The 55,670-nt window shown below is 72.1% G+C and carries 55 protein-coding genes and 1 other RNA gene (2 of these 56 running past the window's edge); 32 read left to right on the top strand and 24 right to left on the bottom strand.

Annotated elements, in window-relative coordinates; translation table 11 throughout:
- The 7 genes from miv_RS04155 to miv_RS04125 form a co-directional block, all read right to left on the bottom strand.
- Positions 1-423, bottom strand: partial view of a PhoH family protein gene (locus miv_RS04155; protein WP_207181567.1) — the beginning only. It extends 702 nt beyond the left edge of the window; 423 of the gene's 1,125 nt are visible here — the first part of the coding sequence; the start codon lies at positions 421-423; the stop codon falls past the left edge of the window.
- Between the two features lie 11 nt (positions 424-434).
- Positions 435-1,805 (bottom strand): tRNA (N6-isopentenyl adenosine(37)-C2)-methylthiotransferase MiaB, encoded by a 1,371-nt coding sequence (miaB, locus tag miv_RS04150; RefSeq protein ID WP_048426236.1) that lies wholly within the window; start codon positions 1,803-1,805, stop codon positions 435-437.
- A 77-nt stretch (positions 1,806-1,882) separates the two neighbouring features.
- A complete protein-coding gene (locus tag miv_RS04145; RefSeq protein ID WP_207181565.1) occupies positions 1,883-2,803 on the bottom strand; it encodes a lysophospholipid acyltransferase family protein in 921 nt (306 codons plus the stop codon).
- A 224-nt stretch (positions 2,804-3,027) separates the two neighbouring features.
- Positions 3,028-3,510 (bottom strand): GNAT family N-acetyltransferase, encoded by a 483-nt coding sequence (locus miv_RS04140; RefSeq protein WP_048426237.1) that lies wholly within the window; start codon positions 3,508-3,510, stop codon positions 3,028-3,030.
- Between the two features lie 14 nt (positions 3,511-3,524).
- Positions 3,525-4,223, bottom strand: a complete 699-nt coding sequence (gene tsaB / locus miv_RS04135; protein WP_207181563.1) for a tRNA (adenosine(37)-N6)-threonylcarbamoyltransferase complex dimerization subunit type 1 TsaB — start codon at positions 4,221-4,223, stop codon at positions 3,525-3,527.
- 232 nt (positions 4,224-4,455) lie between these two features.
- A complete protein-coding gene (locus tag miv_RS04130; RefSeq protein ID WP_048426239.1) occupies positions 4,456-5,022 on the bottom strand; it encodes a NifU family protein in 567 nt (188 codons plus the stop codon).
- A 125-nt stretch (positions 5,023-5,147) separates the two neighbouring features.
- Positions 5,148-5,651 carry a universal stress protein gene (locus miv_RS04125; RefSeq protein ID WP_058617678.1) on the bottom strand — a complete coding sequence of 168 codons (504 nt, stop codon included), beginning with the start codon at positions 5,649-5,651 and terminating at the stop codon, positions 5,148-5,150.
- 487 nt (positions 5,652-6,138) lie between these two features.
- Between miv_RS04125 and miv_RS04120 the strand changes: the two genes are divergently transcribed.
- From miv_RS04120 to miv_RS04105, 4 genes are read left to right on the top strand one after another with little or no spacing between them, the layout of a single operon-like run.
- A complete protein-coding gene (locus miv_RS04120) occupies positions 6,139-6,693 on the top strand; it encodes a SiaB family protein kinase (protein WP_053220788.1) in 555 nt (184 codons plus the stop codon).
- Positions 6,694-6,704: 11 nt separating this feature from the next.
- Positions 6,705-7,091: a DUF1987 domain-containing protein gene (locus miv_RS04115; RefSeq protein WP_048426242.1), complete on the top strand. Its 387-nt coding sequence runs from the start codon at positions 6,705-6,707 to the stop codon at positions 7,089-7,091.
- Entirely contained in the window at positions 7,088-7,993 is a 906-nt protein-coding gene (locus miv_RS04110; RefSeq protein ID WP_244748859.1) for a GGDEF domain-containing protein, read from the top strand. Before miv_RS04115 ends, miv_RS04110 begins: the two co-directional genes overlap by 4 nt.
- On the top strand, positions 7,990-9,657 hold the full coding sequence (locus miv_RS04105) for a SpoIIE family protein phosphatase (protein WP_244748858.1): 1,668 nt from the start codon (positions 7,990-7,992) through the stop codon (positions 9,655-9,657). The genes miv_RS04110 and miv_RS04105 overlap by 4 nt, the downstream gene beginning before the upstream one ends.
- 89 nt (positions 9,658-9,746) lie before the next feature.
- Here miv_RS04105 and miv_RS04100 read toward each other — a convergent pair whose 3' ends face one another.
- Positions 9,747-10,034, bottom strand: a complete 288-nt coding sequence (locus miv_RS04100) for a GCG_CRPN prefix-to-repeats domain-containing protein (RefSeq protein ID WP_048426243.1) — start codon at positions 10,032-10,034, stop codon at positions 9,747-9,749.
- Between the two features lie 276 nt (positions 10,035-10,310).
- Here miv_RS04100 and rplS point away from each other — a divergent pair, with 276 nt between their 5' ends.
- On the top strand, positions 10,311-10,709 hold the full coding sequence (gene rplS / locus miv_RS04095; RefSeq protein ID WP_048426244.1) for a 50S ribosomal protein L19: 399 nt from the start codon (positions 10,311-10,313) through the stop codon (positions 10,707-10,709).
- Between the two features lie 83 nt (positions 10,710-10,792).
- Here the strand turns inward: rplS and miv_RS04090 are convergent, their stop codons facing one another.
- On the bottom strand, positions 10,793-11,173 hold the full coding sequence (locus miv_RS04090; RefSeq protein WP_058617696.1) for a hypothetical protein: 381 nt from the start codon (positions 11,171-11,173) through the stop codon (positions 10,793-10,795).
- A gap of 119 nt (positions 11,174-11,292) precedes the next feature.
- Between miv_RS04090 and miv_RS04085 the strand changes: the two genes are divergently transcribed.
- The 5 genes from miv_RS04085 to miv_RS04065 all read left to right on the top strand — a co-directional run bounded on the left by miv_RS04085 (position 11,293) and on the right by miv_RS04065 (position 16,346).
- Positions 11,293-12,525 carry a GNAT family N-acetyltransferase gene (locus tag miv_RS04085; RefSeq protein WP_207181562.1) on the top strand — a complete coding sequence of 411 codons (1,233 nt, stop codon included), beginning with the start codon at positions 11,293-11,295 and terminating at the stop codon, positions 12,523-12,525.
- Positions 12,526-12,609: 84 nt separating this feature from the next.
- Complete coding sequence (locus miv_RS04080) at positions 12,610-13,983, top strand: serine hydrolase domain-containing protein (protein ID WP_207181561.1); 1,374 nt, start codon at positions 12,610-12,612, stop codon at positions 13,981-13,983.
- 164 nt (positions 13,984-14,147) lie between these two features.
- Positions 14,148-15,308: a M20 aminoacylase family protein gene (locus tag miv_RS04075; protein WP_048426247.1), complete on the top strand. Its 1,161-nt coding sequence runs from the start codon at positions 14,148-14,150 to the stop codon at positions 15,306-15,308.
- Between the two features lie 247 nt (positions 15,309-15,555).
- Positions 15,556-15,987, top strand: a complete 432-nt coding sequence (locus tag miv_RS04070) for an HIT family protein (RefSeq protein WP_048426248.1) — start codon at positions 15,556-15,558, stop codon at positions 15,985-15,987.
- A gap of 59 nt (positions 15,988-16,046) precedes the next feature.
- Complete coding sequence (locus miv_RS04065) at positions 16,047-16,346, top strand: GNAT family N-acetyltransferase (protein WP_244748857.1); 300 nt, start codon at positions 16,047-16,049, stop codon at positions 16,344-16,346.
- Between the two features lie 108 nt (positions 16,347-16,454).
- Here miv_RS04065 and miv_RS04060 read toward each other — a convergent pair whose 3' ends face one another.
- Together miv_RS04060 and miv_RS04055 are read right to left on the bottom strand one after the other, a co-directional pair.
- On the bottom strand, positions 16,455-17,870 hold the full coding sequence (locus miv_RS04060) for a M20 family metallopeptidase (protein WP_207181560.1): 1,416 nt from the start codon (positions 17,868-17,870) through the stop codon (positions 16,455-16,457).
- A gap of 102 nt (positions 17,871-17,972) precedes the next feature.
- Positions 17,973-18,602: a 2-hydroxychromene-2-carboxylate isomerase gene (locus miv_RS04055; protein ID WP_207181559.1), complete on the bottom strand. Its 630-nt coding sequence runs from the start codon at positions 18,600-18,602 to the stop codon at positions 17,973-17,975.
- Positions 18,603-18,627: 25 nt separating this feature from the next.
- Between miv_RS04055 and miv_RS04050 the strand changes: the two genes are divergently transcribed.
- Complete coding sequence (locus miv_RS04050; RefSeq protein WP_207181558.1) at positions 18,628-20,079, top strand: NAD(P)-binding domain-containing protein; 1,452 nt, start codon at positions 18,628-18,630, stop codon at positions 20,077-20,079.
- A gap of 106 nt (positions 20,080-20,185) precedes the next feature.
- Here miv_RS04050 and miv_RS04045 read toward each other — a convergent pair whose 3' ends face one another.
- The 8 genes from miv_RS04045 to miv_RS04010 form a co-directional block, all read right to left on the bottom strand.
- On the bottom strand, positions 20,186-20,707 hold the full coding sequence (locus miv_RS04045) for a prolyl-tRNA synthetase associated domain-containing protein (protein WP_048426251.1): 522 nt from the start codon (positions 20,705-20,707) through the stop codon (positions 20,186-20,188).
- Between the two features lie 8 nt (positions 20,708-20,715).
- Positions 20,716-21,516 (bottom strand): adenine nucleotide alpha hydrolase family protein, encoded by an 801-nt coding sequence (locus tag miv_RS04040; protein WP_048426252.1) that lies wholly within the window; start codon positions 21,514-21,516, stop codon positions 20,716-20,718.
- Positions 21,513-22,781, bottom strand: a complete 1,269-nt coding sequence (locus miv_RS04035; RefSeq protein WP_207181557.1) for an electron transfer flavoprotein subunit alpha/FixB family protein — start codon at positions 22,779-22,781, stop codon at positions 21,513-21,515. The genes miv_RS04040 and miv_RS04035 overlap by 4 nt, the downstream gene beginning before the upstream one ends.
- A complete protein-coding gene (locus miv_RS04030) occupies positions 22,778-24,679 on the bottom strand; it encodes a DUF3483 domain-containing protein (protein ID WP_048461391.1) in 1,902 nt (633 codons plus the stop codon). Before miv_RS04030 ends, miv_RS04035 begins: the two co-directional genes overlap by 4 nt.
- A 52-nt stretch (positions 24,680-24,731) precedes the next feature.
- Complete coding sequence (locus miv_RS04025; RefSeq protein ID WP_207181556.1) at positions 24,732-26,774, bottom strand: NADH:flavin oxidoreductase; 2,043 nt, start codon at positions 26,772-26,774, stop codon at positions 24,732-24,734.
- 83 nt (positions 26,775-26,857) lie between these two features.
- Complete coding sequence (locus miv_RS04020) at positions 26,858-28,006, bottom strand: FAD-binding oxidoreductase (RefSeq protein ID WP_207181554.1); 1,149 nt, start codon at positions 28,004-28,006, stop codon at positions 26,858-26,860.
- A 2-nt stretch (positions 28,007-28,008) separates the two neighbouring features.
- A complete protein-coding gene (locus tag miv_RS04015) occupies positions 28,009-29,268 on the bottom strand; it encodes an aromatic ring-hydroxylating oxygenase subunit alpha (RefSeq protein WP_048426896.1) in 1,260 nt (419 codons plus the stop codon).
- Positions 29,269-29,594: 326 nt separating this feature from the next.
- Positions 29,595-30,584 carry an alpha/beta fold hydrolase gene (locus miv_RS04010; protein WP_207181553.1) on the bottom strand — a complete coding sequence of 330 codons (990 nt, stop codon included), beginning with the start codon at positions 30,582-30,584 and terminating at the stop codon, positions 29,595-29,597.
- Positions 30,585-30,697: 113 nt separating this feature from the next.
- Between miv_RS04010 and ffs the strand changes: the two genes are divergently transcribed.
- The 11 genes from ffs (at position 30,698) to miv_RS03955 (ending at position 39,980) form a co-directional block, all read left to right on the top strand.
- Positions 30,698-30,794: signal recognition particle sRNA small type (gene ffs / locus miv_RS04005), an RNA gene on the top strand.
- A 62-nt stretch (positions 30,795-30,856) separates the two neighbouring features.
- On the top strand, positions 30,857-32,821 hold the full coding sequence (locus miv_RS04000; protein ID WP_207181552.1) for a DNA polymerase III subunit gamma/tau: 1,965 nt from the start codon (positions 30,857-30,859) through the stop codon (positions 32,819-32,821).
- A 67-nt stretch (positions 32,822-32,888) separates the two neighbouring features.
- Positions 32,889-33,209, top strand: coding sequence for a YbaB/EbfC family nucleoid-associated protein (locus miv_RS03995; RefSeq protein ID WP_048431602.1), 321 nt, complete (start codon positions 32,889-32,891; stop codon positions 33,207-33,209).
- Positions 33,210-33,506: 297 nt separating this feature from the next.
- Positions 33,507-34,112, top strand: coding sequence for a recombination mediator RecR (gene recR / locus miv_RS03990; protein ID WP_058620712.1), 606 nt, complete (start codon positions 33,507-33,509; stop codon positions 34,110-34,112).
- Positions 34,113-34,218: 106 nt separating this feature from the next.
- A complete protein-coding gene (gene def, locus miv_RS03985; RefSeq protein ID WP_048461565.1) occupies positions 34,219-34,734 on the top strand; it encodes a peptide deformylase in 516 nt (171 codons plus the stop codon).
- Position 34,735: 1 nt separating this feature from the next.
- Positions 34,736-35,668 (top strand): methionyl-tRNA formyltransferase, encoded by a 933-nt coding sequence (gene fmt, locus miv_RS03980; protein ID WP_207181551.1) that lies wholly within the window; start codon positions 34,736-34,738, stop codon positions 35,666-35,668.
- On the top strand, positions 35,668-36,420 hold the full coding sequence (truA, locus tag miv_RS03975) for a tRNA pseudouridine(38-40) synthase TruA (RefSeq protein WP_207181550.1): 753 nt from the start codon (positions 35,668-35,670) through the stop codon (positions 36,418-36,420). The genes fmt and truA overlap by 1 nt, the downstream gene beginning before the upstream one ends.
- Positions 36,421-36,810: 390 nt before the next feature.
- Positions 36,811-37,380, top strand: a complete 570-nt coding sequence (gene ssb, locus miv_RS03970; protein ID WP_207181549.1) for a single-stranded DNA-binding protein — start codon at positions 36,811-36,813, stop codon at positions 37,378-37,380.
- Between the two features lie 348 nt (positions 37,381-37,728).
- Positions 37,729-38,931: a TadE/TadG family type IV pilus assembly protein gene (locus tag miv_RS03965; RefSeq protein WP_207181548.1), complete on the top strand. Its 1,203-nt coding sequence runs from the start codon at positions 37,729-37,731 to the stop codon at positions 38,929-38,931.
- 57 nt (positions 38,932-38,988) lie between these two features.
- Complete coding sequence (locus miv_RS03960; protein WP_207181547.1) at positions 38,989-39,438, top strand: TadE/TadG family type IV pilus assembly protein; 450 nt, start codon at positions 38,989-38,991, stop codon at positions 39,436-39,438.
- A 17-nt stretch (positions 39,439-39,455) separates the two neighbouring features.
- Entirely contained in the window at positions 39,456-39,980 is a 525-nt protein-coding gene (locus miv_RS03955) for a TadE/TadG family type IV pilus assembly protein (protein WP_207181545.1), read from the top strand.
- Positions 39,981-40,061: 81 nt separating this feature from the next.
- On the opposite strand, the gene miv_RS03950 is transcribed toward miv_RS03955, so the two are convergent.
- Positions 40,062-42,233 carry a malate synthase G gene (locus miv_RS03950; protein ID WP_207181544.1) on the bottom strand — a complete coding sequence of 724 codons (2,172 nt, stop codon included), beginning with the start codon at positions 42,231-42,233 and terminating at the stop codon, positions 40,062-40,064.
- A gap of 285 nt (positions 42,234-42,518) precedes the next feature.
- Here miv_RS03950 and miv_RS03945 point away from each other — a divergent pair, with 285 nt between their 5' ends.
- Complete coding sequence (locus tag miv_RS03945) at positions 42,519-43,283, top strand: DUF2076 domain-containing protein (protein ID WP_207181543.1); 765 nt, start codon at positions 42,519-42,521, stop codon at positions 43,281-43,283.
- An 81-nt stretch (positions 43,284-43,364) separates the two neighbouring features.
- Here miv_RS03945 and miv_RS03940 read toward each other — a convergent pair whose 3' ends face one another.
- Positions 43,365-44,042, bottom strand: coding sequence for a L,D-transpeptidase (locus miv_RS03940; RefSeq protein WP_207183386.1), 678 nt, complete (start codon positions 44,040-44,042; stop codon positions 43,365-43,367).
- A 646-nt stretch (positions 44,043-44,688) separates the two neighbouring features.
- Here miv_RS03940 and miv_RS03930 point away from each other — a divergent pair.
- Positions 44,689-45,405, top strand: a complete 717-nt coding sequence (locus tag miv_RS03930; RefSeq protein ID WP_048426494.1) for a chemotaxis protein — start codon at positions 44,689-44,691, stop codon at positions 45,403-45,405.
- 549 nt (positions 45,406-45,954) lie between these two features.
- On the opposite strand, the gene miv_RS03925 is transcribed toward miv_RS03930, so the two are convergent.
- Positions 45,955-47,058 carry a glycosyltransferase family 61 protein gene (locus miv_RS03925; RefSeq protein ID WP_207181542.1) on the bottom strand — a complete coding sequence of 368 codons (1,104 nt, stop codon included), beginning with the start codon at positions 47,056-47,058 and terminating at the stop codon, positions 45,955-45,957.
- A 152-nt stretch (positions 47,059-47,210) separates the two neighbouring features.
- On the opposite strand from miv_RS03925, the gene uvrC reads away from it, so the two are divergent.
- The 4 genes from uvrC (at position 47,211) to miv_RS03905 (ending at position 51,481) form a co-directional block, all read left to right on the top strand.
- The gene (uvrC, locus tag miv_RS03920) at positions 47,211-49,262 is read left to right on the top strand and encodes an excinuclease ABC subunit UvrC (protein WP_207181541.1); all 2,052 of its coding nucleotides are present in this window, start codon (positions 47,211-47,213) and stop codon (positions 49,260-49,262) included.
- Between the two features lie 78 nt (positions 49,263-49,340).
- Positions 49,341-49,940, top strand: a complete 600-nt coding sequence (pgsA, locus tag miv_RS03915; protein WP_048426492.1) for a CDP-diacylglycerol--glycerol-3-phosphate 3-phosphatidyltransferase — start codon at positions 49,341-49,343, stop codon at positions 49,938-49,940.
- A gap of 10 nt (positions 49,941-49,950) precedes the next feature.
- Complete coding sequence (gene moaD, locus miv_RS03910; RefSeq protein WP_091752790.1) at positions 49,951-50,202, top strand: molybdopterin converting factor subunit 1; 252 nt, start codon at positions 49,951-49,953, stop codon at positions 50,200-50,202.
- A 232-nt stretch (positions 50,203-50,434) separates the two neighbouring features.
- The gene (locus tag miv_RS03905; RefSeq protein WP_207181540.1) at positions 50,435-51,481 is read left to right on the top strand and encodes a DUF3616 domain-containing protein; all 1,047 of its coding nucleotides are present in this window, start codon (positions 50,435-50,437) and stop codon (positions 51,479-51,481) included.
- Between the two features lie 70 nt (positions 51,482-51,551).
- Here miv_RS03905 and miv_RS03900 read toward each other — a convergent pair whose 3' ends face one another.
- Positions 51,552-51,920, bottom strand: a complete 369-nt coding sequence (locus miv_RS03900) for a hypothetical protein (protein WP_048426489.1) — start codon at positions 51,918-51,920, stop codon at positions 51,552-51,554.
- Between the two features lie 157 nt (positions 51,921-52,077).
- Between miv_RS03900 and yciA the strand changes: the two genes are divergently transcribed.
- The 3 genes from yciA to hemW all read left to right on the top strand — a co-directional run bounded on the left by yciA (position 52,078) and on the right by hemW (position 54,066).
- On the top strand, positions 52,078-52,515 hold the full coding sequence (yciA, locus tag miv_RS03895; RefSeq protein ID WP_207183385.1) for an acyl-CoA thioester hydrolase YciA: 438 nt from the start codon (positions 52,078-52,080) through the stop codon (positions 52,513-52,515).
- Positions 52,512-52,838 (top strand): YkgJ family cysteine cluster protein, encoded by a 327-nt coding sequence (locus miv_RS03890; protein ID WP_207181539.1) that lies wholly within the window; start codon positions 52,512-52,514, stop codon positions 52,836-52,838. The genes yciA and miv_RS03890 overlap by 4 nt, the downstream gene beginning before the upstream one ends.
- A 64-nt stretch (positions 52,839-52,902) precedes the next feature.
- Positions 52,903-54,066 carry a radical SAM family heme chaperone HemW gene (hemW, locus tag miv_RS03885; protein WP_207181537.1) on the top strand — a complete coding sequence of 388 codons (1,164 nt, stop codon included), beginning with the start codon at positions 52,903-52,905 and terminating at the stop codon, positions 54,064-54,066.
- Between the two features lie 28 nt (positions 54,067-54,094).
- Here the strand turns inward: hemW and miv_RS03880 are convergent, their stop codons facing one another.
- Entirely contained in the window at positions 54,095-55,303 is a 1,209-nt protein-coding gene (locus tag miv_RS03880) for a penicillin-binding protein activator (protein ID WP_207181535.1), read from the bottom strand.
- Positions 55,304-55,462: 159 nt separating this feature from the next.
- On the opposite strand from miv_RS03880, the gene rsmI reads away from it, so the two are divergent.
- On the top strand, positions 55,463-55,670 hold the 5' end (the start) of the coding sequence (gene rsmI / locus miv_RS03875; protein WP_207183384.1) for a 16S rRNA (cytidine(1402)-2'-O)-methyltransferase. The gene runs 761 nt beyond the window's last position; only the first 208 of its 969 coding nucleotides appear in the window; its start codon is at positions 55,463-55,465; the stop codon falls past the right edge of the window.

Below are 55,670 nucleotides of genomic sequence, written 5' to 3'. Positions count from 1 at the left end.
GATCTGGTCGAAGGACGGGCGCTCGCCGTTGGCCGGCGCCTCGGCGGGCGAGAAGAGGTTGCCCTGGAGCGAGGATTCCTGGATCACCCCGTCGACGTCGCCCAGCGTCAGCGGTACCCCGCCGCCGTCGCGGACGCGGGCATAGAGCAGTTCGAGCACCCGGCGCGCCCGCTCGGTCGAGTCCGGCGGGCCCTTGACCACGACGTGGTTGCCGAGCGCGGTGGCCACCACGCCGAGGCGCCGCTCCAGATGGGCGACGTTCTGGTCGTACTGGCCGAAGACCAGGCTCGCCAGGCGGTTGTCGTCGAAGGTGAGGGCGATCTCCGCCGCCTCGCTCAGGCCTGCCACCGCCCGCGGGGGAATCTCGCGCTCGCGCGCGGGCTCACGCCCTCTCGGACCGCGCCCGCCCTCTCCCATCGCCATCCTGTCGTTCCTCACGCGGCGGCCGTCGTCGCGGCCGCATTGGCCGTTCCGGCCGGGGTCGCGGTCAACGCCTCGCCGAACAGGCTGTTCGAGCCGGCCCGGGTGATTCGCACCGGAATTTCCGTGCCGATCGCCGCCACGTCGCCCTCGATCTGCACCGCCTGGAGATAGGGCGACTTGCCGGCGACCTGGCCCGGATGCCGACCGGGTTTCTCGAGCAGCACCGGCACGATCTTCCCCACGGTCGCGTGGTTGAAGTCCTGGCGCTGGCGTTCCAGCAGGGCCTGCAGCTCGGCCAGCCGCTCGCTCTTCACCGCCTCCGGCACCGCGTCGTCGCTCTCCGCCGCCGGCGTGCCGGGGCGCGGGCTGTACTTGAACGAGAAGGCGCTGGCGAAGCCGATATCGGCGATGAGCCGCATCGTCTCGGCATGATCGGCATCCGTCTCTCCGGGGAAGCCGACGATGAAGTCGGAGGAGAGCGCGATGTCGGGCCGGGCCGCCCGCACCCGGTCGATCAGCCGGCGATAGGTGTCGGCGTCGTGCTTGCGGTTCATCGCCGCGAGGATCCGGTCGGAACCCGACTGCACCGGCAGGTGCAGGTAGGGCATCACGGCCGGCAGGTCGCGATGGGCCGCGATCAGCGCCTCGTCCATGTCGCGCGGATGGCTGGTCGTGTAGCGCAACCGCAGGATACCGGGGATCGCGGCGACGCGGTGGAGCAGCTCACCGAGGGTCCAGTCGCGCCCGTCGGGTCCGGGCCCGTGGAAGGCGTTGACGTTCTGGCCGATCAGCGTCAGCTCGCGGGCGCCCGAAGCGGCCAGCCGCTCGGCCTCCGCCACGATTTTTTCGACCGCGCGCGAGACCTCGGCCCCGCGGGTATAGGGCACGACGCAGAAGGCGCAGAACTTGTCGCAGCCCTCCTGCACCGTGAGGAAGGCCGAGACGCCCGGGGTGCGCCGCGCCGGCAGGTGGTCGAACTTGTCCTCGACCGGGAATTCGGTGTCGACGACGCGGCCTTGCCTGGAGGCGGCGAGTAGCTGCGGCAGGCGGTGATAGCTCTGGGGGCCCACCACCACGTCGACGCCCGGCGCGCGGTTCAGGATCTCGCGACCCTCGGCCTGCGCGACGCAGCCCGCCACCACCACCGTGGTGTCCTGGCCGGCCTCCGCCCGCTCGCCCTTCAGCACCCGCAGGCGGCCGAGCTCGGAATACACCTTCTCCGCCGCCTTCTCGCGGATGTGGCAGGTATTGAGGACGACGACGTCGGCCTCCTCGACGGCGCCGGTCTCGACGAAGCCCTCGCGGCCGAGCAGGTCGACCATCCGCGAGGCGTCGTAGACGTTCATCTGGCAGCCGTAGGATTTGACGAACGCTTTCTTCAACGAACCGGCCCTGCCAGGAAATGAATGGGGGGATGATCGGACGCGACGGCAGCCCGGCTCGGGCTGGTCCCCGTCATTTAAGCCGTCGCGGCCGGAATGAGAATAGGCGGGGCGGCCGCAGCGGCCGGGGCATCGGCGCGCGGCGTCCCGGGTGCAGACCCGCCAGATGCAGACTCGCCAGATGCAGGTTCTGGCGTCGGCACCGGCGGGCGGCCGGTCACCGCCTCCTGGAGGGCGCGGCGCACCGAGGCCTCGGCGAGCGCCGTCGCCACCTTGCGGTCGGTCCCGGCCGCGAAGGCCACCGGCTCGCCCCAGGTCACCCGGACGTCGATCGGCCCGCGCTCGAAGAACAGCTTGACGCTGGGACCGAGCTCCATGTCGCCGTACCAGGCGATGTCCGGCCGCTCGGCCCGGGTCAGCGGCAGGCCGTGGCGGCGCGTATAGGCGATGCAGAGCGGCTGGAGCCGCACCCGGTCGAGCCCGCCCTCGGTGATCGCCGCCCGCGCCGCGCCGACGAGCGAGGTGCGGAACGGCAGGAGCCGGGTGCCGTCGCCGGTGGTGCCTTCGGCAAAGAGCACGATCAGGTCGCCCGCGCGCAGGCGCCGGCTCATCTCGGTGTTGACTACCGCGGTGTGGCGCTTGCGGGCCCGGTCGATGAACACGGTGCGCTGGAGGCGCGCGAGCGTGCCGATCACCGGCCAGCCGGCGATCTCGGATTTCGCCACGAAGGAGAGCGGCCGCACCGCTCCCAGCACCGGGATGTCGAGCCAGGAGATGTGGTTGGCGATGACGAGCGCCGCCTCGCCCGGCGCCGGCGGCGTGCCGGTCACGATCAGCCGCACCTGAAACAGATGCAGGAAGGCCCGGTGCAGCCAGACCGGCGCCCGGCCCGCATGGGCGCCGCGGCCGAACTTGAGCGCCAGCCAGTGCGGCCCGGCGAGGAGCGCGAAGACGAGTGCGTAGGCGAGGAGCCGCAGGCCGGCGACGAGGTACGTCATGGTTCGGGCGGCGGCACGGGGCTCGGCTCGGGGAGGTTTTTTCGGGGGCCGCGCGGTTCGGCCCGTGCGTCGTCTGCCGCATACCAAGTCCGGCCGGGGGCGTCCACCGCGCCGGATCTCCCTGCTCACTGGACACGGCACAGCAGGTCGCCCGGATGCGGGAGCAACGGCCGAGAGCATGAACCCTCCCCCCTCTGCGGGTGAGGGTTCACGCGCCGCCGCCCCTATCCCAACGCCGCCTGCATCATGATCGCGTTGGCGCGCCCGCCGTCGGGCCGGGCATAGTAGCTCGCCCGGCGGCCGGTCTCGGCGAAGCCGAGGCGGCGGTAGAGGGCGAGCGCCGGAACGTTGCCGTCGTCGACCTCCAGGTGGACCCGGCGGACGCCCAGATCCTCCAGGGCGACGAGGTGGGCGCGCAGGAGCTGGCGGCTGAGGCCTGCGCCGCGGGAAGCCGGGCCGAGGACGACGGTGAGGATCTCGGCCTCGTCGAGGACCTGGCGCGAGAGCACGAAGCCGCCGATCACCGTGCCGAGCATCAGCGCGTGAGCGACGTGGCCGCGCTCGCACAGCATGCGCTCGAACTCGTCCGCCTCCCAGGGCCGCGCGAAGGCGGTGGCGTGGAGCGCCGCCAGCTCCCCGGCCCGGTCGGCCGAAGTCAGGGGCGCGACATGGGCGGTCGGGGGGGAGCGGAACGGCATCCACTTCATCGGGGGGAACTCCGTCAGCGGCGGGGAAGCCGCATGTGGTCCTGCGGCTGGGCGTCCGGCCCCCGCAGGTAGAGGGGCCGGGCGAGGGCGTGGGCGGGATCGGCGACGAGGCCCAGCGACGCCACCCAGGCGATCTGCGGGGCGGTATGGCCCTCGGGCACGACGGCACGCAGGCCCTGCGCGGCGGCGGCCGCCGCCAGCGCCGGGCCGGCGGAGCCGGCGAGGGCCGCGGGACCCGGGCCGAGAAGGCGAAGGGCCTCGGTCAGGGGCAGCAGGCTCGGCGGCACCGCGATGCCGCCATCCTGGCTCAGCGCCTGGAAATAGACGTGGCCGTGGCGCGCATCGACCGCCGCGGCGAGCAGGTAGCCCCGGCCGAGGTAATCCTCGTCGGCCGCGAGCAGCGGCGCCAGCAGGGCCGACAGGGTGGTGACGCCGACGACCGGGATGCCGCAGGCGAGCCCGACCGCGCGCGCCGCCGAGAGGCCGACGCGCAAGCCGGTATAGGAGCCCGGGCCGACCGTGACGGCGACCCGGTCCAGGCTCTCGAACCCGCCCTCGACCCGGGCCGTCACCCGCTCGACGAGGGGCAGCAGCGCCTCGGCGTGGCCGCGCGACAGGTCCATGCTCTCCTGGGCCAGGGGCTCGGGAGCGTCGTCCGCCATGATGCAGGCGGCGCAGCGCTCGAGCGCGGTATCGATCGCCAGGATGCGCACGTCTCTTCAGGCTCCGCCCTCGTTCGCGCCCGCGGGTCCGTCGCCGCGGCCTGCATGCCGCCGGCCGGGCTGGTTCTCGGCCCACCGCTTCAGTCCCAGCCTGGCACGGACAGGTTAACACAAGAAGGACCGCCCCGCTCGACGAGCGGGGCGGTCCGGTCCGATCCAGCCTTTAGAGCATCCGCCGCGCCCGAGGAAACCGCCCGGGCGGCGGAAAGCGTCGCCGGGACGGTCAGGAGACCGCCTGGACCTCGCGCACGTCGGGCAGGAAGTGGCGGAAGAGGTTCTGCACGCCCTGGCGCAGGGTGGCGGTGGAGGACGGGCAGCCCGAGCAGGCGCCCTTCATCTCCAGGTAGACCACGCCATCGCGAAAGCCCCGGAAGGTGATGTCGCCGCCATCGCCCGCCACCGCCGGGCGCACCCGGGTCTCGAGCAGGTCCTTGATAGTGACGACCGTGTCGGCATCGGCCTCGTCGTAGAACTCTTCCGCCGCCTCCTCGGGGGCGTGGCCGGCCTCCATGACCGGGGCCCCGGACATGAAGTGCTCCATGATGGCGCCGAGCACCGCGGGCTTGACCTGCGGCCAGCCCGGCTCGCCCTCGGCCTTGGTCACCGAGATGAAGTCGTGGCCGAGATAGACGCCGGAGACGCCCTCGACGCCGAACAGCGCGCGGGCGAGCGGCGAGCGCGCGGCGGCCCCCTCGTCCCGGGCCTCGAAGGTGCCGTCGGCCAGGACGACCTTGCCGGGGAGGAACTTCAGGGTGGCGGGGTTCGGCGTCGCTTCGGTCTGGATGAACATCGGTGATCCTCGAAAGGTTCTCTGCGCCGGTTCAAGGCCGGCCGGGAACGGCGCGGGGCGATCGAGCGCTCCCCCGCCTGCCGGCAGATGTGGACCCGAACGCGCCAAAGCTCAATGGAGGGGCGTCATCCGGCGAGCGCCGTGATCTCCGCCTCGCTGAGCGCACCCGGCACGATCACCACCGGCACCGGGAAGCTGCCGGCGCTGCGCCCGGCGATCGAGGTGACGAGGGGACCCGGCCCGTCGCTGCCGGCGGCGGCACCGAGCACCAGGAAGGCGATGTCCTCGTCGGCCTCGATCTGGCGCAGGATCGCGTCGGCCCGCTCGCCGGTGCCCACGACCAGTTCGGGATCGACCCCCGCGGCCTGGCGCGCCGCCGCCGCGAGAACCTCCAAGCGGGCCTGGGTCTCGGCCTCGGCCTCGGCCCGCATCGCGTCGCCGACGCCGAGCCATTCCATCGTCTCGGGGGGCTCGGCCACCGCCAGCATCACCACCCGGGCCCCGAGCCGGGCGGCCCGGCGCACCGCGAAATGCACCGCGCGGTCGCATTCCGGCGTCTCGTCGACCAGCACCATGAATTTGAGGCGATGCCCGGCCTCGAAGGACCGGCGCCGCTTGATCTCGACCATGCCCGGATCCGCTCCGCTGCCGGCCGGATGCTGCCCGTGCGGCGCGCAGGCCGCAAGCCGTCCCTCGCATGCGCGCGAGGAACACGGGCGCGGGCGGTCTGGCGAGGGGAGCGTGGAGCAGCAGCGGGGCGAACGACCCCGAATCGCTCCTCTTCGGCGCCGCGCCACCGGAACGGGACAGGGACTCGCCTGAAGATCCCAAGGGCACGATCGAATCGTCCCGGCGTCAACTGGCGGCTGGACAGACCCGGACTGCCCACGAGCTGGGCACCGCGCGGGCAATTTCAGCACGAACCTCACGAAAAACCGCACCTTGGCGCGCGAAAGGCTGATTTTTCCTCACGGCAACAAGAGACTTCGATCGAAGAACGATGTAACACTCTGGTGAGCTTCGGTGTCGTAGCCTATGGCCCGGCCGGCCTATTGCCGAATCTGTATCGGCTCGGGCGATTGGCTTAGGCCGGCGGTACCCGGGCGGGAGAGATCGGTGCTTGCTCAAGACTTCATGGCCTTTCACGAGGCGTCCCGACGCAACGGCATCATCCTGTCGTTCGGCGGCGACCTGTCGGAGAACGTCCTGTTCTCGCTCGGCGAGGTGCTGAAGCTGCGCATGCAGCAGGGGGCGGCCGACGCCACGGTGTCGAAGCGCGTGTTCTCGATTTTCGTCGAACAGGCCCAGAACGTGATCCGCTACTCCGCCGACAAGCTCGTGCCGCCGGGCGCCCCTCAGGGCGGGATGGTGAGCGCCGGGCTGATCGTGGTCGGGGTCGAGAACGGCCGCTTCTTCGTCGCCTGCGGCAACGAGGTGCCGGGGGAGCACGTCCCGGCCCTGCGCGCCCGGCTCGACCATATCGTCGGGCTGTCGGGCGAGGAGCTGAAGCACTACTACCGCGAGCGGCTGCGCCAGCCCGCCGACGAGGGCAGCCTCGGCGGCAGCATCGGGCTGATCGAGATCGCCCGGCGCTCGAGCGCCCCGGTCGAGTACGATTTCCAGGCCCGCGGCGACGATCGCAGCTTCTTCTGCCTCAAGGCCTTCATCTGAAGCACCCGACGATGGACCGGATCCAGATCCCCGCCACCAGCCGCTCGCCGCTGGTCGATTTCGACTTTCCCGCCGGCCGCCTGGTCCTGCGCGGCGAATCCTACCCCGAGGACGCCGCCGCCTTCTACGGCCCGCTGCTTCAGGCCCTGCGCGGCCATCTGGACGAGGGCGACGGCCCGCTGACCGTCGACGTCGCCCTGTCGTACTTCAACTCGTCGAGCGCCAAGGCCTTGATGAACCTGTTCATGCCGCTCGAGGACGCCGCCGGGGAGGGCCGCGACGTGACGGTCCGCTGGCTCTACGCCGAGGGCGACGACACCATCGCGGAGGCCGGCGAGGATTTCGCCGCCGACTTCTCGCACGCGCGATTCGAGATGGTGCAGGAGACGGCGGCATGACGAACCGGGCGGCTCCGGAACCCGCAGCGATGACGGACGGCGACACACCCACGGACCGCGATGACGCCCCGCCGGCGAGCGGGCGCGGCGAACCGGGCGGGCGCAAGCGCGCCGACAACGTGTTCAGCCTGTTCGACAACGAGGAGGCCGTCCTCGACCGGACCGAGGTGATGCTGACCCAGCTCGCCGCAGTGGCGGACGGGGTGAAGGTGCTGGCCGAGGCCTACCGCCGGGGCTACCGCGAGCAGCGCCGCCTGGTCCGCCTGAGCGACCGGATGCAGGCCGACCTGCAGAAGGCCAACAGGCGCCTCGCCGAGCAGCAGCGCGACCTGCAATCCCTCAACGTCGCCCTCTCGGGCGAGATCGAGACGAGCGCCCGCCTGGAGGCGGAGCTGCGCCGCCTCGCGGACACCGATCCGCTGACCGGAGCGCTGGCCCGCCGGCGCTTCCTCGAGGTCTGCACCCGGGACTGGCCGCGCCGCGCCGACCAGTCGGCCTGCCTCCTGATGCTCGACATCGACCGGTTCAAGCTCGTCAACGACAGCCACGGCCACGCCGCGGGCGACGCCGCACTGATCGCCTTCGTGGCCGCCTGCCGCTCGGCCCTGCGCTCCCTCGATACGATCGGCCGGCTCGGCGGCGAGGAATTCGCGGTGCTGCTGGTCGGCACCGCGATCACGGACGGGACGGCGGTGGCCGAGCGGATCCGCACCGCCGTGGCCGACATGCCGGTCGCGACGGAGGGCGGGCCGATCGGCATCACGGTGAGCATCGGGCTCGCCGCCGCCGGGCCGGGCGAGACGCTGCCGGCGGCGATGCGCCGGGCCGACGCGGCGCTCTACGCCGCCAAGCACGGCGGCCGCAACCGGGTGGAGCTGGCCCCGGCAGCCGCCGCGCCGTGAGCGGCGAGATCCTGGACCAGGCGGGCGGCACCCGCCGCGGCGGGTCCCTGCGCGGCGCCGGCCCCCTGCGCCGGGGCGACGCGCCGACCGATCTCGGCCTCACCGAGGTGCCGACGACCCGGGACGGCGGCGCCGACACGATGCGCCCGGGGGCCCTGCGCGGCGCGGCCCGGGGCCGCAACCTCGACGGCCTCGCCCACACCCTCTTCCTGCGCCTGTCGCCGGTGATCGCCGCCCTGGTGCTGCTGACCCAGGTGGCGATCGCCTGGGTGAATTACGGCGACCAGATCCGGATCGAGGGCGAGCGCGCCCAGATGATGGCCGACATGACCGCCCGGGCCCTGTCCCGGCCGGACTGGACGGCGTCCTACGGCCCTTCGCTCCAGGCCCTCGGCCTCGATCCCACCTTCCGCTTCGCGGTCCTGCGCGACGGGACGGGAAGCGTCGTGGCGCGCCTCGGGGAGGAGCCGCGGGGCCGCAACTTCGAGCGCGTCCAGGTCTCGGCGGAAATCGCCGGCGGGGCCGGCGACCGGCCCGCCGGCAGCCTGACGCTGGTGCTCTCGGCCGAGGGCCTTCGCGCCAATGCCGAGAAGCAGTTCGTGATGGTGCTGGGGGCGAGCCTGGTGCTGATCCTCGCCTTCGCCCTCGCCCTGCGCCTCGCGGTGCGCCGCCACGTGCTCGCGCCCCTCGACCGCCTGCTCACCGCCATGGGCCGGGTCGAGCGGAAGGACTGGGCGGTGGTGGATCTCGCCGGCAGCCGGCGGCCGAGCCGCGAGATCGCCGACATCTCCGCCGCCTTCAACCGGATGGTCGAGGGCCTGAAGAGCGGCGACGAGGCGCGCCATCTGCTCGCCGAGCTGGAGCGCACCCACGGGCAGCTCGCCGAGGCCAACGGCCTAGTGATGGAGAGCCTGGGCTACGCCCGCCGCATCCAGCAGGCGGTGCTGCCGGGGCCGGACGCCCTGCGGCATTCCGGGCTCGACCTCGCGGTCCTGTGGGAGCCGCTCCACGTCGTCGGCGGCGACTATTTCTGGGTCGAGGAGATCGACGGTGTCACGATCGTGGTGGTGGCCGATTGCACCGGCCACGGCGTGCCCGGGGCCTTCCTGACCCTGATCGTGGCGACCGCCCTCGACCGGATCCTCCACGACCGCGGCCTGCGCGAACCGGACGCCATCCTGGGCGCCCTCGACGAGGCGGTGCGCGGACGGCTGCGGCAGGCCGCGGACGAGGCGGGCGGCTCCGACGACGGGCTCGATTGCGGCGTCTGCGTCGTCGATCGCAGCGCCGGGACCCTGCATTTTGCGGGGGCCGGCCTCGCGCTCACGGTCCTGTCGGGCGACGCGGTTACCCGGATCAAGGGCCGGCGTCACGGGCTCGGCTACCGCCTCACCGGCCGGGAGGAGGTGATCGCGGAAAAGGTGCTGCCGCTCGACGGGACCGAGACGGTCTTCCTGATGACCGACGGGGTCAGCGACCAGATGGGCGGCGCCTCGCGCCGGCTCCTCGGCCATCGCGGCGTCGCCGAGATCTTGCTGCGGCACCGGAATCTGCCCCTCGCCGGGCAGGTGGCGGCGCTGGAGCGCGACCTTGCCGCCCATCGCGGGTCCGAGCCGCGCCGGGACGACATGGCGCTCGTGGCGTTCCGGCCCGTCCGGACGTGAGAAGGGCGGGATCCCCTCGGGAAGCCCGCCCCGTTCATCGTTCGCCCATCCCTGGGGACCGGTTGCCGGTCACCCGCGACCGGGGCCGATCAGAACCGGCAGATCCGGCGCGGCCCGTAGGGCGTCGGGCGGATGAAGCAGCGGCGGCCATAGGCCCGCGGCGGACCGAAATAGCGGCGGCCATACATCGGCCGGCAGCGGCCCCAGGGGCCGCGGGCGAAGCCCGGGCCGCAGCCTTGGGCGACCTGCGTCACCGGCGCCTCGGGGGCGAGCAGGCCCGAGAGACCGGGGCCGGCCGGGGCGGCGCTCGCAGGGGCGGCCGCGAGACCGCCGAAGGCCAGGGCGGCGAGGCCGGCGATCTTCCAACGCATCAGCATGCGGATGGTCCTCCGTCGAATCCGTGAGGGTGTCCGTGGAACGGGCGGCGCCGAGGGGCCGGCGCCGCGCCGAGCGGACACAACCGGGAACGCGCCGTTCTGTTCCCTCCCCCTGAACCCGCCGCGTCTCGGACGGTCGCGAAAAAGGCTCCGGACCCCGTGTCGACAAGCCGCGACCGTTCCTGTAAGGGAGCCGGCAACTCACAACAGGACGCCGAAATCCTGACGCCGAGATCCCATCCCGGGGCCGCGGCGGCGACGGCAGGAGTTTGACCGATGAACATCATCCAGCAGCTCGAGCAGGAGCAGATCGCTCAGCTCAACAAGACGATCCCCGACTTCGAGCCCGGCGACACGGTCATCGTGAACGTCAAGGTGAAGGAAGGCGAGCGCAGCCGCGTCCAGGCCTACGAGGGCGTCGTGATCGCCCGTTCCGGCGGCGGCATCAACGAGAGCTTCACCGTCCGCAAGATCTCGTACGGCGAGGGCGTCGAGCGCGTCTTCCCGATCTACTCGCCGAACATCGATTCGATCAAGGTCGTGCGTCGCGGCAAGGTGCGTCGCGCCAAGCTGTACTACCTGCGCGATCGCCGCGGCAAGTCGGCCCGTATCGCCGAGCGCGCCGAGCGCGGTGCCGAGAAGGGCAAGACCAAGAAGACCGCCGCCGCGGAGTAAGATCCGTCGCGCCAGCGCGACGTTTCACGAGAAGGCCGCCTCCCCTGCCGGGTCGAGGCGGCCTTTTTCGTCGGGGACGCGACTCAGCGGGAGCCGCGCCACCTTCGGGCGAGCCGGTTCCACTTGTCCTCCAGCCAGCGCGCCGCGCGCTCGAGGGACGGTTTCATGCCGGGGATGTCCTCGCTCAGGAGCGCGAGGCCGAGCGGCAGCATCCACAGCCCGAAGACCGGCAGGACCGCCAGGAAGCCGCCGAGGATCAGCAGCAGGGCGGCCGGGATCCGCACCCAGCGCCGCGACGGCGCCCGCAGCCAGGCGATCGCATCCGCCACCCGCCGCGGCAGGAGGTCGAGAAGCTTGACGATCCGGTCGTCCCAGGCTTTGGCGAGGGCCTCCTTCTCCGACAGGCTCGGCGTGCCGGTCGTCGCGGGCGGGAGGGGGCGCGTGGTGATGTCGTCTCTGGTCATGATCAGAAACAAATGGGCCGGACGGGCCAACGGTTCCGCGGGGCCCGACCGTCGGGCCGGCGGCGCTGCGAGGCCGCGCCGCATTGCCGGCCCCCGGGCCCCGTCCTAGCTTCGGCGGCATGGAGACAACCGGCGAGTCATGCGGTGCGGCGGAAGGCGGGGACGCCCCGGCGACGGGCGCCCTTCAGGTCCGCGTCGTCCAGCGCATCTCCGAGATCGCGGCGGCGGAGTGGGACCGCTGTGCGCACTCACAAGAGTCGATGGCGGGCGCGGGCGAGAGCCACAACCCGTTCGTCAGCCACGCCTTCCTGTCGGCGCTGGAGGAATCCGGCTGCGTCGGCGGACGCACCGGCTGGCTACCGCTGCACGTCGCCGCCGAGCGCGACGGACGGGTGATCGGCTACGCGCCCTGCTACCTGAAATCCCACTCGCAGGGCGAGTACGTGTTCGACCACGGCTGGGCCGACGCGTTCGAGCAAGCCGGCGGCCGCTACTATCCGAAGCTCCAGGTCAGCGTGCCGTTCACGCCGGTGACGGGCCCGCGCTTCCTGATCGCTCCGGGCGAGGATGCCGACGAGGCCACCGCCGCCCTCGTCGCCGGCCTGCGCGCCCTGCGCCGGCAGGTCGAAGCCTCCTCGATCCACGCGACGTTCCTGCCCGAGACCGAGGCCGAGCGGGCCGGGGCGCTGGGCTTCCTGCGCCGGGTCGACCAGCAGTTCCACTGGGACAACGACGGCTATTCCACCTTCGACGATTTCCTCGGCGCGCTCGCCTCGCGCAAGCGCAAGGCGATCAAGCGCGAGCGGCGCGACGCGCTCGCCTCCGGCATCACCATCGAGTGGGTCACCGGCGCCGACCTCCGGGACGAGCATTGGGACGCCTTCTACCGGTTCTACATGGATACCGGTTCGCGCAAATGGGGCCGGCCCTACCTCAACCGCCGCTTCTTCTCGCTCATCGGCAAGCGGATGCCGGAACGGATCCTGCTGGTGATGGCCCGGCGCGAGGGGCAATACGTCGCCGGCGCCATCAACCTGATCGGCGATCGCGCCCTCTACGGCCGTAACTGGGGCTGCATCGAGGACCATCCCTTCCTGCATTTCGAGGTCTGCTACTACCAGGCGATCGACTTCGCGATTCGTCGCGGCCTCGCCCGGGTCGAGGCAGGGGCGCAGGGCGAGCACAAGCTCGCCCGCGGCTACCGGCCGGTGATCACGCACTCGGCCCACGACATCGCCGATTCCGGCCTGCGGGCGGCCATCGCCGACTACCTGAGGCGCGAGGCGCGCCACGTCGCGGCGGCCGCCGAGGAACTCGACGCGGCGACGCCGTTCCGGCGCGGCGAGGACTGACGGCGCCGTAGCGCCCGGACCGGCAGGCCGCTACGCTCCCCGCACGGAGCCCGGCAAGAGGCTCCGGTTCGGGAGCGAAACGTCATGTCGACGAGCGTGGGAGGACGCGGGCGCGCGTCCCGCCGGATACTGTCGGGCTGCCTCGGGCTGGTGCTGGCGCTGGCAACCCCTGCCCTGCACACCCCGGCCCTGGCGGATGCGGCCTTGCGGCCGCGCACCGGCGGGGCCCTGGCACCGGCCAAGCCGGAGGAGGTCGGGCTCTCCTCCGAGCGGCTCGGCCGGATCAGACAGGTCATGGAGGAGGAGGTGGCCGCCGGCCGCCTGCCCGGTGCCGTGGTGATGATCGCCCGGCGCGGCCGCCTCGCCTACGCGGAGAGCATCGGCTTCCGCGACAAGGCCGCCGGGGCGCCGCTGGAGACGAACGCGATCTTCCGCATCTACTCGATGACGAAGCCGCTCGCCTCGGTCGCCGCGATGACGCTGGTCGAGGACGGCCGCCTCCAGCTGACCGACCCGGTCTCGAAATACCTGCCCGAGTTCAAGGATCTCAAGGTCGCCGGCACCCGCCCCAACGCGCTGGGCGAGGCCGCGCCCGACCTCGTCTCGGCCGAGCGCGCGCCGACCGTACAGGATCTCCTGCGCCATACCGCCGGACTCGCCTATGGCGAGATCACCACCAACCCGGCCGTGAAGGCGGCCTACGCCAAGGCCGGCCTGTTCAAGCCCGACTTCGACTACAACACCACCGACCTCACCCCGGAGGAGTTCACCGGCCGGATCGCGAGCGCCCCCCTCGCCTACCAGCCCGGCACGGTCTGGCAGTACAGCCTGGCGGTCGACGTGCTCGGCCGCGTCGTCGAGAAGGCCTCCGGCCGGCGCCTCGGCGACTACCTGGCCGAGCGGGTCCTGCGACCGCTGAAGATGAGGGAGACCGGCTTCTCGGTGCCGGCCGACAAGGCCGGGCGGATCGCCCAGGCGCTGCCGACCGATCCCGCCACCGGCGCGCCGAACCGGCTCATCGACGGCGCCGTCCCGAAGAACGATTCCGGTGGTGCGGGCGGCTACGGCACCGCGGCCGACTACCTGCGCTTCGCCCAGGCTCTCCTCGACGGCGGCAGCCTCGACGGTGCGCGGGTGCTCAGCCGCACCAGCGTCGAGCTGATGACCGCCGACCATCTCGGCGACCGGATCAAGCCGGTGGTCAGCCCGGGCGAGCTGCTGATGGGCGTGCCCGGCTACACGTTCGGCCTCGGCTTCATGGTGCGCAAGGAAGCCGGCATCGCCGGCGTGCCGGGCTCGAAGGGCGAGTTCATGTGGGCGGGCTACGCCGGCACCTTCTTCTGGGTCGATCCCAAGGAGGACCTGGCGGTGGTGATGATGACCCAGGCGCCGGGACCCAGCCGCGCCCATTACCGGCGCGAGATCAAGCAGCTCGTCTACGGCGCCATCGCCGATTGAGCCCGTCCGGGGGCGCGGGCGGCCGGATACGGCCATGCATCCGCGCCCCATGCATCCGCGCCCCATGCATCGGAGCCCCTGGACTCGCGCCTGCGGCCACCGGAGGATGCGCGCCGTTCAGGCCCGGGCGACACGGGCCGTCACGTCCCGGAGCGTTCCGCCGCATGTCCCCGATCGACCGCATCTCCGCCGACCACGACGCCCTCACGGCCATCCGGCGCGACCTGCACGCCCATCCCGAGCTCGGCTTCGAGGAGGTGCGCACCTCCGGCATCGTGGCGGAAAAACTCGCCTCCTGGGGGATCGAGGTCCATCGCGGGATCGGCCGCACCGGCGTCGTCGGCGTCCTGAAGGGCCGCGGCACCAGCCCGCGCCGTATCGGGCTGCGCGCCGACATGGACGCCCTGCCGATCCAGGAGGCGACGAACCTCCCCTACCGCTCGACGGTGCCCGGCAAGATGCATGCCTGCGGCCATGACGGCCACACCACGATGCTGCTCGGCGCCGCCAAGTACCTCGCCGAGACCCGCGACTTCGACGGGACGGCGGTGTTCATCTTCCAGCCCGCCGAGGAGGGACTGGGCGGCGCCCGCGCCATGCTGGCCGACGGGCTGTTCTCACGCTTCCCCTGCGACGAGGTCTACGGCCTGCACAACAACCCGGGCGGGCGCTTCGGCGAGCTGTCGGTGCGGACCGGCGCCGCGATGGCGGCGGCCGATTTCTTCGACATCCGCATCGTCGGCCGCGGCGCCCACGGGGCGCAGCCGCATCGCGGCGTCGATCCGGTGGTGGTCCAGGCCGCCCTGGTTCAGGCGCTCCAGACGATCGTCAGCCGCAACGCCGACCCGCTGCAATCGGCCGTGCTGTCGATCACCCAGGTCCATGCCGGGGCGGCCTACAACGTGATTCCGGAGGAGGCCCACCTCGCCGGCACGATCCGCACCTTCGACGACGACATCCGCGCCCTGGTGGCCAAGCGCATGCGCGAGATCGCGGCCGGCATCGCCGCGACCTTCGGGGCAGAGATCGTCGTCGACATCCGCAACATCTTCTCGGTCCTGCGCAACAGCGAGGCCCAGACGCAGGCCGCCGCCGCGATCGCCACCGAATTGTTCGGCGCGGCCAAGGTCGACACCGCACCCGAGCCCAAGATGGGCAGCGAGGACTTCGCCGACATGCTGCTCGCCGTGCCGGGCACCTATGCCTGGCTCGACGGCAAGGCCGGGGCCGCCGTCCACAACGCGGCCTACGACTTCGACGACGCCATCATCCCGCTCGGCGCGGCCTACCTCGCCCGGCTGGTGGAGCGGCGCTCGGCGGCGTGACGGGGTGCGGGACCCGCTCGCCAGCGGGTCCCTCCGCGTCGTTCATGGGGCGTCCTGCAGGCATCTCGCAGGTCTTTTGCCGAGGTCTTGCCGGAAAAGAGCGGTTGCGCCGGGCCGCACTCCTGCCGCAGGAGCTTGCCCGGATTCCGGGCTCCCGCCGGGACAGCGGGGGCCGGGGTACGGACAGTCCCGGGACGCACTGCACCGCAGACGCTCCCGGGACCTCGCAGCGACACGGGATTTCGAGATGACCGAGACCGCCTACGATCCCCAGAACATCTTCGGCAAGATCCTGCGCGGCGAGGTGCCGTGCCACAAGGTCTACGAGGACGAGCACGTCGTCGCCTTCATGGACGTGATGCCCCAGGCCGACGGCCACACCCTGGTGGTGCCCAAGACCGCGAGCCGCAACCTGCTCGACGCGGACCCGGCGACGCTCGGCGCCCTCTACGCCGCCGTGCAGCGCGTGGCCCGGGCCGCCAAGGCGGCGTTCGCGGCCGACGGCGTCGCGGTCTATCAATACAACGAGGCGGCGGCCGGCCAGACCGTCTTCCACCTCCACGTCCACGTCCTGCCCCGGCACGAGGGCGTCGCGCCGCGCCGCCACGTCGAGGGCATGGCCGATCCGGACTTGCTCGCCGCCCACGCGGAGCGGATCCGCGCGGCGCTCGCCGACTGACGGGAACCAGCCCGGCCTCGGCCGCGTCCCCCTCGATACGCGACAGGCCGGGTGACGCCATGCCCGCGAACGAGATGCACGCGAACGAGACGCGCAAGACCAAGATGCGCGACGATCCGGCGCGGAGCCGGTTCGAGCTCGAGGTGGACGGCGCGGTCGCCTATGCCGATTACCGCCGCCAGCCGGGCACCCTCGTCATCGCCTACGTGTACGCACCGCCGGTCCTGCGCGGTACCGGCGCCGCCGACCGGCTGATGCGGGCGGTCGCCGAGACCGCCCGGGCGGAGGGCCGTCAGATCGTGCCGCTCTGCGGCTACGCGGCGGCGTGGCTGCGCCGCCACCGCGACCTGCCGGGCTGAAACCGATCCGGAGGATCACCGCCGGATCGGGCATCACGAGCCTGCGCGACGCGTGGGCGAAGCCGATTTCCCACATCGCGAAGCGATCGGAGGAAATCGTACGAGACCTCACCCGACCATGTCGAGGGGCGGCGCGAGGCCGTCCGGCAGCGGGCAGCGATAGGGCGTGCGGGCCAGGCGCTCGGCATGGTCGGCCTTGGCGCGGGCGAGCAGGTCGGGATCGCGCAGGACGTCCACCGCCGTGCCGGCCATCGCCTTGGCGACATGGACCATGCCCTTGTGCGCCGCCGCGTTCGTGCCCTGGGCGGTCATCTGCCAGGAATGGCCCGGCGTACCGATGGCGTAGGTCGCGCCCCGTGCCTGCACGGTCGGCACCGCCCAGCTCACGTCGCCGACATCGGTCGAGCCCATCATCCGCTCGCCGACCGCCCGCAGCGGCACGATCGCGTCGCAGAGCGGCGCATCGGTGACCGGCATGCCGAAGCGGCGATGGGCCGAGACGATGTCCTCGGTGGTCAGCGTCGCCCGGATCTTGTCCGCGAAGGCGCGGTCCTCGGCGTCGAAGGGCGGGGGGCCGAGGCGCATCAGGTTGGCGTGCATGGCCTCCTCCAGGGGCGGGTTCGCCAGGAGGTTCGACATGGCGCTCACCACACGGCTCGTCACCGTGGTCTCGGTCATCAGGGCGGCGCCCTGCGCGATCTTCTCCACCCGGGCCGCGAGGTCGAGGAGGCTCGGCAGGTCGGCGGCGCGCACGAGATAGCGCACGGTGGCGCTCGCCTGGACGACGTTGGGGGCGATGCCGCCGGCATCGAGATAGGCGTAGTGCACCCGCGCGTCGCTCGGCATGTGCTCGCGCAGGTAGTTCACGCCGACATTCATCAATTCGACCGCATCGAGGGCCGAGCGGCCGAGATGCGGGGCGGCGGCCGCGTGCGAGGCCTTGCCGACGAAGGCGAAGTCGATGAGCTGGATCGCCAGGGAGACCGGCTCCCAGATCGCCACGAACGGGCCCGGATGCCAGGTGATCGCCACGTCGACGTCGGAAAACACCCCGTCGCGCACCATGAAGGTCTTGGCGGCGCCGCCCTCCTCCGCCGGGCAGCCGTAATAGCGCACGCGACCGGGCAGGCCTTCCCTGGCGAGCCAGTCCTTGACGGCGGTGGCGGCCAGCAGCGCCCCGGCGCCGAGCAGGTTGTGGCCGCAGCCATGGCCGGCGCCCTCCCCGGGCCGTGGCCGGTGCTCGGCGATTCCCGCCTCCTGGCTCAGGCCCGGCAGGGCGTCGTACTCGCCCAGGATCGCGATGACGGGACCGCCCTCCCCGGCCTCGCCCATCATGGCGGTCGGGATGCCGTCGATGCCCTCGGTCACCCGGAAGCCCTGGGCGCGCAGCATCGCGGTGTGCTCGGCCGCGGAGCGCACTTCCTGGAAGTTGAGCTCCGGCATCGCCCAGACCCGGTCGGAGAGAGCCACGAACGCCGCCGCATGCTCCTCGACGTGCCGCCAGATCGCCTCGCTGTTGTGCATGTTTCCTCGTGCCCCGGGGCTGTTGTGCAGGGTTGCCCCACCCCTTGTCGCACGATGGGGGCCGGGCGCCATGCGCCCGGCTCGGCCCTGGAATGCGCGCCGTTAGCTCATGGCCGCCGCGCGCCGCGCCAGCGCCCGGTCGAGGAAGCCGAGCCGATCCTGGCCCCAGAACAATTCGCCGTCGAGCACGAGGGTCGGCGAGCCGAACACGCCGAGTGCCTCGGCCTCCTCGCCGTTGCGGCGATAGATGGCCTGCACGGCCTCGTCGCCCTCCGCCGCCACCAGGACGGCGCCGTCGTAGCCGGCCTCGTCGGCGATGGCCCGGCGCACCGCCGGATCGGCGATGTCGCGCTCCTCGGCCCAGAGCGCCCGCAGGATGGCGTGCGAGAGCGGGAAGGCGTCGAGGCCGGCGGCCTGCGCGGCGATGACGGTCCAGCCGGCATGCTTGTTCCAGTTCGGCGCCGGGTTCTCCATCGGGTAGTGCCGGGGCGTCACGTTCAACGGCAGGCCGAGATAGTCGCGCCAGCGGGCGAGCTCGACGGCATGATAATCGCGTCGCGGCTGCGGCCGGGTCCGGATCGGCACGCCGCCGGTCTTCGGCACCACCTCCTGGAAGTCGAAGGGCTTGAGCATCAGCCGGGCGCGGTGACGGCGCACGATGTCCTGGAGCCGCGGCCCGCCGAGATAGGCCCAGGGCGAGGACAGGCTGTAGAAGCAGGACAGATCGGGCATCGGGACCTCCAGGATTGGCACGGGCATGGATATCGACCGGGACAGCGCGGCCGTGAAGGGATTGACACGCCTTGCCGCGGAGGTGCGGCGCGACCTCGCCCGCCTGAACCACCCGCCCGCGCGCTGGACCCTGCCGGTGGACGGCCCGGACGGGCGCCCCGCCCTCGACGTGCTGGTGGTGGGCGCCGGGATGTGCGGCCAGACCGCCGCCTTCGCCCTCCTGCGCGAGGGCGTGTCGAACCTCCGGGTGATCGACCAGGCGCCCCGGGGCGCGGAGGGGCCGTGGGGCACCTTTGCCCGGATGGAGACCCTGCGCTCCCCCAAGCACCTGACGGGCCCGGATCTCGGCATCCCCTCCCTGACCTTCCGGGCCTGGTGGGAGGCGCAGGCCGGCGAGGAGGGCTGGGCCGCCCTCTACAAGATCCCGCGCCTCGATTGGCTGCGCTACCTCCTGTTCGTGCGCGACACCGTCGGCATCCCGGTGGAGAACGACACCCGCCTGCTGCAGCTCTGGCCGGCGGACGGGCTGATCGGGGCGCGGATCGAGGGACCGGCCGGGCCCGAGACCCTGTATGCCCGCAAGGTCGTGCTCGCCGGCGGCCGCGACGGATCCGGCGGCCGGCGGATGCCGCCCTTCGCCACCGGCGGCGCGGGCCGCCTCTTCCACTCCTCCGACCCGATCGACTTCTCCCGCTTCCGCGGCGGCCGGGTCGCGGTGCTGGGCGCCTCGGCTTCGGCGATCGACAATGCCGCGACGGCGCTGGAAGCCGGGGCCGCCGAGGTGACGCTGTTCGTGCGCCGCTCGCATTTCCCGCAGGTCAACAAGTCGAAATGGGCCGCCTTCCCGGGCTTCCTGCGCGGCTACGCCGCCCTCGACGACGAACGGCGCTGGGCGTTCACCCGGTACATGATGGGCGAGGGCACGCCGCCGCCGCACGAATCGGTCCTGCGCTGCACCCGCCATCCGAACTTCGCGGTCCGGTTCGGCGAGGGCTGGACCGGGATCCACGAGGCGCCGGACGGCCTCGTGGTCGAGACCCGCAAGGGCCGCTACCCGGTCGAGGCCGCCGTGGTGGCGGTGGGCTTCGACATCGACCTGACGCGGCGCCCGGAGCTCGACCGCTTCCGGGACGCGGTGCTGACCTGGGGCGAGCGCGTGTCGGCCGCCGAGGCGGAGGCGCATCCGGAGGCCGCCCGCTTCCCCTATCTCGGCGACGGGATGCAGATGCTGGAGCGGGCGCCCGGCACGCTGCCGGAACTCGGCCTGCTGCACGTCTTCAACTGGGGCGTCAGCCTCAGCCACGGCGCGCTCGCCGGCGACATCCCGGGCCTCGGCATCGGGGCGACGCGCCTCGCCCAGGCCTTGGTGCGCGACCTCTTCGTGTCGCAGGCCGACGACCATTTTCCCCGCATGATGGCGCACGAGGACGCCGAGCTGGAGCCGACGCCGTTCTTCGTGGCGCGGGAGGCGCGGTGAGGCACTCCGCGGGCTCGTCGCGCGGACAGGCCTCCCGCCGGGATCCGTCGACACGTGTCGTGTGCGACCCGGCCAGCCGGATCGCACACGGAATCGTCGCGCGCCGTCAGGCCGCCGCCTCGTCCCCCGTCCCGCCGGGCAGCCCGAACGGCTCCGGCGCGTGACCCTCGGCCCGCAGGGCGGCCAGCAGGTCGGCCGGGGTCAGTGTTACGGTGCGGTCGCTCACGAGCGGGTGGACGTTGATCCGCTCCTCGGCGAGCAACGCGTCCTCGATGAACACCTTCACGGCGCCGGGCGCGGCGTTGAGGGCGGCCAGCGGCGAAACGGCGCCGCTCTCGACGCCGAGCTGCTCGCGCAGGGCGTCCGGGCTGGCGAAGGACAGGCCGCCGCGGGCGCCGAGGACGGAGCGGAAGCCCTTGAGGTCGACCTGCGCGTCGTGGCGCAGCGTGACCAGGAAGTAGGTCTTCTTCCCGTCGCGCAGGAAGAGGTTCTTGGTGTGCGCCCCCGCGATGTCGCCGCAGGCCGCCATCATCGCCTCGACGGTCAGGACCGGAGGATGCTCGTGGAGGGTGTAGGGGGTGCCGCGTTCGCGCAGCCGCGCCAGGAGGTCGTCCGAAGTCAGGGGCATGGTCGGTCTCATCGTGAATCGTCGGTGGCACGGGGTGCGGCGAGCACGCCGACCTGACGCAGATAGGCCAGGATCTCGCGCGCGGCCTCGTCGGGATCGGGCGCGACGAGCAGGCGCCCGCCGGACGACGCACCGCTCTCCCCGGTCGCCGCCTTCAGGCGCTCGGCCGCCGAGCCGCCGGCGGGTGCGCCCTTCACCAGCTTCGGCCGGCGGCGATAGGGCCGCTCCTCGACGGCATCGATCGGAGCCGGATCCGCGACCGCGACGGGCGCGACGGGTTCGAGCGCGCCGCGCCGCGCCCGGCCATACGCGTAGGCGAGGGGGGCCGGCGCGTCGGGATGGACGGTCGCCAGGACCGGACCGGCGATCACCACCCGCCGCCGGGCGCCGCGACCGAGGCTCTGGTCGAGGCTCAACCCTCCCGTCGCCTCGGGGGCGAGGCCGACGACATCGGGGATCAGGGGACGATCGAGGGCCTCGGCGAGGGCGTAGGGGATCAGCCCGGTCTCGGGCCCGCCCTGCCCGCGCCGCCCGGCGAGGATCAGGTCCGGCTGGAGCACCGCCAGGCGGGCGGCCAGGGCCGGCACCGGATCGGCCTCGGCGGGAACGGGCAGGTGCTCGATCCGGGTCAGCCCCTGGCCCAGCCCGTCGGCCACCGCGGCGGCATCCGGGCCGGCATGGAGGCCAAAGACCTCGCCCGCCGCGCCGAGCCCGACGGCGAGGCGGATGGCTTGCGCCTCCAGCCGGGGCAGGACGGGGGCGCCCGAGACCGGATGGCGACCGGCCGAGAGAAGAACCGCGATCCTCATGGGGCCTCTCCCGGCCGGCCGGCCTCCTGCGCGAGGAGCCGCAGCAGGGCCGGCATGACGGCCTGCGCGTCCTGCACGATGGCGAGGCCGGCGCGCTCGATCATCGCCGCGTGCAGGTCGGTGTTGACCGCGACGACGTGCTCGCAGCCCGCCACGCCCTGCAGATGCTGGGGCGCGCCCGAGATGCCCAGTGCAACGTAGCAGGTCGCGGCGAGCACGGTGCCCGAGGCGCCGACCTGGCTCGCCCGGGGCATCAGGCCGGCGTCGCAGAGGACACGGCTGGCGCCCGGCGTCGCGTGCAGGGCGGCGACGACCTGCCGGAAGGTCGCGAGGTCGGTGACGCCGCTGCCGGCTGCGGTGACGAAGCTCGCGAGGCCGAGGGGCACCGTGGCGGGATCGGCGGGAATCGTCGTCGCCGACAGGATCGCCGTGCCCTTCGAAGAGTCCTTCCCGACCGGCGCCTCGGCCGGACCGGCGATCTCCCGCGCCTCGCGGGGCGGTCCGGCATAGTCGGCGACCGCATCGGACGACAGCGTGGCGAGGAGCCCCGGCGCCGCGCGCTGCTCGACGCGGCGCCCCCGCGCCGGACGGGCGAGCGAGGCGGCGGCGACGGCCTCGACGTCGGAGAAGAGCGGCTGGCGCAGCCGCACCGCGACGCGCCGGGCGAGGTCGCCGCCGTCGGGGGATTCGGGAAAGAGGACGTGACGGGGCCGGAGCTCCCCGATCGCCGCCGCGACCCGGGCCGCGCGGCCGGCGGGATCGTAGCTCTCGGGATCGTGGCCGTCCGGGTCGTCGAGCCGGACCAGGCGGTCGGCACCGGCCGGGCCGCTGCCCTCGCAGGGGCCGAGCGCCAGGAGCGCCACGCCGCCCTCGCGGCCGGCGAGCAGGCGGGCGGCCCCGAGGACCTGACGGTCGTGGGTCGAGAGGCGGCCGCCCGCCGCGTCGGGCACGACGAGGACGAGGAAGGCCGGCGCGTCGAGGACGACGACCTTGGGGACCGGGGCCTGCACCGCCCGCGGCAGCGCCTCGTGGACCGGCCCCGCCTCGATGCGTGCGACCCGGCTGAGCGCGACCTGGCTCAGGTCGTAGCGCGGGCGGAGCGTCCCCGGAACCCGCTGGCCGTCGCGCTCGCGCCGGGGATCGCGTCGCGGCCGGCCCCCGCCGTCCCGGCGGCTGGTCCGGTCGAGGCGGGGGCGGGCCCCCTCCCCGGGGGCGACGAGGAAAGCGGCGCGCTCGGCGCGGGGATCGCGGCGGGGGCGGGTCATCGTCCGGCCTCCACGGCCTGGAGCAGCAGCTCGGCGATGTCGCGGATCTCGGCCTTGCGGTCGGGCACGCCCTCCAGCATCGCCGTGCAGGACGGGCAGGCGACCGCGACGATGCCGGCTCCGGTCTCCGCCGCCTGCGCCATGCGCAGGTCCGGAATCCGGCGCTCGCCCGGCACGTCGCTCACCGGCGCGCCGCCGCCGCCGCCGCAGCACATCGCCCGGCGGCCCGAGCGGGCCATCTCGACCCGGGACACGCCGATCGCGTCGAGCAGAGCGCGGGGCGCCTCGGTCTCCCCGTTGTAGCGGGCGAGGTAGCAGGGGTCGTGGTAGGTCACCGAGCAGTCCGTCAGGCGGCCCGGGGTCAGGCGTCCGGCCTGGATCAGCTCGAGCAGGAAGGCGGTGTGGTGCATCACCGCGTAGTGGCCGCCGAAGGCCGGGTACTCGTTGCGCAGGGCGTGCAGGGCGTGGGGATCGGCGGTGACGATCCGGCCGAAATCGCGGGCGGCCAGGGTCGCGATGTTGGCCTTGGCGAGGGCCTGGAAGGTCGCCTCGTCGCCGAGGCGCCGGGCGAGGTCGCCGGTGTCGCGCTCGTCGGGGCCGAGCACCGCGAAATCGACGCCGGCCTGCCGCAGGAGCCGCACAAGGGCGCGCAAGCTGCGGCCGTAGCGCAGGTCGTAGGCGCCCTCGCCGAGCCACAGCAGCACGTCCGCCCGCCCGCGGGGCTCCAGCACCGGCAGGTCGAGGCCGGCGGCGAAATCGGTGCGGGCGGCGAGCGGGCGCCCGCCCGCCTCGCCGGTCTGGCGCAGCTCGGTCACCGGACCGACCGCCTTCTCGGGCAGGGCCCCGAGTTCGAGGGTCTGGTTGCGGCGCAGGGCGACCACGGCGTCGACATGCTCGATCATCATCGGGCATTCCTCGACGCAGGCGCGGCAGGTGGTGCAGGACCACAGCGTGTCGGGATGGATCCGGGCCTCGGGCCCGACGAGTTCGATCAGCGCCCCGCGCCCGCCCATCGCGTCCCGGCCGCCGGGATAGGGAGCGCCGGCATAGGCCGGCTCCGCCGGCGAGAGCCCGGCGACGAGGTCCTGGATCAGCTTCTTCGGGTTCAGGGGCTGGCCGGCCGCGAAGGCCGGGCAGGCGATCTCGCAGCGCCCGCAGCTGACGCAGGCGTCGTAGGACAGGAGGCGGTTCCAGGTGAAGTCCGCCGGCATCTCGGCGCCGAGGCGGGGCGCATCGAGGTCGAGGGGCTGGAGCGCGGTGTCGGGGCGGCCCTCGAAGCGGCCGGGCCGCGGATGGGCGACGAGGTGCAGCGCGCCGGCCGCCGCATGGCGCATCGGCCCGTGCCGCACCTCGAAGGCGAGGCCGAGCCCGCCCGCCGCCGCGAGCGCCGCGGCAACGAGGGCGAGACCGGTATCGCCGACCCCGAAGGCGAGGAGGAGCGCCGTCACCGTGCCGCCGAGGGCGTAGGCGAGGAGCAGGACCGGCAGGACCTGGAACCGCCCGGCGGAGAGGCGGGGCTTCTTCACCGGGTAGCGACGCGCCCCGACCATCAGGGAGCCCGCCGCCATGACCCCGAAAGCCAGCGCGACGACGCCCCAATAGGGCCGGAAGCCGCCGAGCGGCGGCAGGATCGCGAGAGCCGTCAGCAGCGAGGCCGCCAGCATCCCGCCGGCCACCACGGCGTGCATCCGCGAGGCGTAGCCGTCCCGCGCGACGACGTGGTGGACGTCCACGAGGTAGCGCCGCGGCAGGCTGGCGAGGCCCGAGAACCAGGGCACGGAGGCCGCGGCGCCGGCCCGCCAGAGGGCCGCGCGCCGGAAGATCTGGACGAGCGCCAGGATCGCCATGGCCCAGACGAGGCCGGGAAACACCGTGGTCAACGAGACGGGGCCGGTCATGCCATGTCGTCCGGGCTCGGGCAGGGAGAACGGTGAGGGAGGAGCCGGGGACTCACAGGTCCTTGCACAGCCTCAGGGCGTCGTAGATCGCCGCGTGGATGTTGCGGCCGGCCACCGCGTCGCCGATCCGGTACAGGGCATAGCCCTTGGACAGGTCGTAGGGCTGGGGCTCGCCACGCAGCACCGCCTCCTGGTCGATCTGGCCGTGATTGACCGCGCCCGCCTTCAGGCCGCTGTAGAGGCCGTCCACCGGCAGGGTGCCGTGATCGACCACGATGCGGTCGACGAGGCGCTCCTCCTCGGCGTCGGTCATGGTGTTGCGCAAGGCCGCGACGAAGCGGTTGCCCTCGGGGTAGATCTCGATCAGCTCCATGTTCGGCGTCATCACGACGCCGAGCTTGTAGAGCTCGCGCAGGTGGATCGGCTGGTTGGTGGTGCCGACCTCCTCGGCCACCATCCGGTCGTGGGTGGCGACCTCGACGAGGCAGCCTCGCTTGGCCAGGAGCTCGGCGACCGACGAGGCGTTGTGCTGGCCCATCTCGTCGTAGAGCAGCACCGAGCCGGTGGGCTCGACCGCGCCGGAGAGCACCTCGGCGGTGGTGACCGCGTGCTGCTCGGCGCCCTTGGCGTGTCCGCGGGACGGGCTGCCGCCGGTGGCGACGATCACCACGTCGGGTTTCTCGGCCAGGATCGCCGCCTCGGTCGCCTCGGTGTTGAGCCGCAGATCGACCCCGAGCTTCGTCACCTGCGCGACGAGCCAGCGGGGGATGCCCGACATCGCCTCGCGCCAGCCGGCCTTGGCCGCGAGCCCGATCTGGCCGCCGGCCTGGCCGCTCTTCTCGAACAGCACCACGGCATGGCCGCGCTCGGCGCAGACCCGGGCCGCCTCGAGCCCGCCGGGCCCGGCGCCGATCACCACGACGCGCCGGCGGACATCCGCCTTGCGGATCTCGTGCGGCATCGTCGCCTCGCGGCCCGTGGCGGCGTTCTGGATGCAGAGCGCGTCCCCGCCGACATAGATCCGGTCGATGCAGTAGCCCGCACCCACGCATTGGCGGATGTCGTCGGCCCTCCCCTCGGAGAGCTTCTTCACGAGGTGCGGGTCGGCGATGTGGGCGCGGGTCATCGCCACCATGTCGACATGGCCGTCGGCGACGGCGCGGGCCGCGGTGGCCAGATCGGTGACGCGCTGGGCGTGGAAGACCGGCACGTCGACCTCGCGCTTGATCGCGCTCGGCAGGAACAGGAACGGCGCCACCGGGAACGACATGTTGGGCAGCGAGATCGCGTGGGCGATGTGGTCGCGGGCCTGGCCGCCGAGCACGTTGAGGAAGTCGACGAGGCCGCGCTTGGCGTACTCGGTCGCGATCGCCAGGCAATCCTCCTGGGAGAGACCGTCGGCGATCATCTCGTCGCCGGACATGCGGATGCCGATGACGTAGTCGTCGCCGGCCTCGGCCCGCATCGCCTCCAGCACCTCGATGCCGAAGCGCATCCGGTTCTCCAGGCTGCCGCCGTACTTGTCGGTGCGCTGGTTGACGCTGGGCGACCAGAACTGGTCGATCAGGTGGCCGTGCGCCGCCGAGACCTCGCAGCCGTCGAGCCCGCCCTCGCGGCAGCGGCGCGCGGCCTGCGCGAAGCTCTTCACCACCCGGGCGATGTCCTCCTCCTCCATCTCCTTGGGGATGGTGCGGGAGGCCGGCTCGCGCCGGGGCGAGGGCGAGACCGTGGGAAACCAGTGCTCGGTATCCCACTTGGTGCGCCGGCCCATATGGGTGAGCTGGATCATCAGCTTGCCGCCGTGCTCGTGCACCCGGTCGGCGAACTGGCGGAAATACGGGATCACCGAATCGTCGGCGACCGAGATCTGGTTCCAGGGCGCGGCCGGGCTGTCGGGCGCGACCGAGGACGAGCCGCCGAACATGGTGAGCCCGATGCCGCCCTTCGCCTTCTCGGCGTGGTAGAGCTGGTAGCGCTCCTGCGGCTTGCCGTCCCGGCCGTAGCCCGGCGCGTGGCTGGTGGACATCACCCGGTTTCGGATGGTGAGGCCCTTGATGGTGAGGGGCTTCAGAAGCGCGTCGGCATTGGCGATCACGGGACGACCCCCGAAGGATTGGGCGAGGAATCAGGCAGGCGGTGGAGGCGGGAGCGGGCGCGGCGCGGGGCCGGCGCCCGTCCTCAGCGCTCGACGACGAGGTCGCTCGTGGGCTTCGAGCAGCAGAGCAGGGCCATGCCGGCATCGATCTCGCGCTGGCGGATGCCGCCCGCATGGGTCATCGCGACCGTGCCGGAGGTGACCTTGGACTTGCAGGTGCCGCACAGGCCCTTGGCGCAGGACGAGGGCAGCCGGATCCCGGCCTTGCGGGCGGCGTCGAGCACCGTCGAATCCTCCGGGCAGTCGAGCACCCGGCGGGTCTTGGCGAACTCGACCCGGAAGGTCCGGACGGCCGGCGCGAGCGGTGCTTGCGGATCCTGGGCCTCGGCATCGAGAGCCTGCTCGGCCTCCGCCGCCGCCGCGCGGTCAGCTTCCGGCAGGGCGCCGAAGTCGAAGCTCTCCTCGTGGTGGCGGGCCATGTCGAAGCCGGCCTCGGAGAGCATCGTCCGGACCGCCGCCATGTAGGGGGCGGGACCGCAGACGAAGACCTCGCGCTCGAGGAAATCCGGCACCGCCTCGCGCAGGATCGCCAGCGACAGGCGTCCCCTCGGACCGGTCCAGGCCTCGTCCGGCGCGTCGCCCTCGCAGACCGCGTGGAGGCGGAAGGCGGGGTCGAGGCGGGCCATCGTCTCCAGTTCGCCGCGAAACACGATGTCGGCGGGCGTGCGGGCCGAGTGGACGAAGGCGACGTCGCGACCCTGGCCGAGATCGTGGAAGGTGCGCGCCATCGCCATCATCGGGGTGACGCCGCTGCCGCCCGAGAGCAGCAGGTATTTTTGCGCCGGATGGGCAAAGCAGGTGAACTCGCCCATCGGCCCGAGCGCCCGCACGGTATCGCCGGCCTTCAGCGTGTCGTGCAGCCAGTTCGAGACCGGTCCGCCCGGCACGCGCTTGACGGTGATCGACACGGCGTGCGGCCGGGTCGGCGCCGAGGAGATGGTGTAGCAGCGATGCACCGTCTCGCCGCCGATCTCGAAGGCGAAGGTCAGGAACTGGCCCGGCGCGTAGGCGTAACGCCGGGGCTCCGGCGCCGCGAGCACGAAGGTCTTCACGTCGTGCGTTTCCTGGCGCACGGCGAGGCAGACCAGGGTGTCGTCGGCCTCCGCATCCCAGGCGGTGGCGGCCGCCAGGAGCGCGGCGGCCGGATCGAGCGAGGCGGGGGCGGCCGCCATGGTCAGCGCTCGAGATGCGCGGCCATGCGGCCGACATACCAGTTGCAGAACTTCTCGACGAGCATCTCGGTGTTGGGCGAGTAGGGACCGGGCTCGTAGGCCGGGCTCCTCACGCCCTGCTGGCAGATGCCGACGAGCTCGCTGTCCTGGTCGTTGGTGGCCTCCCAGACGCCGGTCAGGTTGGCGAGGTCGTAATCGACGCCCTCGACCGCGTCCTTGTGGACCAGCCACTTGGTGCGCAGGAGCGAGCGCTCGGCATCGAGCGGCAGCACCGAGAAGGTGACGATGTGGTCGCCGAGGAAGTGGTGCCAGGAATTCGGCTGGGTCCAGACCGACAGGCCGCCGAGCTTGGCGTTGGTCAGGGTACCGAGCAGCTTCTTGCAGGCGGCCTTGGTGTCGATCGTGTGCGATTCGCCCTCGCCGTCGAGCGGCAGACGCTCGGTGCGGAAGCCCGAGATCATCGTGTCGAGCTCGTCGATCTCGCGCGAGGGCAGGCCGTCGGCCTCCCATTCCGCGTGCCGGGTCTTGAGCAGGCAGCCGTAGCGCTCGGCCTCGGCGCGGTCGTGCTCGCTCATCTCCTCGGGGGCGAAACCGAAGCCGTAGGCGAAGAGCGGCACGGTCAGCTCGGGATGGTTGCCGCCGCAGTGATAGCACTCGCGGTTGTTCTCCATCGTGAGCTTCCAGTTGCCCGGCTCGATGATGTCCTTCTGGAACGCGACCTTGGTGTTCTTGATCTCGTGGGGCGCGATGTAGGGGGCGAGGCGGGCCGCCATCTCGTCGAAATCCGCCGGCGGCTCGTCGGCGAGGCAGATGAACAGCAGGCCGGCGAGGGAGCGGATGTGGACCGGCTTGAGGCCGTGGCACCCCTTCTTGAAGTCCGGGCCCATGTGGTCGGCGTGGACGAGGTCGCCGGTCAGGTCGTAGGTCCAGGAATGGTAGCGGCAGACGAGGTTGCCGACCGTCGACTTCTCCTCGTGAACGAGGCGCGCGCCGCGGTGGCGGCAGACGTTGTGGAAGGCGCGGATCTGGTCGTCGTCGTCGCGCACGATCGCCACCGAGGTGGTGCCGATATCGACCACCATCACGTCGCCGGCCTCCGGCACGTCCGGCTCGACGCCGACATAGATCCAGTGCCGGCCGAAGATGACATCCATGTCGGCCTGGAACACCTCCGGGCTGAGATAGAACGCGGCCGGCAGGCTGTAGCCGCGACGGCGCTCCCGCAGGAGGCGCTGCAAGGGGGTCGGCGTCACGTCGAGCATCGGTGGCCTCCGAAGCCATTCAGGTGCTCCGACTATCGCCCCCGCCACCCCGCCCCGCTGCCACGCCAGCGACACTCGCTTGGCTCGCCGCGACGCCCGTTCGCGATGCCCCGGGCGAGGGCGCGGACGTCCCCGCGCAAGCCGGTGCCGGCGGCGATCGGCATCGGACCTTGTCGCCAACGGACGGGGCGCCCGCCTTATCCAGGCCGCATCATCTCCGTCGAGACCGACGCTCTCGAAGGGCATGGGCGGCCGCACTCCGCGGGAGCCACCCTGCCGAAAGGGCGGCAACGCTCTTCGTGGACCGCCTCGCTTCGTGGACCGCCTTACTTGGCCGCCAGTTCCCTGAGCAGCGCCTCGTGGAACCGGTCCGGCGCCTCGACCTGCGGCGAGTGGCCCAACCCCTCGAACATCACCAGCCGGGCGCCCTTGATCCGTCCCGCCGCCTCCGGCGCGAGCCGGTCGTAGTGCCCGAGGGTGGCGGCGACCTCCGGCGTCGCGCGGTTGGCGCCAGGCGCGGTGCGGTCCTGGGTCCCAGCCATCAGCACCGTCGGCACGCGCAGGCGGTCGAATTCGTGCACCACCGGCTGGGTGAAGACCATGTCGGAGGTCTGGGCCTGGTTCCAGGCCACCCGCTCCGCGCCCGGGCCGGCAGAGAGGCCGGCCTGCATCTCGACCCAGCGGTCGTAGGCCGGCTTCCACTGGCCGTCGTAGTAAAACTTGAGCTGGTAGGCCTTGATGCTCGCCGCACTCGTCTTGCGTTCGGCGGCGTAGGCCGCGTCGATCGTCTGGTAGGGCACGCCCTTCTGCTGCCAGTCCTCGAGCCCGAGGGGATCGACCATCACCAGCTGATCGACCGCGTCGGGGAACATCAGGGCGTAGCGGGCGGCCAGCATCCCGCCCATCGAATGCCCGACGATCGTCGCCTGGGCGATGCCGAGGGAGGCGAGCAATCCGTGGGTGTTGGTGGCGAGCTGCTGGAAGCTGAACTGGTAGCCCGCCGGCTTCGACGACTTGCAGAAGCCGACCTGATCGAGGGCGAGCACCCGGTAGCCGGCCCGCGCCAGGACGCCGGCCGTATCGCCCCAGGTGGCGGCGCAGAAGTTCTTGCCGTGGAGCAGCACGATGGTGCGGCCGTTCGGGCGCTCCGGCACGATCTCCATATAGGCCATCGACAGGTCCTGCCCCTGCGACGCGAGGGCGTGGCGCTTCACCGGATAGGGATAGTCGAACCCTTCGAGTTCCGGCCCGTAGGATGGGGCCGCCGCGGCGGCGGTCGCGGACAGGAGGCAGAGGGCGAGGAGCGGATAGCGCATGCGGCGGGGTCTCCGGTGACGGCGAGGCTCTTACAACGCACCGGCAGCGCGGAGTCATGCGGCGGGCCCGACCCGCGCTTGCGTTTCCGGCGACGTCCCGCCATATAGGCCTCGGGAGGTTGGCGAGGGACGTTTCACTCGCCAACCGGGTCAGGTCCGGAAGGAAGCAGCCCTAACGAGACCGAGCGGGTTTTCGTCCAGCCTCCCACCCTTTTCCTTTCAGGAGCGCGTGCGCCCCCTCGCGGGGGCCGGCCTCACGACCCTGCGAGCGCATGGACGAGACCTCCGGCACGCCCTCGATCGACGAGCCGGGTCTCCCCGGGTTCGGTGCCGCGCCGAAGCAGAGCGCCGGTCAGCCGCCCGCTCCCGCCTACCGGGTCCTGGCGCGCAAGTACCGGCCCAAGGATTTCGACGACCTGATCGGCCAGGGCGCCATGGTGCGCACCCTGGCGAACGCCTTCGAGGCCGGCCGCATCCCGCAGGCCTGGATGCTCACCGGCGTGCGCGGGGTCGGCAAGACCACCACCGCCCGCATCCTCGCCCGCGGCCTCAACTACGCGCTGCCCGACGATGCGAATGCCGGGCCGACGATCCGGCTGCCGAAGCTCGGCCTGCACTGCGCCGCCATCATGGAATCCCGGCACATCGACGTGCTGGAGATGGACGCCGCCTCGCATACCGGCATCGACGACGTCCGCCAGATCATCGACGGCATCCGCTACTCGCCGGTCTCGGCGCGCTACAAGGTCTACATCGTCGACGAGGTCCACATGCTGTCCGAGAAGGCGTTCAACGCCTTCCTGAAGACGCTGGAGGAGCCGCCGCCGCACGCGAAGTTCGTCTTCGCCACCACCGAGATCCGCAAGGTTCCGGTCACCATCCTGTCGCGCTGCCAGCGCTTCGACCTGCGCCGGGTCGAGGCCGGCGCCCTGATCGCGCACCTGCAAAAGATCTGCGACGCGGAAGGCGTCTCGGCCGAGGCGGAGGCGCTCGCCGCGATCGCCCGGGCCGCGGAAGGCTCGGTGCGCGACTCGCTCTCGCTGCTCGACCAGGCGATCGCCCACGGCGCCGGCCACGTCACCGCCGAGACGGTGCGGGACATGCTGGGACTCGCCGACCGCGCCCGGGTCGTCGACCTGTTCGAGGCGGCGATGCGCGGCGACGTGCCGGCGACCTTTTCGGAGCTGCGCTCCCAGCACGAATCCGGCGCCGATCCGGCGGTGGTGCTGTCCGACCTCGCCGAGTTCACCCACCTCGTCACCCGCCTCAAGCTCGCGCCCGATTCGGCGCGCGTCGATACCTCGCTCAGCGAGGTCGAGCGGGTGCGCGGCGGCGATTTCGCCGACCGGCTCTCGGTGCGGGCGCTGTCCCGCGCCTGGCAGATCCTGCTCAAGGCGATTCCCGAGGTGCAGGCCGCGTCCCGGCCGCTCGCGGCGGCCGAGATGGCCCTGGTGCGCCTGATCTACGCCGCCGACCTGCCGACGCCCGACGAGGCCCTGCGCCAGATCCGCGACGGCGGCAGCCTCGCCCTGCCGGCCCGGGCGCCGGGCGCCGCCCCGGCCGGCGCCTCCGCGATGGCGAGCACCCCCGTCCGGGCGACGGCGCCCGCGATGCAGGCGGCCCCCGCCCCGGTCACCGCGATGCGGGCCGGTGGCGCCGCGCCGGCCCTGCGCGCCCTGCCGGAGGTGCGCGCCGAGATGCCGCCCGCGCCCGCCCCGGCCCCGGCGATGCCGCGCCCGACCCTGGTCCCGTCGGCGCCGGAGCCCCGGCCCGCTCCCGCCCCGCAAGCCGCCCCGGCACCGAAGGCCGAATCCGGCCCGCTCCTGCGCCGGTTCGAGGACGTGGTGGCGCTCGCCGACGAGCGCCGCGACATCGGCCTCAAGATGGCGCTGGAGCGCGACGCGCATCTGGTGCGGTTCGAGGACGGCCGGATCGAGCTTCGCCTCGCCGAGGGCGGACGGGCGACGCTCGCCACCGACCTCGCCAACGCCCTCCATGCCTGGACCGGCCGGCGCTGGGTGGTGGCCCTGTCGCACGAGACCGGCGAGGCGACGCTCGACGCCCGGGCCAAGGCCGCGGTCGCGAGCCGCCACCAGGGCGCGGCGAGCCACCCGCTGGTCCAGGCGGTGCTCAAGAGCTTCCCGGGCGCCCAGATCGTCGACGTCCGCGACAAGGCTCCCGACACGCCGGAGCCCGACGACGTCCCGCCGCCGGATTCCGACGACCCGGACCTGTAGCCGGCGGGCCCCCGGCGCCCCACATCCCGTTCGACGAACTTCTCTCTCACACCGCGAGGACGCCGCCATGGACATCATGGGACTGATGAAGCAGGCCCAGGCCATGCAGCAGAAGATGGCCGACCTTCAGTCCGAGCTCGACGGCGTCCAGGTCACGGGCGCGTCGGGCGGCGGCTCGGTCTCGGTGACGATGACCGCGAAGGGCGACGTGAAGGGCCTGACCCTCGATCCCGCGCTGCTCGTGCCGGACGAGAAGGAGATCCTCGAGGACCTGATCGTCGCCGCCCTCAACGACGCCAAGGCCAAGGCCGAGCGGGCCGCCCAGGAGCGGATGCAGGACCTGACCAAGGGCCTGCCGCTGCCACCCGGCATGAAGCTGCCATTCTAGCTTTTTTGATCCGGCTCGGCGTTTCGCAACATCGGGTCGGTCGCGTTCCCCTCTCCCCGCGGGCGGGGAGAGGGCTGTGTCCCCGTTCAGGGGACGCAGCGAGGCGATAGCCGAGGGTGAGGGGGAAGCGCCGAATGAGGCACTTCCGGAAGCACCCCCTCACCCCCGCTCCGGCTTTCGCCTGCGCTCACTTCATCGACGACAAGGTCGATGAAGTCCTCTCCCCGCCCGCGGGGAGAGGAGGATTCCGGGGCCTCCGCGTCCGGCGTACAGCACCCTACGAAAGACCCACTCCCCATGCCCCAGGCCGTCGCGGGTCCGGAGATCGAGCGGCTGATCCAGCTTCTGGCCCGCATGCCGGGCCTGGGGCCGCGCTCGGCCCGGCGGGCCGCCCTCCAGCTCATCAAGAAGCGCGAGACGCTGCTGGCGCCGCTGGCCGACGCGATGAAGGTCGCCTCCGACCGGATCGTGGTCTGCCACGAATGCGGCAACGTCGACACGCAGGATCCCTGCACGATCTGCCGCGACCAGAGCCGCGACCCCTCGATGCTGGTGGTGGTCGAGGACGTGTCGGACCTCTGGGCGCTGGAGCGCTCCGGCGCCGTGACGGCGCGCTACCACGTGCTCGGCGGCGTGCTGTCGGCGCTGGACGGCGTGCGGCCGGAAAACCTGAATCTCGGCCGCCTGGTCGAGCGGGTGAGCGCCCCGGAGATGCGCGAGGTGATCCTGGCGCTCAACGCCACGGTCGACGGGCAGACCACCGCCCATTACGTCACCGAGCTCCTGACCCACCTGCCGATCAAGGTGACGCGGCTCGCCCATGGCGTGCCGGTCGGCGGCGAGCTCGACTACCTCGACGAGGGCACGCTCTCGGCGGCGATCCGTCAGCGCACGGCGTTCTAGCCGGGCTGCGACATCGGGTTTGACCCCGGAGAGACGAATCCTTATCTCCCGGACACTTCACGGGCGCCGCTGCGGCGCCCGGCCCCCCGACTTTGCTGGCGCCCGAATGAGCATCCGTCCCCTCGTCATCCTGCCGGACGCGCGCCTGCGCGAGATCTCGGCGCCGGTCGGCACGATCACCGGCGACGTGCGGAAGCTCGCCGAGGACATGCTGGAGACGATGTACGACGCCCCGGGTGTCGGCCTCGCCGGCATCCAGATCGGCGAGGCGGTGCGTATCGTCACCATCGACACCTCGAAGGAGAAGGAGGACCGCAAGCCGCTCGTCCTCCTCGATCCGGAGATCGTCTGGACCTCGGAGGAGACCCGTCCCTACGAGGAGGGCTGCCTGTCGATTCCCGATTACTATGCCGAGGTGATCCGGCCCGACCGGGTGCGGGTGCGCTTCCGCACCCTCGACGGCGAGACCGTGGAGCAGGAGGCCGACGGCCTGCTTGCCACCTGCCTCCAGCACGAGATCGATCACCTCAACGGCGTGCTGTTCATCGACCACCTGTCGAAGCTCAAGCGCGACCGGGTGATGAAGAAGTTCGCCAAGGCGGCCAAGCGCGAAGCCGCCTGATATGCCGCTCAAGGTCGTGTTCATGGGCACCCCGGATTTCGCGGTGCCGACGCTGGCCGAGATCGTCGGCGGCGGCCACGAGGTCGTGGCGGTCTATACCCGCGCGCCCGCGCCCGCCGGCCGCGGCATGGCCTTGCGCCCCTCGCCGGTCCAGGCGCTCGCCGAAAAGTTCGGGCTTCCCGTCCTGACGCCGACGACGCTCCGCACCGAGGAGGCCGCCGAGACCTTTCGCGCCCACGAGGCCGACGTCGCCGTGGTGGTCGCCTACGGCATGATCCTGCCGCCGGCGATCCTCGACGCGCCGGCCTTGGGGTGCCTCAACCTCCACGCCTCCCTGCTGCCGCGCTGGCGCGGCGCGGCGCCGATCCAGCGCGCCGTGATGGCAGGCGATGAGGAGACCGGCGTCGCCGTGATGAAGATGGAGCCGGGCCTCGATACCGGCCCGGTCGGGATGCTGGAGCGGGTGGGCATCACCCCCAACATGACGGCCGGCGAGTTGCACGACCGGCTGATGCCGCTCGGCGCCGACCTGATGGCGCGGGCGCTCGGCGCGCTGGAGCGCGGCAACCTGCAATTCCGGGCCCAAAACCCGGAGGGCATCGCCTACGCCCACAAGATTACCAACGAGGAGGCGCGGCTCGATCTCTCGCAGCCGGCGCGCGCCGTCTACGACCGGATCCGCGGCCTGTCGCCCTTCCCCGGCGCCTACCTGATGGCCGATCTCGGCCGCGGGCCAGAGCGGGTGAAGGTGCTGCGGGCGCGCCGGGCGGACGGCTCGGGCGAGCCCGGGACGCTGCTGGATGCCGCCGGCACGGTCGCGTGCGGCGAGGGGGCTCTGCGCCTCGTCACCGTCCAGCCCGCCGGCAAGGGCGCGATGCCGTTCGAGGATTTTGCCCGCGGGCGGCAGCTCGCACCGGGCACCCGCCTCGCCTGATGCCCCGCTACAAGCTCGTCGTCGAGTATGACGGTACCGCCTTCGCCGGCTGGCAGCGCCAGGCCGCCGACCGCTCGGTGCAGCAGGCGCTGGAAGAGGCCATCGCCCGCTTCGTCGGCGGGCCGGTGCGGGTGCATTGCGCCGGGCGCACCGATGCCGGGGTGCATGCCACGCATCAGGTCGTCCATCTCGACCTCGACAAGCCGTGGCGCACCGACACCGTGCGCGATGCCGCCAACGCCCATCTGCGCCCCGAGCCGGTGGCGGTGATCGCGGCGGACGAGGTCGGGCCGGATTTCGACGCCCGCCACTCGGCGGTCAAGCGCCACTACCGCTACCGCATCCTCAATCGCCGCTCCCCGCCCGCTCTCACCCGCGGCTTCGTCTGGCACGTGCCCTGGGCGCTGGACGCCGCCCTCATGCACGAAGCGGCGCAGCTGATGCTCGGCCGGCACGATTTCTCCGCCTTCCGGGCGGCGGAGTGCCAGGCCAACAGCCCGGTCCGCACCCTCGACCGGCTCGACGTGACGCGCGAGGGCGAGGAGATCGTCGTGGTCACCGCGGCGCGCTCGTTCCTGCACCATCAGGTCCGCGGCATGGTCGGCACCCTGATGCTCGCCGGCGGCGGACGGCTCACCCCGCAGGGCGTGCGCGACGTGCTCGATTCCCGCGACCGCACCCGCTGCGGGCCGCTGGCGCCCTCGGGCGGGCTGACGCTGATCGGGGTGGATTATCCGGCGGCGTTCGAGTGAACGTTCGCGACTGAACGTTTCTGCCTCACTCCAGAGCCCCACGATGGTAATGGAGAATCGGTCGCCGCTGACGGTCCGGCGTGGAACAGTCCACCTGCACACCGTCCGGACCTCGGGTCGCCTGAATTTGCGACTATCGATTGTACCATGTGCCGCGGAAGGTTGTCCGCGACCGGTGTCCGGCGCACGATGCCGCTTGCCTTGTCGATCGAACAAATGTAGAACACGCTCAGGTCTCGGCAATGTGTGTTTCGGGCACAAGCTGCCCCCTCCCCTTGCCGGACCCGGCCGGTTCGGCCCAACTCGCGCGACCGAAGCGGTGGTCCGCGGCGTCGGGTGGGCGTGCGCCGGAACGAGCGCCCAAGTGAGATGGAACGAGAGGAGAGCGCGATGGCGGGCAGCGTGAACAAGGTGATCCTGGTGGGCAATCTCGGGCGCGACCCCGAGACCCGCCGGCTGGCCTCCGGCGATCCGGTGGTGAACCTGCGCCTGGCCACGTCCGAGTCCTGGAAGGACAAGGCGTCGGGCGAGCGCAAGGAGAAGACCGAGTGGCACTCGGTCGTGATCTACAACGAGAACCTGGCCCGCGTCGCCGAGCAGTACCTGCGCAAGGGCTCGAAGGTCTACGTCGAGGGGCAGCTCCAGACCCGCAAGTGGCAGGACCAGTCCGGCCAGGAGAAGTACACGACCGAGATCGTGCTGCAGCGCTTCCGCGGCGAGCTGACGATCCTCGACGGCCGCGGCGGCGGCGGCGAGGGCGGCATGTCCGAGATGGGCGGCGGCGACGAGATGGGCGGCGGCCAGATCAGCCGCGGCGGCGATTACGGTGGCGGCGGCGGTGGCCGCAGCTCCGGCGGACGTTCTTCTTCGTCCGGCGGCGAGCGGCGCCCGGCCCCGTCGTCGAGCGGCGGCGGCAACCAGAAGCGGTACGACGACCTGGACGACGATATCCCGTTCTAGGCCGCGCCCATCGCGACGGACTGCGATCCGGTCCGTCGCGACGTGCCTGCATCGGATGAGGGTCGCGAGCGGCGCCCGGCCACGACATGGCCGGGCGCCGCCTCGTTTCGCGGGTGCCCGACGGGGGCGGGGGTGCCGTCTCACGCAGGCTGCCGGACACCGATCGAAACACTTTAACGGGAATTCGTCGCGACACCGGCACAACCTCCAGTGATCAATTCATACTTGTTAAACGCCTCCCGCCGAGAGTGGGGAGAGACTTGGTTCGCGCTGTTCGTAGGGACGAGAATGCGTTTCGCTCCCGGAAGGCGTTCCAGGTTTCGCGACGATCGGGCGGGTCTCACGACGGTGCTGTTCGGCATCCTGCTGCCGATCATCATGGTGGGCATCGGCGGCAGCATCGAAATCGCGCGCGCCGTCGAGTACAAGCAGCGGCTGATCTCGGCGGCCGACCTGAGCTGCCGCCAGGCCAAGGTCTACGTCGATAGCCTGAGCGGCCTCAGCATGCCGAACGGCTACGTCGCGACGGTGCAATCCTACGCCGACAAGAACCGGTCGGAGCGAGCCCTTGCCGCGACCGCCCAGGTCACCGCCACGCCCACGGTCTCCGCCACGGTCCTGACCGTGCCGCCGCTGACGGTCCGCCCCGGCAACATCCACGTCGTGGCCAACGGCGCGGTCGCCTTGTTCTTCGAGCGCTTCCTCAACAGGGGCAGCGTCGATTTCGCTGTCGTACGCGACTGCACCGTCGAGGCCGCCTCCTCGTCCGGCCCGCCGACGACCCTGATGTCCGAGTCGTTCGAGGGCTACGCCTCGCAGCTGGTCGGCGGCTGGGCCGTGTTCGGCACCATGTCGCAGGCGAACTGCCCCAGCGCGCTCTGCCAGGGAAAATCCTGGGGCACGACCAATGCCGGCGTCGAGGTCGACCAGCTCTCGGCCATCGCGACGGGCGACGGCGTGCAATACGGCCAGTCCTTCGCCGAGCTGGACAGCGATTGCGCCAATCAGGTCGGCACCCGGACGCAGGCCCAGACAGCCGCCTGCCCCAGGAACGCCAACAGGAACACCGACACGACGAATTCGTCGATCAACATGGTCTTCAACCTGCCGGTCGGGGCCTACGAGATCCGCTACGTCTACACGGCCCGCAAGAACGTCGGCGCGTACCAGTATCCGAACGACACCGTCATCTGCTCGAACCCGAACGACACAGACGGCCTGACACGCGACGGCGACGTGGCGAGGAACGGGGCGAACATGAGCACGGTGTCCCTCGACGGCCAGACGCGGCGGATCGAGCTCTGGGTCGAACCGAAGACGAGCGGATACAAGTCCGACAGCCAATCCCTGACCGCCACGACAGACCCGCAATACATGAAGCAATATATGGCGGACGTGTGCGTCTGGTCGAAAACCTGGATCGAGCGCAGCTACAAATTCAAGGTGACGAAGCAGCAGGAATACCGGATCTCGTGGCGAGCGGCCGGGCTCGACGACAGCTTCGGCGGGCTGATCGACTATTTGCGCTTCTGCCAGAATTCCTGTCCGTGAATCGACCCGCCTGAGCGCATGCCATGGTCCCACCGCCCCTCTCGCCGAGAACGCACGATGATCTCGGCGGTCAGGATGCTGACGTGCCGGTCGGGGGCGACGGCGGTCGAGTTCGCCCTGATCGCCTTTCCCCTGCTGATGCTCGTGCTCGGGCTGCTGCAATTCGTGGTCTACTGCTACCTCCAGCAGACGATCAGCGACGCGCTCTACCAGACGGCCTCGAATCCCGAGCCGGAGATCCTGGCGCAGGACAAGCCGGGCTACGTCGCCAGGATCTGCGCCAAGGTCGCCTTCAGGCAGAGCTGCCTCGGTCAGGCCGGCGGCATCACGGTCGAGGCCATGAGGCTCCCGACCGTGCCGACGGCGTCGCTCGCGATCACCGGCACCGTCTTCGACACCGGCGCGAGCCAGGACGTCATCCTGCTGCGGGCGAAGATGCCGGCGCCGCGTCTCGTCCCGATGGTTCCGGAGCTGGTCGCCCAGGATTCGGTCGTCTTCCGTCGATAGGGGTGTGAATCCACCGGATGCCGGCCCGCCTCGACACGTTCCTGCGCTCCGTCCGGGGCACGGCATCGGTGGAATTCGCCGTGATCAGCAGCCTCGCGCTGCTGATGTTCATGGGAACGCACGACATCGTCTTCATGGTCAACACGAAGCGGGACGTGAACCGGGCCTCGGTGGTGATCGCGCGGGCGATGTCCACCTGCCCAAGCTCGAGCTGCATGTCGGATCTGATCGACGCGTACATCAAGCGCCGGGCCAATACGTTCGTGCGCTATCCCGGCGCGACGATCGACATGTTCATGATCCAGAGGAGCGGCGGGACGGTGAAGGTCTGCTCCGGCACGCGGACGACCCTGACCGATGCCGACGTGATCGCCTCCGCGGGCAACATCATGCGCGACGGCGACATCGGGGCCGCGGTCATCGTCAGCAGCACCTACACCTCCGTGCTGCCGAGATTCGTGAAGACCTACATCAGCCCGTCGGGCGTGTCCTATCGCGGGTACGCGATCGACGTGATGACGAACGCGAACGCGATCTGCTGAACCCGGGCCGGCACGCGGTGGCGCCGGCCCGGGCTTCGAGGCAGGGCGCCGCCTCGCGCGGCGCCCTGCCCTCTCCGTCCGTCAGGCCGGTGCGCCCGCCGCCTTGGCCTCGCGGCGCCGGGCGTGCAGCACGTACTCGGTGTAGCCGTTGGGCTGGACGCGGCCCTTGAAGACCAGATCGCAGGCGGCCTGGAAGGCGGGACCGTCGAAGCCCGGCGCCATCGGGCGGTAGAGCGGGTCGCCGGCATTCTGGCGGTCGACCACCTTCGCCATGCGCTTCATCGTCTCCATCACCTGCTCGTGCGACACCACGCCGTGGTGCAGCCAGTTGGCGATGTGCTGGGACGAGATCCGCAGGGTGGCCCGGTCCTCCATGAGGGCCACGTCGTGGATGTCCGGCACCTTGGAGCAGCCGACGCCCTGGTCGATCCAGCGCACGACGTAGCCCAGGATGCTCTGGACGTTGTTGTCGATCTCCTGCTGCACGTCGTCGGGGGCGAAGTTCGAGCGGGCGAGCGGAACCTGCAGGATCTCGTCGAGGGCCGAGCGCGGGCGGCGCGCCAGCTCCTGCTGGCGGGCCTTCACGTCGGTCTCGTGGTAGTGCAGCGCGTGGAGCGTCGCGGCGGTCGGCGAGGGCACCCAGGCGGTCGAGGCGCCGGCCTTGGGGTGGGCGCCCTTCTGCATCAGCATCTCGGCCATGGCATCGGGGGCCGCCCACATGCCCTTGCCGATCTGCGCCCGGCCGAGCAGGCCGCAGGCGAGACCCACGTCGACGTTGTTCTCCTCGTAGCCCTTGATCCAGGGCGTGCCCTTCATGTCGTTCTTGCGGATGACCGGGCCGGCCTCCATCGAGGTGTGGATCTCGTCGCCGGTGCGGTCGAGGAAGCCGGTATTGATGAACACCACCCGCTCGGCCGCGGCCTTGATGCAGGCGGCGAGGTTGACCGTGGTGCGGCGCTCCTCGTCCATGATGCCCATCTTGAGCGTGTTGGGCGCCAAGCCCAGCATCGCCTCGACGCGGTTGAACAGCTCGACCGCGAAGGCGACCTCGTCGGGCCCGTGCATCTTCGGCTTGACGATGTAGACCGAGCCGCGGCGGCTGTTGCGCAAGCCCGTGCTCTTGAGGTCGTGGATCGCGATCAGGGCCGTCACGGCGGCGTCGAGCATCCCCTCCGGCACCTCGGCGCCGGACTCGTCCAGCACCGCGTCGGTGAACATGTGGTGGCCGACATTGCGCACCAGCATCAGCGAGCGGCCCGGCACCGTGACCTCGCCCGCGCCGTCGGGCGCGGTGTAGGTCCGGTCGGGGTTGAGCTTGCGCTCGAAGCGCTTACCGTCCTTCTCGACCGCCGCCGCGAGGGTGCCGTTCATCAGGCCGAGCCAGTTGCGGTAGACCACGACCTTGTCGTCGGCATCGACCGCCGCGACCGAATCCTCGAGGTCCATGATCGTCGAGACCGCGGATTCGACCAGGATGTCGGCGACGCCCGACGCGTCGAAGCGGCCGATGCGGTGGGTGCGGTCGAGGACGATCTCGACGTGCAGGCCGTTGTGGCGCAGGAGCAGGGCGTTGGGCGAGCTGGCCTTGCCGCGGTAGCCCGCGAAGGCCTCCGGCCGGGCGAGCGGGATCGTGTCGCCGGTGTTCATGTTGCCGACGAGCTGGCCGCCCTCGACCGCGTAGGTCACCACGTCGGCGTGGCGGCCGCCGGCGAGCGGCACGGTGCGGTCGAGGAAGGCACGGGCGCGGGCCACCACCCGGGCGCCGCGGGTGCGGTTGTAGCCGCCGCCGCGGGTCGCACCGCCCTCCTCCGACACCGCGTCGGTGCCGTAGAAAGCGTCGTAGAGCGAGCCCCAGCGGGCATTGGCGGCGTTCAGCGCGTAGCGGGCGTTCGAGGTCGGCACCACGAGCTGCGGGCCGGCGATGGTGGCGATCTCGTCGTCGACGTTGTCGGTGCGCACCTGGACCGGGCCGGGATCGGGCAGGAGGTAGCCGATCTCGGTGAGGAAGGCCTTGTAGGCCGCCTCGTCCACCGGCTTGCCGACCCGCTCGCGGTGATACGCGTCGATTTTGGCCTGCAGGGCGTCGCGGGTCTCCAGCAGGGCGCGGTTGCGGGGCGCGAGGTCGCGCGCGAGACCCGCGAGCCCGTTCCAGAACGCCTCGGGGGCGACCCCCGTGCCCGGCAGGGCCTCCTCGACCACGAAGTCGTGCAGCACCCGGGCCACCGACAGGCCACCGATCGTCTTGCGATCCATCATGTTCCTCCCGCGGGCAACCGCACGTGCCGCGTCCCGGTCCCCTTAACAGGCGACGGAGGTGCCAGAAAGTCGGGGTTCCGCCGACAAGCCCCGCCGGGGGAGCGGCGAATCGGAGCGGGGCGGGTCGCGGCGGGATGAGACGCCGTGACGAAAACGTAATGCATGTGGTGAGCGAAAACGCTCCGCTCGGGCGTTGCCTCCCCGTGACAAACGCCCGTCCCCCTCCCATCTCGTGGGCGCCGGGCCGGGTCCGCCCACCGGCAACCGAAGGAGTACGGCTCCATGAACAGCGAAGAACGCGACGTCATCAACGGCATATTCCAGCGACTGGAGCAGGCCGCGCAGCAGCCCCGCGATGCCGACGCGGAGCGCTTCATCGCCGACAAGATCCGCGCCCAGCCCTATGCCCCCTACGCGATGGCGCAGCTCGTCTACGTGCAGGAGGAGGCGATCAAGAGCCTCAACCAGCAGCTCGAGCAGGCCCGGGCCGAGGCGCAGCGCGGCGGCCAGGCCGCGAGCCAGGGCGGGGGCGGCGGCTTCTTCTCCAGCATCTTCGGCGGCGGCTCGCGGCCGGAGCCGCAGCAGCAACCGCCGCGCGGCGGCGCCTGGGGCAACCAGGGCGGCGGCTACGGCCAGCCGCAGCCCGGCTATGGTCAGCAGCAGCCCGGCTACGGCGGTCCCCCGCCCGGCTACGCCCAGCCGCAGCAGGGCGGTCCCTGGGGCGGCCAGCAGGCCGCGCCGCAGCGGGCCGGCGGCGGCTTCCTCGCCACGGCGCTGCCGATGGCGGCGGGCGCGGCAGGCGGCATGCTGCTCGGCAGCGCGCTCAGCAACGCCTTCGCGGGCGGCCACTCGTCGCTCGGCAGCATGGCGGGCCTCGGCGGCGGCTCCGGCATGGGCGGCGGCGAGACCGTGATCGAAAATAACTACTTCGGCAACCAGGGCGGCAGCGAGGATTTCGGCGCGCCGCTCGGCGGTGACGATGCCGGCTTCCAGGACGCCTCGTTCGACGGCGACATGGGCGACGGCGGCAGCGACGACTGGGTCTGACCGGCCCGTCTGTTCCTCATGAAGGGGCCCCGCCGCGGCGACGCGGCGGGGCCCTTTTTCGTCGTCGGATCACGCCCCTCGTCAGATCACCTGCACGCGGGCCCCGACCGGCACGCGCTCGTAGAGGTCCATCACGTCCTCGTTCATCATCCGGATGCAGCCCGAGGAGACCGACTGGCCGATCGTATGCGGCTCGTTGGTGCCGTGGATGCGGTAGAGCGAGGAGCCGAGATAGAGGGCCCGGGCGCCGAGGGGATTGGCGGGACCGCCGGCCATGTGGCGCGGCAGGTCGGGGCGGCGGCGCAGCATCTCGGCCGGCGGCGTCCAGTCCGGCCATTCGCGCTTGGCGCTCACGGTCTTCATGCCCGACCAGGCGAAGCCCGGCCGCCCGACGCCGATGCCGTAGCGCAGGGCCCGTCCGCCGGGCTGGACGAGGTAGAGGAAGCGCGAGGGCGTATCGATCACGATCGTGCCGGGCCGCTGCCCGCCGTCATAGGCGACCTCCTGGCGCTGGAAGCGCGGATCCATCGCCCGGCCGATCCCCTCCTCGCGGGCCTCCGGCAGCGCCGCCCGGCGGGTGCCGGGCGCCTCGAACGGATCGGGCGCGTAGGCCTGCTGCATCGGCGGCCGGGATGCGGGCGCTTGCGGGGCGTAGGCCTGCTGCGGCGCATAGGCCGGCGGTGGCGCGTAGGCCCGGACCGGCACCGGGTCGCCCGAATGCAGGACGGCCCCGGGCTCGACCGGCGCGTAACCGGCCAGCGCGTAGCCGACCTGCGCCCCCGAGGTGCCGGCGGCATAGCCCGCCGTGCGGGCATAGGCCGGCCGCTGCCCGTAGGCCTCGCCGGCATAGGCGCCCGGCCGGGTCGCGTAGCCGGCTTGGCCGTAGGCGGCTTGGCCGTAGCCTGCTTGGCCATAGCGGGCTTGGCCGTAGCCGCGGCCGTCCAGGATCGTCCCGTCGGGCGCGACCGGCGCCGCGCGCAGGGGACGGGCGACCGCTCCCGGGTCCTGCCCGGTCATCAGGTACTCGATGAAGCCGCCGCCATAGCCGGTCGTTCCCTGCGCCAGGGCCGGACCGATGCCGAGCGCCATCATGCCCAGCCCCGCCGCGACCGTCCCGGCCCGCACCATCCCGCGCATCACCATCGCACCCCAGCCTCGAAGATCCGTCCGACCGATCGCCGTCTCCGGCGACAGGAGAGCGGATCGCCGGGGACCGGGCCGTGAAGGAACGTGGTGAGCGTTTCCCTAAACCCTTGCGCCGAACCGTTAATCCGCCGGCATCGTGAATCCTTCGTCACTGCCTGCCCCTGCGGCGCCGGGCATTCAGCAATTCGCAATCAATCCTGGCGACACTGCACCGCGTGGGCCGTACGATGCGGCCGCGGTTGCAGGCTCTCTCGGATCCATGAAGAACAAGCGCTTCCGCATCGAGGAAAGTCTCGGCGTTTCCCATGCTCAGGTCGAGGCGTCGCCTCAGCCGAATCCGGCCAACGACGACCGGATCTCCGAGATCCTGGCGACGGTCAACGAGCTGAAGCGGCTGACCCAGACCACGACCGGCGACGTGATCGACGCCTGCCGGCGCGAGATGGCCGAAGTCTACGGGATGCGCACCGAGCTCGACGTGATGAAGGCCGCGATCGGCCGGACCAAGCACGAGATCGCGGTGCTGCACCGGCAGGACTTCGACGGCAAGGGCGTGCGCCGGGCGGCCGGCGAACTCGACGCGGTGGTCGACGCGACCGAGCGCGCCACCACCACCATCCTGGCCGCGGTCGAGGAGATCGAGACCCACGCCTCGGTGCTGCGCTCGACCGGCGGGCTCAAGGACAGCTCCAGCGTCGACGCCATCCTCGACCGCACCGTCGTGCTCTATGAGGCCTGCAACTTCCAGGACCTGACCGGCCAGCGGATCAGCAAGATCGTCAACGTCCTGAAGTTCGTCGAGGACCATATCGACCGGATGATCGACGCCTGGGGCGGCCTGGACGCGTTCAAGGATCTGATCGGCGAGAGCGCCGGGGTCAGCATCGACGACGAGAGCAGCCTCCTCAACGGGCCGAAGCTCGACGAGGATCCGGGCCACGTCGACCAGAACGACATCGACGCCCTGTTCGACTGAGAACCCGCGCGGCCCCGGTGCGGGCGCCGTGCCAGGGATCTCGAAAACCCGCCGTGTCGCCCGCCATCCCGGTCCCCGGGGCGCCGCGGACCGTCCCGGCGGGTTTCGCCGTGTTCGGCGTGCGCTGGTCGGACACTGGCTGGATCGGGCGACGCGAGAGCAGCACCCGATCACGTTGCAATCACGGTACACGCCATTGAAGAAAGTGGAGGCCACCACGCGGGCGTTCCACCCCCTTTCCCGGACGACTGGAGCGTCAGCGGAAGGAGATCCGGGATCCAGCAGAGGACATGCCGCGAAGCGGCTCAACCTGTTGCACCGTCGCAGACAATGAGACGCTTCGCGGCTTTTCGTGCTGGATTCCGGATCTCTTTCCGCTTCGCTTCAGTCGTCCGGAAAAGGGGTTGGTTTGCAATGGGTCATAGAGCTTGGCTGCACGGTTCTCGGCCAGTGTCGTGTACCGTGACGTTGCAATCGGACGCTGCTCCAGGTCTTTGTTTTTGCAGTATTTTCTACGACGAAGCGGCATCCGCTTGGTCGGAAAATGCTCTAAAGCGACGCCCGCCCGAAGAGGCGCGACCACGCCCCCGCAAGGCGGGAACCTGCCCCCGCGAGGCCGCCCGGCGCCGGCGCGATCCGCTCCATCCGCCGCAGCAGATCCTCGGCCGCCGCCCGCGGGTCGGCGAGGTGCTGCTGGCTGCCGAAGGCGCCGGGTGCGGCCTCCGCCGTACCGGGCTGGTGGAGGTAGGAGACGGCGTTGCCGCACAGGACGTCGACGAGCCGGAAGGTCGGGTTGATCGTGCGCCCCGGGCTCAGCGCCGCCACCCGGCGGCCGGGCGGTGCGAACAGCGTCGTGTGCAGGGCCGAGCCGAGGGAGCCCGCCACCACCCGGCGCCGGGCGAAGAGCCGGACCTGCTCGGCGAAGCTCATCGCCTCCGGGTGCAGGATCTCGACGCCCTCGCGGGCCAGGATCTCCGTCACCTCGTCCTCGTTGGCGAAGCGCCGCACGCCGCCGGCGAGCCGGGTCTTGGCGAGGTAGGCGGGCCGGTCATCGGCATCGACCTCGTCGGGCGCGTAGCAGCCGGCCCCGATCGCGAGGCACAGGTCGCGGAAGGCCGCGTGCCCGAACGCCTCCTCCTGGAAGGCCGGGGCCGGCACGATCGCGCGGCGCAGGCGCCGCGGCCCCTCGAAGGCATGGATGTCGCGCACGTCGAGGCCGAGGCGGGACAGGATGTCGACGGCGAAGCGGTAGGGCTGCCACAGCGCCGGGTCGGTCGGTGCGTAGCAGAGGATCGGCGCCGCCGGCCGGCCGGACAGGAGCGGCCAGAACCGCGGCAGGGTGGTGACGAGGAAGTGCCCGTAATGCAGATGGGCGCCGCCGAGGAAGAGATAGGCCTCCTCCGGCGCCTCGGGCACGTCCTCCGGCAGGCCCCCCGCCCAGTCCCGGGGCCAGTCGGTGCGCTGCCAGGACGGGACGGTGCCGCGGTAATCGACGCTCTCGGGCACGAAGCGGCGTGCATCGTCGAACAGGGCCGAGGGCCGGCCCCGCGCCTCGCTGTGCGGCAGGTAGAGGGCGTTCTCGACCGTGCGCACCGCCGGCAGGTCGCGCCGGATCGGCGGGATGCGGGGCGTCCGGCAGTCGCGCAGGCTCATGCAGGCAAACTCATGCGGGCGAATTCATGCGGGCGGTTTCATGCGGGAGGGGGCTCCTCTGAGGCGTCGTCGGGGCGGCATCGGGCGCCGGTGGCCTTTTAGCGCCCGGGCGCGCTCTTTCCAGCGGCGGCGGCGGCGCCTACATCGCGGGGATGAGCCGACAGCCTGGGAACGACGTGCCACCCGACGCCCTCGACGCGATCGAGGACGACGAGGAGGCGGTGGACGCCCTCGACACCTCGCCGGAGATCGACTTCGACCTCGATGCCGGGGCCGGGGCGATCCAGGCCGGCACCGCGGTGATCCGCCGGTTCTGGACCACGCTGCCGACCTCGCCGGGCGTCTACCGGATGTTCGACGCCAAAGGCGACGTGCTCTACGTCGGCAAGGCCAAGAACCTGAAGAACCGGGTCGGCTCCTACGCGCGGGGCCAGGCGCACACCAACCGCATCGCCCGGATGATCGCCGAGACGGCCTCGATGGAGTTCGTCACCACGGCGACCGAGACCGAGGCGCTGCTGCTGGAAGCCAACCTCATCAAGCAGCTGAAGCCCCGCTTCAACGTGCTGATGCGGGACGACAAGTCCCTGCCCTACATCCTGCTCACGGCGGATTCCGACGCGCCGCAACTCGTCAAGCACCGCGGGGCGCGGCGCCGGGCCGGCCATTATTACGGCCCCTTCGCCAGCGTCTGGGCGGTCAACCGCACGGTGAACGCGCTCCAGCGCGCCTTCCTCCTGCGCTCCTGCTCCGACAGCTATTTCGAGAACCGCTCGCGGCCCTGCCTGCTCTACCAGATCAAGCGCTGCTCGGGCCCCTGCACGAACGAGATCTCGGTCGAGGACTATGCCGGGCTGGCCGCCGAGGCGCGGGGTTTTCTCTCGGGCAAGTCCAACGCCATCAAGGAGCGGATGGCCGCCGAGATGCAGGCGGCCTCCGATGCCTGGGAATTCGAGAAGGCGGCGCGCTACCGCGACCGCATCGCCGCGCTCGCCGCCATCCAGGGCGTGCAGGGCGTGAACACCCAAGGGATCGAGGAGGCCGACGTCTTCGCCCTCGACGAGCAGGCCGGGCAGTTCTGCATCGAGGTGTTCTTCTTCCGCAACTGGCAGAACTGGGGCAACCGGGCCTACTTCCCGAAGGCCGACCGCAGCATGAGCCCGGCCGAGGTGCTGGCCTCGTTCCTGGCCCAGTTCTACGACGACAAGCCGGCACCGCGGCTGGTGCTGACCTCGCACGAGATCGAGGATGCGGAGCTTCTGGCCGCCGCCCTCTCGACCAAGGGCGAGAACCGGGTCGAGATCCACTGCCCGAAACGGGCCGAGCGGAAGAACCTCGTCGATTACGCCGCCCGCAACGCCCGCGAGGCCCTGGCCCGGCGCCTCGCCGACACCGCCTCGCAGGGCAAGCTTCTCGCGGCGCTCGGCACCTCGTTCAACCTCGCGGCGGCGCCCCGCCGCATCGAGGTCTACGACAACTCCCACATCATGGGCACGAACGCCGTCGGGGCGATGATCGTGGCCGGCCCCACCGGCTTCATGAAGACCCATTACCGGACCTTCACCATCAAGTCCGAGGAGGTGAAGCCCGGCGACGATTACGGCATGATGCGCGAGGTGCTGCAGCGCCGCTTCGCGCGCCTCGTCAAGGAGCACCCGCGCACAAGGGCCGAGGCGAGCGTGGCGGCCGCCGCGGGGGGGCCGTCGGAGCCGGAGCCCGCGCCGGACCCGAGCGACACCGACGCCTTCCCGGCCTGGCCCGACCTCGTGCTGATCGACGGCGGCCGCGGCCAGCTCGAGGCGGCCCGCAAGGCCCTCGTCGAGGTCGGGGTCACCGACGTGCCGCTCGTCGGCATCGCCAAGGGGCGCGACCGGGATGCGGGCCGCGAGACCTTCTTCGTGCCCGGCCAGGCGCCGTTCCGCCTGCCGCCGCGGGACCCGACGCTCTACTTCGTCCAGCGCCTGCGCGACGAGGCCCACCGCTTCGCCATCGGGGCACACCGGGCCAAGCGCAAGCGCGAGATGGTGAAGAACCCCCTCGACGAGATCCCAGGGATAGGCCCGACCCGCAAGCGCGCGCTCCTGCACCATTTCGGGACCGTGAAGGCGATCGAGCGGGCCGCGCTGGAGGACCTTGCCAAGACGCCGGGCGTCAACGCCGCGACCGCCCGGGCGGTCTACGACTTTTTCCACGCCGATGCGTGAGGCGGAGGGATCCGTGACGCCCTGTCCGGGTTCAGCCGTGTTGACGCCCCCTCCCCCCGCGTGGTTTCACCGAAGGCGATGAACGTGGTCCTGCCCCGGCGCCGCTCGACGGCCCTGAACCTCGCCAACATGCTGACCTACGGCCGTCTGGTCGCGGTTCCGGTGGTGGTGGCGCTGCTGTTCTGGCCGCAGGACGACACCGCCCGGTGGATCGCCGTCGCGGTCTTCGTGGCGGCCGCGATCACCGACTATCTCGACGGCTACGTCGCCCGCACCTATTCCCAGAGCTCGGCGCTCGGGCGGATGCTCGACCCGATCGCCGACAAGCTGCTCGTCGCCGCGAGCCTGCTGATGCTCTGCGCCGACGGGACGATCCGCGGCTGGTCGCTCTGGGCCGCCATCGTGATCCTGTGCCGGGAGATCCTGGTCTCGGGCCTGCGCGAGTACCTCGCCGAGCTGAAGGTCGGCGTGCCGGTGAGCCGGGTCGCCAAGTGGAAGACCGCCGTGCAGCTCGTGGCGCTCGGCGTGCTGATCGCCGGTCCGGCCGGCGAGCGGGTGCTGCCCGGCAACGGCACGCTCGGCCTCGTGCTGCTGTGGCTCGCCGCCGCGCTGACGCTCTATACCGGCTACGACTACATGCGCTCCGGGATCCGCCACGTCATCGACGACGAGAGATGAGCGATACCCCATGAAGCTCGTCTACTTCGCCTGGGTCCGGGAGCGGATCGGCCGCCCCGAGGAAACCCTCGACCTGCCGCCCGAGGTCGCGACCGTCGCCGATCTCGTCGCCTTCCTGAAGGGTCGGGGCGAGGAATACGCCTACGCCTTCGAGACCGAGGGCGTGGTGCGCGCCGCCGTCGACCGGGTCCACGCCAAGCCCGAGACGCCGCTCGCCGGCGCCGCCGAGGTGGCGTTCTTCCCGCCGATGACCGGGGGGTGAGGCGGATCCGCTCCGCGGGACGTCGTTCACCGCGCGCCACGATCCTCCGATCCTCCGGGTCAACCCGGGGCCGCGGAGCCTGCAGGACGAGGCGAATCGCGTCCCGCATCCGTCCGACAGGCCTGCGGCTCCGGATCCCGGGCTCCGCTGCGCGACCCCGGGTTGACCCTGGGAATGGTCGATCGGAGCGCTGATCCGGCCGCGGCATTCAAGAGGATTCGAGAGACCCGTGATGATCCGCCCCCTGCCGCTCCTCGCGATCCTGGTCTCGTCGCTCACCGTCTCCGCCGCCGCGGCCGAGCCGGTGACGGTCGGTCCGCTGCTGGAGCATCGCGGGCTGTGCGAGGCATCGGGCGCGGCGCCCTACCCGCGCGGCAGCTTCGGCGACCGATTCCTGGTGGTCGACGACGAATCGACCGTGCTGCGGCTCTACCGGGCCGGTGCGAGCGGCGAGGCCCTGCCCCTCGGCGGCGCCGATCTGGCGGGACATCTCGGCCTCGGCGAGAAGGACGGCAAGGCCGACCTCGAATCCGTGACCTGGCTCGGCTCGGACCTCTACGTGCTCGGCTCGCACAGCCGCCGCCACGGCGGCAAGCAGAGCCCCGGCCGCGGGCGCCTCGCCGCCGTGACGGCGACGGACGGGGCCGGTATGCCCGCGCTCGCCCCGACGGGCGCCGCCATCCGCGCCTTGCCGCAGGCCCTCGCCGCCCTGTCGCCGCTGCTGGCGGCGCGGATCGGCCTCGACGTGCCGGCGCGCGACGACCTCGACCCCAAGCGCAAGGGCTTCAACATCGAGGGGATGGCGCCGCGCCCGGATGAAAAGTCGCTCTGGCTCGGCCTGCGCAACCCCCTCGACACCGACGCGAACGCCCTCCTGGTGCCGCTGGAGAACCCGGCCGAGGCGATCGCCGGCGCCGCCCCGCGGCTCGGCACCCCGGTCGCCCTCGACCTGAAGGGCCGCGGCATCCGCGACATCGCCTACGCGCCGCAGGCCAAGGCCTATCTCGTGCTGGCCGGCGGGGCCGGCGGCGGGGGCGAGCCGTTCGACCTCTACCGCTGGTCGGGCGCGCCCGGGGACCGGCCGGTCCGGGTCGAGGGCGCCGCCGCGGCCTTCGCGGCGATCCCGGACTTCCAGCCCGAGGGCCTGCTGGTCAGCCCGGCCGGCGACCGGGTGCAGGTGCTGAGCGACGACGGCGAGGCGCTGGGCTCCGACGGCAAGCCCTGCGAGGAGTCGAAGGACGGGAAGCGCTTCAGGAGCCTGATGCTGGAGCTGCGGTGAGGCCACCATGCCCCCGGGCGCCGACGGTCGATGACCGCCGACGCCGCGGGCCGGTCGGCCGACCGGGCCCTCAGTCGAAGCTGCGCTTCGAGCCCGAGCCGCCGAGGCTGATCTTGCGCGCCTGGGGCGCCGCCGGGGCGGCCTGAACGGGCTTGGGCGGCGGCAGGTGGGCCTGGCCGTGGACCACGGCGCCGATCTCGCCCAGCGCCTTCGTCAGATCGTCCTTGCCGCAGGTGCGGGCGACCACGAGGCCGAGCTTGTGGGTGTGGCTCTTGGCGTAGAGGTAGCCCGCGAGCTTGGCGCGGGTCTCCACCGGCAGGGCGTCGAGGAGGTCCGGCAGGTCCTCCGGCTCGGCCCGGTAGATCTCCCCGAGGGTCGCGAGCGGGACCGGGCAGTCGCGGTCGGCTTCGGCACCGCTGGTGGGGTGGCCCTGGATCATGATGCGTCCTCCGGCTGATCGATGGCGTGGCGCAGGAATCTAGGTCCGTTCGCCCGGGGATGAAACCGCGGGGCTCGTCGGCGATTCGCGGCGCTCGCGCTCCGGCGCCTCGATGCCCTATGCTCGCCCCGGACACCAGGGGGGCAGCATGGCCAAGATGGACGAGGTGAAGACGGGCGACGACACCGCGGAGCCGGCGGCGGCGCGGCCGCAGGGCGACCTCACCGTGCGGACCATCGCGATGCCGGCCGACACCAACGCCAACGGCGACATCTTCGGCGGCTGGGTGATGTCGCAGATGGACCAGGCCGGCGGCATCGCCGGGGTGGAGCGGGCGCAGGGCCGCGTCGTCACGGTGGCGGTCGACGGCATGACCTTCCTGCGCCCGGTCCGGGTCGGCGACGTGCTCTGCGTCTACACCCAGGTCGTCGGCACCGGCCGCACCTCGATGCGGATCCAGATCGAGGCCTGGGCCCGGCGCTTCCGCACCCAGACCCGCGAGAAGGTCACGGTCGGCGTGTTCACCTTCGTGGCGATCGACGACGAGGGCCGCCCGCGCCCGATCCCTCCGGCCGCCCCGGGCCTGTCCCCGTGAGCCTCGCCGCCGATCCGGCCGATCCGGCCGATCCGGCCGGCTTTGCCTGCCAATCCTGCGGCGCCTGCTGCGCCTATTCGGCGGAGTGGCCGCGCTTCAGCACCGAGGACGATGCCGATCTCGCGCGCATCCCGGAGGTCTACGTCGACGACCCGGCAGGGCGGATGCGCTGCGAGGGCGACCGGTGCAGCGCGCTGGAGGGCCGGATCGGCGAGGCGGTGGCCTGCAAGGTCTACGCGGTGCGGCCCGAGGTCTGCCGCACCTGCGAGCCCGGCGACCCGGAATGCCTGATCGCCCGGCGGCATCACGGCCTGCCGGTGTAACCAGGAGACTCCTGCGGGCATTCCGCCCCTTGCGCCGCGGCGCCAAGGTCGGCACATCCGCCGGATGATCGAACATCCGACCCGGGACGTCGGCTTCGGGGTCTACCTGCACTGGCCCTTCTGCGCCGCGAAGTGCCCGTATTGCGACTTCAACAGCCATGTCCGCCACACACGCCTCGACCAGGCGCGGTGGCGCGGCGCCTTCGCGCGCGAGATCGCCCATGCGGCCGCCCTCGTGCCGGGCCGCACCGTCACCAGCATCTTCCTTGGCGGCGGCACCCCCTCGCTGATGGAGCCCGAGACGGTGGGGGCGCTCCTCGATGCGGTCGCGGGCGCCTGGAGCGTGGCGCCCGACGTCGAGGTGACGCTCGAGGCCAATCCCACCAGCGTCGAGGCGGAGCGCTTCCGCGGCTACCGGGCAGCGGGGGTCAACCGGGTGTCGCTCGGCGTCCAGGCCCTCGATGACGCCTCCCTGAAGACGCTCGGGCGCCTGCACAGCACTGCCGAGGCGATGCGGGCGGTCGAGACCGCCGCCGGGCATTTCGAGCGCTACTCCTTCGACCTGATCTACGCCCGGCCGGGCCAGACGCCGCAGGCCTGGGCCGCCGAGCTGCGCGAGGCGATCGCCCGGGCGGCCGAGCACCTCTCGCTCTACCAGCTGACCATCGAGGAGGGGACGCCGTTCTACGGGCTCGCCGCCGCCGGCAAGCTCACCGTGCCGGACGACGACACGGCGCGGATCCTCTACGACGTGACCCAGGAGGTCTGCGCGAGCGCCGGCCTGCCGGCCTACGAGATCTCGAACCACGCCCGGCCCGGCGCCGAATCGCGCCACAACCTGCTCTACTGGCGCTACGGCGAGTATGCGGGGATCGGTCCGGGCGCCCATGGCCGCCTCGTCCTGCCCGCGGGGCGCATCGGCACCTCGACCGAGCGCAACCCGGAGGCCTGGCTCGCCCGGGCCGAGGGCGAGGGCCACGGCCTCCTCGAGACCGAGGCGCTGAGCCCCGGCGACCAGGCCGACGAGTTCCTGATGATGGGCCTGCGCCTGCGCGAGGGAATCGACCCCGCCCGCTACGCCGCGCTCGCCGGCCGGCCCCTCGATCCGGAGCGCATCGCCGGGCTGGTCGGGGCCGGTCTCGTCGCGCGCATCGGCGGGGGCCGGCTCGCCGCGACGCCGAAGGGCGCGCCGGTGCTCAACGCCGTGGTGGCCGAGCTGGCGGCCTGACGTCCGCGAGAACCGATAACCCGGGGATTTACATCCCCGAGGGTCCGAGGGCCCGGGGGGCCGGGCTGACGACCGTGGTGCCGCCGCCCCGGATCTCGAACACCGCGAGGGTCCGGTCGCTGGTGCCCTCCGGGCGAAACCGGAAGGTGCCGTCGATCCCGGCAAAGCCCGAGGGATTGGTGAGCGTGGTGTCGGCGAAGCGCTGCGATCCGTATTGCCGGTTGAGCGCCGCGGCGAGCGACACCGCGTCGTAGGCGAGCGTCGCGACCCGCACCGGGTCGGCGCCGAACCGGGCCCGGTAGCGCTGGCTGAACCCGGCGAAGCCCGCCGGGTCGGCGGCGGCGAACCAGCCGCCCTGGAAGGCCGGCAGGGCGAAGACCCGCGGGTCGTTCCATACGGCGGTGCCGACCGGCCTGACCCGGGCCGGGTTGAAGCCGGCGCGGGTGAGCGCCGCCCCGGCGGCGGACAGGCCGTCCGGCGTGTCGGGCAGGAACAGCGCGTCGGCCTGCGGTGCCGACCCGGTCATCAGAGGCGCGAGCCGCCCGATCGCCGCCGCCGGGTTGCCGGCGGGGTAGCGCTCGATCGCGACGACGCGGCCGCCGCGGCGCGCCACCGCCTCGCGGAACTGCGCCTCGACGGCGTTGCCGTAGGTCGTCTCCGGGATCAGGGCCACGAAGGAGCGCCGGCCCCCTTGCGTTGTCTCGTCGATGATCCGGTCGACCTCGGGCTGGGGCAGGAAGCTGAGCAGGTAGACGCCGCGCGCCGCCACGCTGGCATCGGTCGAGAAGGCGATGACCGGCTTGCCGGCGGGCCGCGCCGTGGTGGCGGCGGATTGCACGGTCGCGGCGAAGAGCGGCCCGATGACGAGTTCCGCGCCCTCGGCGAGGGCTGCGGCCGCCGCCTCGCGGGCGCCGTCCGGCGTGCCGCGGTCGTCCTTCACCAGGAGCCTGAGATCGGGGCTCTGGGATTCCTGGAGCGCCAGATCGGCAGCGTTGCGCAGGCTCGCGCCGACCGCGGCCCCGGGCCCCGACAACGGCAGGATCAGCGCCACCTTGACGCTGCCGGTGCCGAGCGTCGCCGGCTCGCCGGGAGGCGCCGCCGGGGCCTCCGGCGGGGCCGTACGGGTGGCGACGACCGGGCTGTCGACCCCGCCGCAGGCTCCGAGCGCGAGCAGGCCGGCGAGCAGCGCGCCGCTCCACCCGAAACGCCTCAGAGTGTCGAGGCCGATGCCCCCCATCGCCCGCTCTCCCCGGTCCGGCCCCACGCCGCGCCCCGCGCGCAACGATTCGGCAACAGATCTGCCCGGTGCATAAAGTCTGCCGACGAAAAGTAAACGACCGCTCCCGTCCACGCCGCCATGGCGCGAGGGCGGGAAGCCGTGGCAGTGTCGCGCGCGATGACCCAGCGCAGCGACGATTCCCGCCGCCGGTCTCCGGACCGGTCCGCCACCGGCCGGGGCCCGGCCGTCTACACCGCCTTCGGCCTCGCCGCCGAGGCCGAGCCCCTGCCTCCCGGCCTGCATGTGGTGGCGACGCCGATCGGCAACCTGAAGGATGTGAGCTTCCGGGCCCTCGCGACGCTCGCCGCCGCCGACGCGGTGCTGG

Source organism: Methylobacterium indicum, from assembly GCF_017347565.1.
Classification (GTDB): Bacteria; Pseudomonadota; Alphaproteobacteria; order Rhizobiales; family Beijerinckiaceae; genus Methylobacterium; species Methylobacterium indicum.
This window is presented reverse-complemented; position numbering and strand designations above follow the sequence as displayed.

Bases quoted from the DNA above. Each gene is read 5' to 3' on its own strand.
- miv_RS04145 (WP_207181565.1), bottom strand. From the start codon at position 2,803: ATGACGTACCTCGTCGCCGGCCTGCGGCTCCTCGCCTACGCACTCGTC.
- miv_RS04140 (WP_048426237.1), bottom strand. From the start codon at position 3,510: ATGAAGTGGATGCCGTTCCGCTCCCCCCCGACCGCCCATGTCGCGCCC.
- miv_RS04130 (WP_048426239.1), bottom strand. From the start codon at position 5,022: ATGTTCATCCAGACCGAAGCGACGCCGAACCCCGCCACCCTGAAGTTC.
- miv_RS04125 (WP_058617678.1), bottom strand. From the start codon at position 5,651: ATGGTCGAGATCAAGCGGCGCCGGTCCTTCGAGGCCGGGCATCGCCTC.
- miv_RS04115 (WP_048426242.1), top strand. From the start codon at position 6,705: ATGGACCGGATCCAGATCCCCGCCACCAGCCGCTCGCCGCTGGTCGAT.
- miv_RS04110 (WP_244748859.1), top strand. From the start codon at position 7,088: ATGACGAACCGGGCGGCTCCGGAACCCGCAGCGATGACGGACGGCGAC.
- miv_RS04100 (WP_048426243.1), bottom strand. From the start codon at position 10,034: ATGCTGATGCGTTGGAAGATCGCCGGCCTCGCCGCCCTGGCCTTCGGC.
- rplS (WP_048426244.1), top strand. From the start codon at position 10,311: ATGAACATCATCCAGCAGCTCGAGCAGGAGCAGATCGCTCAGCTCAAC.
- miv_RS04090 (WP_058617696.1), bottom strand. From the start codon at position 11,173: ATGACCAGAGACGACATCACCACGCGCCCCCTCCCGCCCGCGACGACC.
- miv_RS04085 (WP_207181562.1), top strand. From the start codon at position 11,293: ATGGAGACAACCGGCGAGTCATGCGGTGCGGCGGAAGGCGGGGACGCC.
- miv_RS04080 (WP_207181561.1), top strand. From the start codon at position 12,610: ATGTCGACGAGCGTGGGAGGACGCGGGCGCGCGTCCCGCCGGATACTG.
- miv_RS04075 (WP_048426247.1), top strand. From the start codon at position 14,148: ATGTCCCCGATCGACCGCATCTCCGCCGACCACGACGCCCTCACGGCC.
- miv_RS04070 (WP_048426248.1), top strand. From the start codon at position 15,556: ATGACCGAGACCGCCTACGATCCCCAGAACATCTTCGGCAAGATCCTG.
- miv_RS04065 (WP_244748857.1), top strand. From the start codon at position 16,047: ATGCCCGCGAACGAGATGCACGCGAACGAGACGCGCAAGACCAAGATG.
- miv_RS04060 (WP_207181560.1), bottom strand. From the start codon at position 17,870: ATGCACAACAGCGAGGCGATCTGGCGGCACGTCGAGGAGCATGCGGCG.
- miv_RS04055 (WP_207181559.1), bottom strand. From the start codon at position 18,602: ATGCCCGATCTGTCCTGCTTCTACAGCCTGTCCTCGCCCTGGGCCTAT.
- miv_RS04050 (WP_207181558.1), top strand. From the start codon at position 18,628: ATGGATATCGACCGGGACAGCGCGGCCGTGAAGGGATTGACACGCCTT.
- miv_RS04045 (WP_048426251.1), bottom strand. From the start codon at position 20,707: ATGCCCCTGACTTCGGACGACCTCCTGGCGCGGCTGCGCGAACGCGGC.
- miv_RS04040 (WP_048426252.1), bottom strand. From the start codon at position 21,516: ATGAGGATCGCGGTTCTTCTCTCGGCCGGTCGCCATCCGGTCTCGGGC.
- miv_RS04035 (WP_207181557.1), bottom strand. From the start codon at position 22,781: ATGACCCGCCCCCGCCGCGATCCCCGCGCCGAGCGCGCCGCTTTCCTC.
- miv_RS04030 (WP_048461391.1), bottom strand. From the start codon at position 24,679: ATGACCGGCCCCGTCTCGTTGACCACGGTGTTTCCCGGCCTCGTCTGG.
- miv_RS04020 (WP_207181554.1), bottom strand. From the start codon at position 28,006: ATGGCGGCCGCCCCCGCCTCGCTCGATCCGGCCGCCGCGCTCCTGGCG.
- miv_RS04015 (WP_048426896.1), bottom strand. From the start codon at position 29,268: ATGCTCGACGTGACGCCGACCCCCTTGCAGCGCCTCCTGCGGGAGCGC.
- miv_RS04010 (WP_207181553.1), bottom strand. From the start codon at position 30,584: ATGCGCTATCCGCTCCTCGCCCTCTGCCTCCTGTCCGCGACCGCCGCC.
- miv_RS04000 (WP_207181552.1), top strand. From the start codon at position 30,857: ATGGACGAGACCTCCGGCACGCCCTCGATCGACGAGCCGGGTCTCCCC.
- miv_RS03995 (WP_048431602.1), top strand. From the start codon at position 32,889: ATGGACATCATGGGACTGATGAAGCAGGCCCAGGCCATGCAGCAGAAG.
- recR (WP_058620712.1), top strand. From the start codon at position 33,507: ATGCCCCAGGCCGTCGCGGGTCCGGAGATCGAGCGGCTGATCCAGCTT.
- def (WP_048461565.1), top strand. From the start codon at position 34,219: ATGAGCATCCGTCCCCTCGTCATCCTGCCGGACGCGCGCCTGCGCGAG.
- fmt (WP_207181551.1), top strand. From the start codon at position 34,736: ATGCCGCTCAAGGTCGTGTTCATGGGCACCCCGGATTTCGCGGTGCCG.
- truA (WP_207181550.1), top strand. From the start codon at position 35,668: ATGCCCCGCTACAAGCTCGTCGTCGAGTATGACGGTACCGCCTTCGCC.
- ssb (WP_207181549.1), top strand. From the start codon at position 36,811: ATGGCGGGCAGCGTGAACAAGGTGATCCTGGTGGGCAATCTCGGGCGC.
- miv_RS03960 (WP_207181547.1), top strand. From the start codon at position 38,989: ATGATCTCGGCGGTCAGGATGCTGACGTGCCGGTCGGGGGCGACGGCG.
- miv_RS03955 (WP_207181545.1), top strand. From the start codon at position 39,456: ATGCCGGCCCGCCTCGACACGTTCCTGCGCTCCGTCCGGGGCACGGCA.
- miv_RS03950 (WP_207181544.1), bottom strand. From the start codon at position 42,233: ATGGATCGCAAGACGATCGGTGGCCTGTCGGTGGCCCGGGTGCTGCAC.
- miv_RS03945 (WP_207181543.1), top strand. From the start codon at position 42,519: ATGAACAGCGAAGAACGCGACGTCATCAACGGCATATTCCAGCGACTG.
- miv_RS03930 (WP_048426494.1), top strand. From the start codon at position 44,689: ATGAAGAACAAGCGCTTCCGCATCGAGGAAAGTCTCGGCGTTTCCCAT.
- miv_RS03925 (WP_207181542.1), bottom strand. From the start codon at position 47,058: ATGAGCCTGCGCGACTGCCGGACGCCCCGCATCCCGCCGATCCGGCGC.
- uvrC (WP_207181541.1), top strand. From the start codon at position 47,211: ATGAGCCGACAGCCTGGGAACGACGTGCCACCCGACGCCCTCGACGCG.
- pgsA (WP_048426492.1), top strand. From the start codon at position 49,341: ATGAACGTGGTCCTGCCCCGGCGCCGCTCGACGGCCCTGAACCTCGCC.
- moaD (WP_091752790.1), top strand. From the start codon at position 49,951: ATGAAGCTCGTCTACTTCGCCTGGGTCCGGGAGCGGATCGGCCGCCCC.
- miv_RS03905 (WP_207181540.1), top strand. From the start codon at position 50,435: ATGATCCGCCCCCTGCCGCTCCTCGCGATCCTGGTCTCGTCGCTCACC.
- miv_RS03900 (WP_048426489.1), bottom strand. From the start codon at position 51,920: ATGATCCAGGGCCACCCCACCAGCGGTGCCGAAGCCGACCGCGACTGC.
- yciA (WP_207183385.1), top strand. From the start codon at position 52,078: ATGGACGAGGTGAAGACGGGCGACGACACCGCGGAGCCGGCGGCGGCG.
- hemW (WP_207181537.1), top strand. From the start codon at position 52,903: ATGATCGAACATCCGACCCGGGACGTCGGCTTCGGGGTCTACCTGCAC.
- miv_RS03880 (WP_207181535.1), bottom strand. From the start codon at position 55,303: ATGGGGGGCATCGGCCTCGACACTCTGAGGCGTTTCGGGTGGAGCGGC.